The sequence below is a fragment of the Erwinia sp. 1181_3 genome, from assembly GCF_052824965.1.
Genome location: NZ_VTDE01000004.1, coordinates 458,086 through 515,756, shown reverse-complemented (window position 1 = coordinate 515,756; position 57,671 = coordinate 458,086). Strand labels below are relative to the sequence as shown.

The 57,671-nt window shown below is 55.9% G+C and carries 50 protein-coding genes and 1 pseudogene (1 of these 51 running past the window's edge); 29 read left to right on the top strand and 22 right to left on the bottom strand.

The window, feature by feature from the left end; all coding sequences use genetic code 11:
- A protein-coding gene (locus tag FY046_RS14350) for a diguanylate cyclase domain-containing protein (protein ID WP_133843453.1) crosses the window boundary here: on the top strand, positions 1-554 show its 3' end. It extends 688 nt beyond the left edge of the window; only the last 554 of its 1,242 coding nucleotides appear in the window; the start codon falls outside the window, past its left edge; the stop codon is at positions 552-554.
- Positions 555-653: 99 nt separating this feature from the next.
- Here FY046_RS14350 and ychF read toward each other — a convergent pair whose 3' ends face one another.
- Entirely contained in the window at positions 654-1,745 is a 1,092-nt protein-coding gene (gene ychF, locus FY046_RS14345; protein WP_200642997.1) for a redox-regulated ATPase YchF, read from the bottom strand.
- A 350-nt stretch (positions 1,746-2,095) separates the two neighbouring features.
- On the opposite strand from ychF, the gene FY046_RS14340 reads away from it, so the two are divergent.
- Both FY046_RS14340 and FY046_RS14335 read left to right on the top strand, forming a co-directional pair.
- A complete protein-coding gene (locus FY046_RS14340; protein ID WP_446186189.1) occupies positions 2,096-3,577 on the top strand; it encodes a SulP family inorganic anion transporter in 1,482 nt (493 codons plus the stop codon).
- A 137-nt stretch (positions 3,578-3,714) separates the two neighbouring features.
- Positions 3,715-4,395 (top strand): EAL domain-containing protein, encoded by a 681-nt coding sequence (locus tag FY046_RS14335; RefSeq protein WP_213202340.1) that lies wholly within the window; start codon positions 3,715-3,717, stop codon positions 4,393-4,395.
- Between the two features lie 48 nt (positions 4,396-4,443).
- Here FY046_RS14335 and pth read toward each other — a convergent pair whose 3' ends face one another.
- Complete coding sequence (gene pth, locus FY046_RS14330) at positions 4,444-5,031, bottom strand: aminoacyl-tRNA hydrolase (protein ID WP_133845432.1); 588 nt, start codon at positions 5,029-5,031, stop codon at positions 4,444-4,446.
- Positions 5,032-5,305: 274 nt separating this feature from the next.
- On the opposite strand from pth, the gene ychH reads away from it, so the two are divergent.
- Positions 5,306-5,590: a stress-induced protein YchH gene (ychH, locus tag FY046_RS14325; RefSeq protein ID WP_159337251.1), complete on the top strand. Its 285-nt coding sequence runs from the start codon at positions 5,306-5,308 to the stop codon at positions 5,588-5,590.
- A gap of 36 nt (positions 5,591-5,626) precedes the next feature.
- Here the strand turns inward: ychH and FY046_RS14320 are convergent, their stop codons facing one another.
- Positions 5,627-6,799, bottom strand: coding sequence for a diguanylate cyclase (locus FY046_RS14320; RefSeq protein ID WP_446186188.1), 1,173 nt, complete (start codon positions 6,797-6,799; stop codon positions 5,627-5,629).
- Positions 6,800-6,899: 100 nt separating this feature from the next.
- Positions 6,900-8,357 carry an MFS transporter gene (locus tag FY046_RS14315; protein ID WP_159337249.1) on the bottom strand — a complete coding sequence of 486 codons (1,458 nt, stop codon included), beginning with the start codon at positions 8,355-8,357 and terminating at the stop codon, positions 6,900-6,902.
- A gap of 110 nt (positions 8,358-8,467) precedes the next feature.
- Between FY046_RS14315 and FY046_RS14310 the strand changes: the two genes are divergently transcribed.
- On the top strand, positions 8,468-9,358 hold the full coding sequence (locus tag FY046_RS14310; RefSeq protein ID WP_133845483.1) for a LysR family transcriptional regulator: 891 nt from the start codon (positions 8,468-8,470) through the stop codon (positions 9,356-9,358).
- Positions 9,359-9,478: 120 nt separating this feature from the next.
- Here the strand turns inward: FY046_RS14310 and prs are convergent, their stop codons facing one another.
- The 3 genes from prs to lolB all read right to left on the bottom strand — a co-directional run bounded on the left by prs (position 9,479) and on the right by lolB (position 12,170).
- The gene (gene prs, locus FY046_RS14305) at positions 9,479-10,426 is read right to left on the bottom strand and encodes a ribose-phosphate diphosphokinase (protein ID WP_085939527.1); all 948 of its coding nucleotides are present in this window, start codon (positions 10,424-10,426) and stop codon (positions 9,479-9,481) included.
- A gap of 263 nt (positions 10,427-10,689) precedes the next feature.
- Entirely contained in the window at positions 10,690-11,547 is an 858-nt protein-coding gene (gene ispE / locus FY046_RS14300; protein ID WP_133845424.1) for a 4-(cytidine 5'-diphospho)-2-C-methyl-D-erythritol kinase, read from the bottom strand.
- Positions 11,544-12,170 (bottom strand): lipoprotein insertase outer membrane protein LolB, encoded by a 627-nt coding sequence (lolB, locus tag FY046_RS14295; RefSeq protein WP_133845422.1) that lies wholly within the window; start codon positions 12,168-12,170, stop codon positions 11,544-11,546. Before lolB ends, ispE begins: the two co-directional genes overlap by 4 nt.
- Positions 12,171-12,382: 212 nt before the next feature.
- Here lolB and hemA point away from each other — a divergent pair, with 212 nt between their 5' ends.
- The 7 genes from hemA (at position 12,383) to FY046_RS14260 (ending at position 18,224) form a co-directional block, all read left to right on the top strand.
- Complete coding sequence (gene hemA, locus FY046_RS14290; protein WP_133845481.1) at positions 12,383-13,639, top strand: glutamyl-tRNA reductase; 1,257 nt, start codon at positions 12,383-12,385, stop codon at positions 13,637-13,639.
- A 39-nt stretch (positions 13,640-13,678) separates the two neighbouring features.
- Positions 13,679-14,761 (top strand): peptide chain release factor 1, encoded by a 1,083-nt coding sequence (gene prfA / locus FY046_RS14285; protein ID WP_171148636.1) that lies wholly within the window; start codon positions 13,679-13,681, stop codon positions 14,759-14,761.
- Positions 14,761-15,594: a peptide chain release factor N(5)-glutamine methyltransferase gene (gene prmC, locus FY046_RS14280; RefSeq protein WP_167864579.1), complete on the top strand. Its 834-nt coding sequence runs from the start codon at positions 14,761-14,763 to the stop codon at positions 15,592-15,594. The genes prfA and prmC overlap by 1 nt, the downstream gene beginning before the upstream one ends.
- Positions 15,595-15,606: 12 nt before the next feature.
- Positions 15,607-16,005, top strand: coding sequence for a SirB2 family protein (locus FY046_RS14275; protein ID WP_133845416.1), 399 nt, complete (start codon positions 15,607-15,609; stop codon positions 16,003-16,005).
- Positions 16,002-16,811 carry an invasion regulator SirB1 gene (sirB1, locus tag FY046_RS14270; protein WP_133845414.1) on the top strand — a complete coding sequence of 270 codons (810 nt, stop codon included), beginning with the start codon at positions 16,002-16,004 and terminating at the stop codon, positions 16,809-16,811. Before FY046_RS14275 ends, sirB1 begins: the two co-directional genes overlap by 4 nt.
- A 28-nt stretch (positions 16,812-16,839) precedes the next feature.
- Positions 16,840-17,694: a 3-deoxy-8-phosphooctulonate synthase gene (kdsA, locus tag FY046_RS14265; RefSeq protein WP_159337245.1), complete on the top strand. Its 855-nt coding sequence runs from the start codon at positions 16,840-16,842 to the stop codon at positions 17,692-17,694.
- 122 nt (positions 17,695-17,816) lie between these two features.
- Positions 17,817-18,224 carry an META domain-containing protein gene (locus FY046_RS14260; protein WP_159337244.1) on the top strand — a complete coding sequence of 136 codons (408 nt, stop codon included), beginning with the start codon at positions 17,817-17,819 and terminating at the stop codon, positions 18,222-18,224.
- A 141-nt stretch (positions 18,225-18,365) separates the two neighbouring features.
- On the opposite strand, the gene chaA is transcribed toward FY046_RS14260, so the two are convergent.
- A complete protein-coding gene (gene chaA / locus FY046_RS14255; RefSeq protein ID WP_133845408.1) occupies positions 18,366-19,457 on the bottom strand; it encodes a sodium-potassium/proton antiporter ChaA in 1,092 nt (363 codons plus the stop codon).
- A 393-nt stretch (positions 19,458-19,850) separates the two neighbouring features.
- On the opposite strand from chaA, the gene chaB reads away from it, so the two are divergent.
- Positions 19,851-20,078: a putative cation transport regulator ChaB gene (gene chaB, locus FY046_RS14250; protein ID WP_159337243.1), complete on the top strand. Its 228-nt coding sequence runs from the start codon at positions 19,851-19,853 to the stop codon at positions 20,076-20,078.
- 42 nt (positions 20,079-20,120) lie between these two features.
- Here chaB and FY046_RS14245 read toward each other — a convergent pair whose 3' ends face one another.
- From FY046_RS14245 to FY046_RS14225, 5 genes are all read right to left on the bottom strand, one after another.
- On the bottom strand, positions 20,121-21,140 hold the full coding sequence (locus tag FY046_RS14245) for a substrate-binding domain-containing protein (protein WP_133845405.1): 1,020 nt from the start codon (positions 21,138-21,140) through the stop codon (positions 20,121-20,123).
- 28 nt (positions 21,141-21,168) lie between these two features.
- Positions 21,169-22,578 carry a sucrose-6-phosphate hydrolase gene (locus tag FY046_RS14240; protein WP_167864581.1) on the bottom strand — a complete coding sequence of 470 codons (1,410 nt, stop codon included), beginning with the start codon at positions 22,576-22,578 and terminating at the stop codon, positions 21,169-21,171.
- The gene (locus FY046_RS14235) at positions 22,575-23,948 is read right to left on the bottom strand and encodes a sucrose-specific PTS transporter subunit IIBC (RefSeq protein ID WP_133845479.1); all 1,374 of its coding nucleotides are present in this window, start codon (positions 23,946-23,948) and stop codon (positions 22,575-22,577) included. The genes FY046_RS14240 and FY046_RS14235 overlap by 4 nt, the downstream gene beginning before the upstream one ends.
- A gap of 32 nt (positions 23,949-23,980) precedes the next feature.
- Complete coding sequence (locus FY046_RS14230) at positions 23,981-25,510, bottom strand: carbohydrate porin (RefSeq protein WP_446186187.1); 1,530 nt, start codon at positions 25,508-25,510, stop codon at positions 23,981-23,983.
- An 879-nt stretch (positions 25,511-26,389) separates the two neighbouring features.
- Positions 26,390-27,310: an aminoimidazole riboside kinase gene (locus tag FY046_RS14225; protein ID WP_133845399.1), complete on the bottom strand. Its 921-nt coding sequence runs from the start codon at positions 27,308-27,310 to the stop codon at positions 26,390-26,392.
- 289 nt (positions 27,311-27,599) lie between these two features.
- On the opposite strand from FY046_RS14225, the gene FY046_RS14220 reads away from it, so the two are divergent.
- Complete coding sequence (locus FY046_RS14220; RefSeq protein WP_133845397.1) at positions 27,600-28,277, top strand: gamma-glutamylcyclotransferase; 678 nt, start codon at positions 27,600-27,602, stop codon at positions 28,275-28,277.
- Positions 28,278-28,345: 68 nt separating this feature from the next.
- On the opposite strand, the gene FY046_RS14215 is transcribed toward FY046_RS14220, so the two are convergent.
- The 8 genes from FY046_RS14215 to FY046_RS14180 form a co-directional block, all read right to left on the bottom strand.
- Complete coding sequence (locus tag FY046_RS14215; protein ID WP_446186186.1) at positions 28,346-29,767, bottom strand: serine/threonine protein kinase; 1,422 nt, start codon at positions 29,765-29,767, stop codon at positions 28,346-28,348.
- Positions 29,768-29,801: 34 nt separating this feature from the next.
- Positions 29,802-30,752 (bottom strand): hypothetical protein, encoded by a 951-nt coding sequence (locus tag FY046_RS14210; protein ID WP_159337239.1) that lies wholly within the window; start codon positions 30,750-30,752, stop codon positions 29,802-29,804.
- Positions 30,753-30,766: 14 nt separating this feature from the next.
- A complete protein-coding gene (locus tag FY046_RS14205; RefSeq protein WP_159337238.1) occupies positions 30,767-31,543 on the bottom strand; it encodes a PP2C family protein-serine/threonine phosphatase in 777 nt (258 codons plus the stop codon).
- Positions 31,540-32,712 (bottom strand): type VI secretion system-associated FHA domain protein TagH, encoded by a 1,173-nt coding sequence (tagH, locus tag FY046_RS14200; protein WP_133845388.1) that lies wholly within the window; start codon positions 32,710-32,712, stop codon positions 31,540-31,542. The genes FY046_RS14205 and tagH overlap by 4 nt, the downstream gene beginning before the upstream one ends.
- 38 nt (positions 32,713-32,750) lie before the next feature.
- Positions 32,751-33,449 carry a type VI secretion system-associated protein TagF gene (gene tagF, locus FY046_RS14195; RefSeq protein ID WP_133845386.1) on the bottom strand — a complete coding sequence of 233 codons (699 nt, stop codon included), beginning with the start codon at positions 33,447-33,449 and terminating at the stop codon, positions 32,751-32,753.
- Between the two features lie 13 nt (positions 33,450-33,462).
- Positions 33,463-35,487 (bottom strand): type VI secretion system membrane subunit TssM, encoded by a 2,025-nt coding sequence (tssM, locus tag FY046_RS14190; protein ID WP_133845384.1) that lies wholly within the window; start codon positions 35,485-35,487, stop codon positions 33,463-33,465.
- Positions 35,487-36,707: a type IVB secretion system protein IcmH/DotU gene (gene icmH / locus FY046_RS14185; RefSeq protein WP_159337235.1), complete on the bottom strand. Its 1,221-nt coding sequence runs from the start codon at positions 36,705-36,707 to the stop codon at positions 35,487-35,489. Before icmH ends, tssM begins: the two co-directional genes overlap by 1 nt.
- Before the next feature lie 116 nt (positions 36,708-36,823).
- The gene (locus tag FY046_RS14180; RefSeq protein WP_133845380.1) at positions 36,824-37,336 is read right to left on the bottom strand and encodes an SH3 domain-containing protein; all 513 of its coding nucleotides are present in this window, start codon (positions 37,334-37,336) and stop codon (positions 36,824-36,826) included.
- 473 nt (positions 37,337-37,809) lie between these two features.
- On the opposite strand from FY046_RS14180, the gene FY046_RS14175 reads away from it, so the two are divergent.
- From FY046_RS14175 to cobA, 3 genes and pseudogenes are all read left to right on the top strand, one after another.
- Positions 37,810-39,099 (top strand): nitrate- and nitrite sensing domain-containing protein, encoded by a 1,290-nt coding sequence (locus FY046_RS14175; protein WP_446186185.1) that lies wholly within the window; start codon positions 37,810-37,812, stop codon positions 39,097-39,099.
- A 359-nt stretch (positions 39,100-39,458) separates the two neighbouring features.
- Positions 39,459-42,269, top strand: a pseudogene (gene nirB, locus FY046_RS14170) (nitrite reductase large subunit NirB); the annotation flags it as partial.
- Between the two features lie 8 nt (positions 42,270-42,277).
- The gene (cobA, locus tag FY046_RS14165) at positions 42,278-43,120 is read left to right on the top strand and encodes a uroporphyrinogen-III C-methyltransferase (protein ID WP_159337234.1); all 843 of its coding nucleotides are present in this window, start codon (positions 42,278-42,280) and stop codon (positions 43,118-43,120) included.
- On the opposite strand, the gene FY046_RS14160 is transcribed toward cobA, so the two are convergent.
- Positions 43,063-43,854 carry a DeoR/GlpR family DNA-binding transcription regulator gene (locus FY046_RS14160; RefSeq protein WP_159337233.1) on the bottom strand — a complete coding sequence of 264 codons (792 nt, stop codon included), beginning with the start codon at positions 43,852-43,854 and terminating at the stop codon, positions 43,063-43,065. The genes cobA and FY046_RS14160 overlap by 58 nt on opposite strands.
- 379 nt (positions 43,855-44,233) lie before the next feature.
- Between FY046_RS14160 and FY046_RS14155 the strand changes: the two genes are divergently transcribed.
- The 12 genes from FY046_RS14155 to FY046_RS14100 all read left to right on the top strand — a co-directional run bounded on the left by FY046_RS14155 (position 44,234) and on the right by FY046_RS14100 (position 57,564).
- Positions 44,234-45,037, top strand: coding sequence for a transketolase (locus FY046_RS14155; protein ID WP_133845475.1), 804 nt, complete (start codon positions 44,234-44,236; stop codon positions 45,035-45,037).
- Positions 45,038-45,039: 2 nt separating this feature from the next.
- A complete protein-coding gene (locus FY046_RS14150; RefSeq protein WP_446186184.1) occupies positions 45,040-45,954 on the top strand; it encodes a transketolase family protein in 915 nt (304 codons plus the stop codon).
- 13 nt (positions 45,955-45,967) lie between these two features.
- Entirely contained in the window at positions 45,968-46,765 is a 798-nt protein-coding gene (locus FY046_RS14145) for a GolD/DthD family dehydrogenase (protein WP_133845370.1), read from the top strand.
- Between the two features lie 148 nt (positions 46,766-46,913).
- The gene (locus FY046_RS14140) at positions 46,914-47,849 is read left to right on the top strand and encodes a D-ribose ABC transporter substrate-binding protein (RefSeq protein WP_133845369.1); all 936 of its coding nucleotides are present in this window, start codon (positions 46,914-46,916) and stop codon (positions 47,847-47,849) included.
- A gap of 56 nt (positions 47,850-47,905) precedes the next feature.
- The gene (locus FY046_RS14135) at positions 47,906-48,517 is read left to right on the top strand and encodes a DUF2291 family protein (RefSeq protein ID WP_133845367.1); all 612 of its coding nucleotides are present in this window, start codon (positions 47,906-47,908) and stop codon (positions 48,515-48,517) included.
- Positions 48,518-48,527: 10 nt separating this feature from the next.
- Positions 48,528-50,078 carry a sugar ABC transporter ATP-binding protein gene (locus tag FY046_RS14130; RefSeq protein ID WP_374760127.1) on the top strand — a complete coding sequence of 517 codons (1,551 nt, stop codon included), beginning with the start codon at positions 48,528-48,530 and terminating at the stop codon, positions 50,076-50,078.
- A gap of 20 nt (positions 50,079-50,098) precedes the next feature.
- A complete protein-coding gene (locus FY046_RS14125; protein WP_133845363.1) occupies positions 50,099-51,166 on the top strand; it encodes an ABC transporter permease in 1,068 nt (355 codons plus the stop codon).
- Complete coding sequence (locus FY046_RS14120) at positions 51,159-52,664, top strand: FGGY family carbohydrate kinase (protein ID WP_159337230.1); 1,506 nt, start codon at positions 51,159-51,161, stop codon at positions 52,662-52,664. The genes FY046_RS14125 and FY046_RS14120 overlap by 8 nt, the downstream gene beginning before the upstream one ends.
- Before the next feature lie 395 nt (positions 52,665-53,059).
- Positions 53,060-53,857: an SDR family oxidoreductase gene (locus FY046_RS14115; protein WP_133845358.1), complete on the top strand. Its 798-nt coding sequence runs from the start codon at positions 53,060-53,062 to the stop codon at positions 53,855-53,857.
- A 181-nt stretch (positions 53,858-54,038) separates the two neighbouring features.
- Complete coding sequence (lpxO, locus tag FY046_RS14110; protein ID WP_159337229.1) at positions 54,039-54,941, top strand: lipid A hydroxylase LpxO; 903 nt, start codon at positions 54,039-54,041, stop codon at positions 54,939-54,941.
- 128 nt (positions 54,942-55,069) lie between these two features.
- Positions 55,070-56,512: a YchO/YchP family invasin gene (locus FY046_RS14105; RefSeq protein ID WP_133845354.1), complete on the top strand. Its 1,443-nt coding sequence runs from the start codon at positions 55,070-55,072 to the stop codon at positions 56,510-56,512.
- A gap of 146 nt (positions 56,513-56,658) precedes the next feature.
- Positions 56,659-57,564, top strand: a complete 906-nt coding sequence (locus FY046_RS14100) for a bestrophin family protein (protein WP_133845352.1) — start codon at positions 56,659-56,661, stop codon at positions 57,562-57,564.
- Positions 57,565-57,671: the final 107 nt, after the last annotated feature.

Below are 57,671 nucleotides of genomic sequence, written 5' to 3'. Positions count from 1 at the left end.
CGCGCGATATCACTCGTGATAAAGAAAAGATGCTGATGCTGGAGCAACTGGCATCGCGCGATCCGTTAACCGGATTGCCCAACAGAGCCTGGATTAACGACAAGGTGCGCTGCATGCTTGAGCAGGTTGAAGACCTGTCATACACCACTGTGCTGTTTATCGATCTGAATGGGTTCAAGGCAGTCAATGATTCGATGGGGCACGCGGCAGGGGATACGTTGCTGCAGCAGGTAAGTGAAAGGCTACAGGGTTGCATGCGCCCGGGCGACTCGGTAGCACGCATGGGAGGAGATGAGTTCGTGGTAACCGCCAGATGCGGCGATCGTGAGGCGGCGTCCGCCATTGCCCAGCGTATTATTGACGGACTGAAAACGCCATTTACTGTCAATAATGTGGAAGTCAAAATCGGGGCTGCTATTGGAATCAGCCTCGCACGTTTCGGGACGACATCGGCCAGGGTGTTATTTGAAAATGCGGATTTAGCGATGTACCAGGCGAAAGCACGACGTGATGACTCCTATCAGTTTTTCGAACCTGGCTGGGATATTCTCTGAGATGCCGGGAAATAAAAAATCCACGCAATGGCGTGGATTTTAGCGTTTTTTGTGACGTTCATGAGATTCTGTAAAACCTCATGAGGCAACAGAAACTAATCAGACGTTGAACAGGAAGTTCATCACATCGCCATCTTTCACGATGTAGTCTTTCCCTTCTGAACGCATTTTACCGGCTTCTTTCGCGCCTTGCTCACCCTTGTAGGTGATGAAGTCATCAAAGGCGATGGTCTGAGCACGGATAAAGCCTTTCTCGAAGTCGGTGTGGATTTTACCGGCAGCCTGCGGAGCCGTTGCGCCCACCGGGATAGTCCATGCACGCACTTCTTTCACGCCCGCGGTGAAGTAGGTTTGCAGGTTCAGCAGGGCATAACCGGCGCGGATCACACGGTTCAGACCCGGCTCTTCAATACCCAGCTCGGCCATAAACTCTTCGCGGTCACCATCTTCCAGCTCAGCAATGTCGGACTCTACGGCAGCACACACTGGCACAACAACAGAGCCTTCTTTCTCAGCAATCGCACGCACGATATCGAGGTACGGGTTATTTTCAAAACCGTCTTCGTTCACGTTAGCAATGTACATGGTGGGCTTCAGGGTCAGGAAGCTTAGGTAGCGAATGGCGGCTTTATCATCGTCGTTCAGATCCAGCGCACGCAGCATCCCGGCTTTTTCCAGATGCGGCAGGCACTTCTCCAGCGCAACCTGTTCCGCTTTTGCGTCTTTATCGCCACCTTTGGCTTTCTTCTGCACGCGCTGCAACGCACGCTCACAGGTGTCCAGGTCGGACAGCGCCAGCTCGGTATTAATGGTGTCGATGTCGTCAGCCGGATCCACTTTATTATTCACGTGGATAATATTGTCGTTCTCGAAGCAGCGCACCACGTGGCCGATAGCTTCAGTTTCACGGATGTTGGTCAGGAACTGGTTACCCAGGCCTTCACCTTTGGACGCGCCTTTTACCAGACCGGCGATATCAACGAATTCCATCGTGGTTGGCAGAATGCGCTGTGGCTTGACGATCTCAGCCAGCTGGTCCAGACGTGAATCAGGCATCGGCACGACGCCGGTATTTGGCTCAATGGTACAGAACGGGAAGTTCGCAGCTTCGATGCCCGCTTTGGTTAACGCATTGAACAGCGTGGATTTCCCGACGTTAGGCAGGCCCACAATACCGCATTTGAATCCCATGTTGAATCACCTTAATAGCTTGATAATCAACGCACTTTTACGTGCCCTGATAGTGTCACAGACGGTTGTCTTAAAAGTTTCCGCGCATTATACACGTAATTACCGCCCGGAGGCGGGTGATTTCTCAGGCACGGGTGAAGTTATCTCTTGAGATCGAACTCACATTTTTTCATACTGACGTGTCTTTACAGAAACCGGAGAACCACGCAGATGCATCGCTTCCTGCTTACGCCACCTTAAGAGCCCCCCGCCAGCGCAACGCCTGTTGCCGCCACTCGTCACTCTGACGAGCCAGCTGTGCCCGAACGCCGGGGCGCAGAAAACGATCACATTAAAATAATGGAAAGACCATGTTTAACCTGAGCAATTTCAGGGCGAGTGACGTCAAAAATGACGTGCTGGCCGGTGCTGTGGTGTCTGTCGCGCTGATCCCCGAAGCGACCGCATTTTCTCTGCTGGCGGGCCTGTCACCGACCATCGGTTTACATACCGCTTTTATTCTCGGGCTGGTGACGGCCTTTTTCGGCGGTAAACCGGGGATGATCTCCGGCGCAGCCGGATCGATTATTGTGGTGCTGATCAGCCTGATTATTCAGCACGGCTACGAATATGTTCTGCTGGCGACCATTCTCGCCGGGCTGATTCAGCTGTCGATTGGCGTCTTGCGGCTGGGCAAGTTTATCCGTCTGGTGCCACAACCGGCGATCTACGGCTTTGTGAACGGGCTGGCGATTGTCATCATGCTGGCGCAGTTCCCGATGATCAAAGGGCAGGGGCCGGTGATGTATGCGCTGGTGGCGCTGGCAATGCTGATCGTCTGGTGGTTCCCAAAACTGACAAAAGCGATCCCCGGCTCGCTGGCCGCCTTAATTGCCATCAGTGCACTGGCAATTGGTCTGGGGCTGGACACCAAACGCGTGGGCGATCTGGCGGATATTTCCGGCACGCTACCCTCGTTCCATCTGCCCACCGCGCCTCTGAGCTGGGAAACCCTGAAAATCGTGCTGCCTTACGCCGTGGTGATTGCGCTGGTCGGGCTGATTGAGTCGTTGTTAACGCTGGCCGTGCTGGATGAAATGGGCAGTAAGAAGGGCGCGGGAAATCAGGAATGCGTAGCCCAGGGTATTGGTAACACGATCTGCGGCTTCTTTGGCAGCTTTGCCGGGTGTGCGATGATCGGCCAGTCGATTATCAACTTTACCTCAGGTGGGCGCGGGCGCATTTCGAATCTGGTCGGGGCGGTGCTGCTGATCCTGTTTGTCGTTAGTCTGTCACAATATATTGCCTTACTGCCGGTTGCAGCGCTGGCCGGGATCATGTTTGTCGTCTGCATCAACACCTTTGAGTGGAGCTCGCTGCGTCGTCTGAAGCGGATGCCGAAAGCGGATGCGGTGATCATGGTGGCGGTGACGCTGGTGACCATTTTTACCGATCTGGCGATGGCGGTGATCTGCGGGGTGATTATCTCTGCTCTGGTTTTCGCCTGGCAGCACGCACGCATCAGTATTCTGGCGCAGTCTGAGGAAGAAGGGCAGAAAACCTATCAACTGGAAGGGCCACTGTTCTTTGGCTCAACGGCCAGTTTCCAGGAGCTTTTCCACCCGGAGCAGGACCCGGATCATGTGGTGATTGATTTTGCTCGCACCCGGGTCATGGATTCCAGCGGCGTGGAGGCGATCGATAAATTAACGGCACGCTATCTTGAAGCGGGAAAAAGCCTGCGTCTGCGTCATCTTAGTGAGGATTGTATCAGTTTACTGCAACAGGCCGGGCCGTTTTGCAGCCATGAACTTGATGATCCCGATTATAAAGTTGCTAGCAATGATGTCTGAACCATAAAGCTGGCGCTGGTCCTGCCGATAACCTAAAAATCGTCGTTCTGCGACGGCGAATACAGAATTTACTTCTATAGTTTATCTGTGCGGCGATTGTATTCACTGGCAGGATGCCCGTTAACTGGCCCGACGGCATGAAAAACGATTTTTTTTGTACTCCTGTTCATACGCTTACCGGTGAGTTGATCGCTATCGATCTGAGCTACCGGCCGCAGCCCCAGGCCGTCACCGGCCTGTCAGGGGCTGTTCTTACGTCTCTGTCGCCACAGGAGCGGTTGTTAAATCAGTTGCTGATCGTTGAAGAGTATGCGGACTATTTTCGTCAGCACGGCTTGCTGTGTAGTGTCGCCATTGATTTTCAACTGGCTCGTGCCGTCACCGAGTCATCGTTTATTCAGCAAATCCTCAGCCAGCTGCCTTTTGTGCGGCTGAAACTGTCGGAAGATTTTCCCAATCTGCATGATGGCATGAATAATCCGCTGTTGCGGACCTTGATTGAGCAACTGAATATTATCTGGCTTGATGACCTGGGCGCAGGCGATGCCAATCTCAACGCACTGCAGTCGAACATGTTTGAAGCGGTGAAACTTGATCGGCAGTTTTATCTCGAAAACGTCGATAAACCGTTTTTTACCGTACTGATTAACCATATTCGTCAGTACACCAATCGGGTGATTGTTGAAGGCGTGGCCGGAGATGGGCAACTGGAGACATTGCGTAACAGCAAAATCTGGGGCGTGCAGGGTTATTTCAGCCCGGCACTGACACTGGAAAATCTGGATCACAGTGACGGTCAGCGCTGTGAAAATTTGTAGCCTCGCTGTGGCAAAGACCCCAGCGATGGCTCAATCAATAGCAACGGATCAGACGGCTTTGTAGCTGTGCAAACGGTTCATGGCCTTCAGTTTGTCTTCTTTTAACCATACCTCAGTACAACGCGCGGCTTCATCGATAGCGTTATCAATCAGGGTCTGTTCCGCAGCCTGGGGTTTGCCCAAGACAAATCCTACCACTTTGTTACGGTCGCCCGGATGACCAATGCCAATGCGCAGACGATGGAAGTCCAGGTTGTTACCCAGTTTGCTAATAATATCTTTCAATCCGTTATGCCCTCCGTGCCCCCCTCCCTGTTTAAACTTCGCCACGCCAGGAAGCAGGTCGAGCTCGTCATGCGCCACCAGAATTTCTTCAGGGGCAATGCGATAAAAAGTGGCCATAGCCGCTACGGCTTTCCCGCTGAGGTTCATAAACGTGGTGGGGACCAGCAGGCGCACGTCTTCGCCGCCAATATTGAGGCGCGCGGTATACCCGTAAAATTTGCTCTCTTCTTTTAACGACTGATTATGGCGTTCAGCCAGCAAGTCAACATACCATGCACCGGCATTGTGGCGTGTGGCGGCGTATTCAGCGCCGGGGTTGGCAAGGCCAACAATCAGTTTGATGCTGCTCACGAGTAGATTTTCCTGAAACGTGCGGGGTGAAAAACGGCTAGTTTACTGAAGCGGTTGCGATAACTCAAAGATCTGCGCGCATTGTGATGAAAATCACAATGGTTGAGCAGAGTGATAATACGTTTTCTATATAAAAACAGTCTGTTAGTCGTAAAGTTTTGTCAAAATATAAGCGATAAATGTGATCGCAGACTCATCAGAGCAGTTAAAGATTGCCTAGACTGATCGCATCTGGCAACGGAGTTTGCCTTTTTACACTGACTGGAGGTGCGCAATGAAACGTAAACATACACATGTACTGGGTAACACCCTGATGGTGCTGGGCCTGGTGGTGATGATTGGCGGGGTAGGTTACTCAGTGGTGAATCAAATACCGCAGTTCCACTTACCGCAGTTTATGGTGCATGGTGCACTCGGCAGTATCTTTATCGGTGCGTTGCTGTGGCTGGCGGGGGCGAGAATCAGCGGGCGTGAGAAAATTGCCGATCGCTATTACTGGGTGCGTCACTGCGGCGAAAAACGCTGCCGTCACGGTTCCAGTCAGCAGCACAATCGTTAATCCTGAATCGGAAACACACCCGGTGTGTTTCCGGATTTAACTGGCTAAAATACCCCTGACATCCTCATGATTTACGGCCCCAAAGGTTTTGACCTGGTTTCTGCCTGCGGCCTTCGCCTGATATAACGCATCATCTGCCGCCGCCATCAAGCTGTCGATAGCATCACGGTCTGGCTGGCAGCTTGCCACGCCAATGCTGACACTATAGCTCACGTTCTCGGGGCAAGATCGCTCCACTACTTTGCGGATACGTTCGGCTACCTCCACACATTCCCTCTCTGCGCACATGACAACGGCGGCAAATTCTTCCCCGCCGAGACGCGCAAAATAGCTGTCAGCGGGTAACTGGTGCGCCACCTGTTGGCAAAAATCGGTCAGCACCCGGTCACCTTGCGAGTGACCATAGCGATCGTTAATCGATTTAAAGTGGTCGAGGTCAAACAGCATCACCGATAAGGGCTGCCTGCTGCAACTCCAGCTGGCGGTCAGCTGAGCCGTTTTTTCAAACAGTGCGCGGCGATTCCAAACCCCGGTTAGCGGATCGAGCAGTGACGCCTGACGGTAGATAATCTGCGTACGCTCATTCACCATCGCCATCATGGTAAAACTCAGGCCAATCACCACCAGGATCGACTCCAGAATGACATACACCGAGAAGGTTGAGCCGCCGATGGCACCATGTACCGGGTTAGGGATCCCGCCGTCCAGTAACACCCGCAGGATATTAAAGCCAAGGTGGATACCCAGCAGCAGCTGGGCGGGCCACCAGGTTATCGGAAGCAGGGTGCGTGAACGATGCAGTTCATACAGCATCGCCGAGGTATAGATAATACACAGCAGGCTGCTGGCCAGAATCCGCATGGGTAGCGAGGTGTAGAAAGAGGGGAACAGGCAGAGTACCGCCCATACCACCATCCCGGGCAGCCACAGCCAGCCACCTCGCGCCCCGCGCAGCGCACGGAATGCATTCAGTTGCAGGCCGTAGGCGCACATGATCAGCAGATTTCCCACCACTATCGGCAGAAAGATAAAGCCTGAGCTACGCAGGCTGCTGAGGCCGACAGCGACAATGCTCAACAACAAAGAGAGACAGTTAAACCCCAGTACTCTGCTGTACTGCGCTCCGCGCCACGCGAACACCATGATAATGCTGAGAAAAGCCAGCACATAGAGTTCACAGACAAACAGCGTATAAACATCGAGTACCATTTTAGGATTATTCCTGGATAAGCTATCAGAGCAAAATATCACTAATGAATACTTACCAACAGGGGGGCTGAACCGTTACAGTAAAAAAATTAATATGAACTCAGGAAAGTGGCCTGGGCGCAGGCACCAGACAGCGCCAGATGGCCACGGCACAAAGCAATGTCACGACCATCAGGACCAGCAGTAACTGGTGAAAAGCGGTCTCTGCCAGCGGCAGAAGATCCGGGCTGCTGACATGATAACTGGCCAACTGATGTGCTTTCTCGATCGATTTACCCTGCTGTGACAGTTGGCTAACCAGCAACTGGCTGAACAACGTACTGACGCTCGCCAGTGCGACCCCTTCACCTGCCACGCGCACGGTACTAAAGATACCGGTTGCCATCCCGGCGCGCTGCGGTGGCACCACGCTCACCGATAAATTATCCATCAATCCCCAGGGCAGACCGCTGCCGCTACCGATCATTACCATCGCCAGCAGGGTCACTGCCAGTGAGCTATGTGGTGTTACCAGGCTGAGCAGGCCAATACCCGCTGCAGCAAGCACTAAACCCGCACAGCTCACGCTGCCAGGGTGAAAGCGGCGCGTCAGCGCAACGGCAAGAGAAGGTACCACCAGCATCGGCAGCGAGATCGCCAGCATCAGCAAGCCGGTGGTCAGGGCGTCATAACCGTAGAAGCCCATAAAGCGCAGAGGCAGCAGCACCAGCAGTACCACAAAGCAGTAGCAGGTGGCGACGGGCAGCAGCTGTACGCCGATAAACCGGCCGTAGCGGAACAGGCTCAGGTCAAGCATCGGGTGTGCGCTGCGGCGTTCTATCCAGACAAACAGCAGCGCCACGACCAGCGAAGCCAGCAGCAATCCTGTTGCCAGCGGACCCGCACCGCTGTCAGCCACCTGTAACATTCCCCAGGTAAACAGAGTGAGCGTGGTGCTGAAGCTGATAATCCCCGGCCAGTCCAGCGCACTGGCGTCCGGGTTGCGTGATTCTGGCAGGGTACGCATACCGATAACGAGCGCCAGCACGCCAAAAAGCGCGCAGCAAAGAAAGACGCTGTGCCAGCCGGCGATGGACATCAGCATACCGGCAATCACCGGGCCAGCCGCCAGACCTACGCCAAAGCTGGTGCCCAGCAGACTGAATGCCCGCGCGCGTTCGGCCCCGTCAAAGGCATTCGCCAGCGCGGCACCGCCGCCAGCCAGCGCCGCCGCTGCCGCTGCGCCCTGTAGAGCACGTACCACGTCCAGCCAGACGATGGAGGGCACCCAGCCGGTCAGCAACGACAGCATAGTAAAAACGCTGACGCCGCTGATAAACAGGCGTTTACGGCCATAACGGTCGGCCAGTGCACCTGCCGCCATCAGCAGACTGCCAAAGCTGAGCAGGAACGCGTTGGTGATCCAGCTCAGTGCCAGCGCCGATCCGCCTGTTTGCAGGGCAATGGCCGGGGTGGCGATCACCCCGGCAGAAAAACTCAGGGGCAACATCAGTGCAGCGCTGCACACCGCCAGAATGCTCCAGCGGCTGCTTTGTGCCGTCAGTGTCAGGGAACTCATGGGTAACTCTCCGCTTTCTTCCAGTGAAGAAGCAGGATAAATTGGCGTTACCGGGTGATAAACAGGCCGAATGGCCGCAGATAAAGGACATAAAGTCGCGAATGAGCAGCGTGGAAAGTTTGAGTGGGCTCAATGCATTTGTGAAAGCCGCCCAGCTTGGCAGCTTTGTCGCGGCCGCAGAGCGGCTGAGCGTCTCGGCATCGGCCATCGGGAAAAGCGTTGCGCGGCTGGAGGCCAGCCTCGGGGTGAGTCTGTTTAATCGCAGCACACGAAGCCTGAGCCTGACAGAAGAAGGCCTGCTGTTTTTTGAACGCAGCCAGCGCATTGTGATGGAGCTGGAAGAGGCGGAGCAGGAGCTGTCAAGGCTGATGGCGGCCCCGCGCGGGCGGCTGCGTCTGAGTTTTCCCGCGATTGGTTATCGTTTGCTCCTGCCGCTGTTGCCGGGTTTCACCGCCCGTTATCCTGAAATTGAGCTGGATCTCGACTTTAACGATCGGCTGGTGGATGTTATCGGGGAAGGGTATGACGCGGTTCTGCGCAGTGGCGAGTTTGCCGATTCACGGCTGAAGGCGCGACGGCTGGGCGGTTTTCGCTTTCGTCTGGTGGGCGCAACAGACTATTTCGCACGATACGGCGTGCCGCAGGGGCCGGAAGACCTGGCGCAACATGCCTGCCTGCTGTATCGCTTTTCCGGCAACAGTCAGCTTCAGCCCTGGCAGTTTGACGGTGCTGACGATCGCACACTCTCGCTGGCCGGGCCGCTGGTGTTTAATAATCTTGAGGCGCAGATCTCGGCCGCGCGCCGGGGGCTGGGGCTGATCTACGTACCGGATTTTGCAGTGACGGAATACCTGGAGAGCGGGGAGCTGCAAAGCGTGCTGGATGAACACATCAGCGCAGGAGGGCAGTTTTCGCTGCTCTGGCCGGGGAACCGGCATCTGCTGCCTAAATTACGGGTACTGATTGACTATCTGGCAGAGCATATTGCATTGAGCAAATAAAAAAGGGACAGGCGTTAACCTGTCCCTCTTATGCAGCATGGCCTGACGGGGCCGACCGAAACAAAAGGTCAGCCCCTACACCTGTTAACTGTAGGGGCTGCCCGCCAGGTCACGCCACGATCAATGCTCAAACATCGCAGAAATAGACTCTTCGTTGCTGATGCGACGGATCGCTTCAGCCAGCATGCCTGACAGCGTCAGGGTACGCACGTTTGGCAGGGCTTTGATCTCTTCTGGCAGCGGAATGGTATCGCACACTACGACTTCATCAATCACCGAGTTACGCAGGTTTTCGACCGCGTTACCGGAGAAGATAGGGTGAGTCGCATAGGCGAATACGCGTTTAGCGCCACGTTCTTTCAGCGCTTCAGCGGCTTTACACAGCGTGCCACCGGTATCGATCATATCGTCAACCAGCACACAGTCACGGCCAGCAACATCACCTATGATGTGCATCACCTGAGAGACGTTGGCGCGTGGACGGCGTTTGTCGATGATGGCCATATCGGTATCGTTCAGCAGTTTAGCAATAGCACGTGCACGAACCACACCACCGATGTCCGGAGAAACCACAATCGGGTTCACCAGGCCAATCTGCAGCATATCTTCGAGCAGGATCGGGCTACCAAATACGTTATCAACCGGGACGTCAAAGAAACCCTGAATCTGTTCAGCATGCAGATCCACAGTCAAAACGCGGTCAACACCAACGCTGGAGAGAAAATCGGCAACCACTTTGGCAGTAATAGGGACACGGGCGGAGCGCACGCGGCGGTCCTGACGTGCATAACCAAAGTAAGGAATAACCGCAGTAATACGACCCGCGGAAGCACGACGCAGGGCATCTACCATCACAACCAGTTCCATCAGGTTGTCATTGGTGGGGGCACAGGTGGACTGGATGATGAAAATATCACCACCGCGTACATTTTCGTTAATTTGTACGCTCACTTCACCATCACTGAAACGACCGACGGCGGCGTCGCCCAGGCTGGTGTAAAGGCGGTTGGCAATACGTTGTGCTAGTTCCGGGGTGGCGTTACCAGCAAAAAGCTTCATATCAGGCACGAGAAGAACCTCAGGCTTTGCGTCCAGAGAATGAAATACCATAAATCGCACTGGGCGGTATACGACTTATGCTTTCATACGGGTGTCTTAACCCTGTGTTCTTGACGCCGTAGCGGCGTTGGCTGCATGTATTCATCCCGGTGACTTACTCAAGTAAGCTCCCGGGGACTCATCCACTTGCCGCCTTGCCACAGCGCCAATAGCTTGGGTTATATCAGAGCAGTGGTGCAGCGTCTGGAACAGGTGACACTGTCACATCAACTCTATTGCTCTGAAAGGGTGCGGTGCAGTGGCGAAACGTTAACGCCTCGCGCAACAAACCCCTGCAACCCTTTCGGAGCCAGCTCAAGCACCTGTCTTGCGGCGTACTCGGTGTCAAATTCTGCAAACACACAAGCACCCGTTCCAGTCAGGCGCGACGGCGCGTATTCTAGCAGCCAGGAAACGAGCTGTTCAACCTCGCGAAAACGATTTCTTACTGCTGCCTCACAATCATTGCGGAATTCGGCTGCTAATAAGGCGCTGATTTCCCTTTTTGGCGTGTTTCTGGTCAATTCAGGATCGTTAAATACCACGGGTGTCGCAACGCTGACACCAGGATGCATCACCAGATACCATTTTTCTGGTGGCGAAACCGGTGTCAGTTGCTCACCCACCCCCTCAGCGAAGGCAGAAAATCCGCGCACAAAGACAGGCACGTCGGCACCCAGTTGCAGGCCAAGCTCGGCCAGTTGTTCAAAACTGAAGCCGGTTTGCCATAAATGATTGAGTGCCACCAGTACGGTGGCGGCGTTGGAGGAGCCTCCGCCCAGTCCACCGCCCATGGGTAACCGCTTCTCTACCGCCAGGGTCGCCCCTGCGCTGGCGGGCAGCACGCCCTGATCGAGCGCCCGTTCGCGCAGCAGTTGCGCGGCACGGACGATCAGGTTCTGTTCATCAGGCACGCCATCGACGGGTGTCAGCAGACGCAATTCACCCTGACTGTTGGTTTCAATCTTCAGCGTGTCACCATAATCCAGAAACTGAAACAGCGTCTGGAGGTCATGGTAGCCGTCAGCGCGGCGGCCGGTGATGTAGAGAAACAGATTCAGTTTTGCCGGGGCAGGCCATGTTGTGATCATTTTACAGTCCAGCTATCCATTTTCAGCTTAATACGCTGGTCGCCTTCACGCAGTTCGAGGTTCGACGGTAGCGGTGGATTCTGTTTACTGTCGTAGCCCTGATAGGTCACTTTCCACTGTTTACCGTCCTGGCTGTAGTTCACTTCACGCAGACGATACTGGTCATCCAGGGTGAAATCGGTGGCATCACCCGGCAAGCCAAGGATCCACTGGCGCAGGTTATCCAGAGGAATACTCATGCCCGTGAGCTGAGAAATCATTTTAGCCGCATCGTTGCTGACATAGCGCTTGCCTTTATTGTCAACGATCTGTGCAACTTGTCCTTGCTGGTCAAGCTGCAGCTCTGTGCTGCCCAGGGGATTGGTCAACAGCAGGCGATAGCGATCCGCTGCTGTCTGTTGCCAGTTGTAGCGCGCATAGACTTTTTGCCGATCGGAAAGGTAGGCAAAGGCGCCACGCGTCTGGTACTGAGTGATTTTTTCCACCGCCTGCTGATGGTCACGCCATTGCGGGGACGTCGGGCTTTGGCCCGGAGTTTGCGCTGGTTCGTTAAGAACACACCCGGTTAGCAGCAGGGCGGCAAGGGGAAGAAGCCGCAGCAGGCGGCGATTCGACGATAACATGTTCAGGTCAGCTCCTAAGACTCAGTTCGCAATCAACCGCCCACGCTAACCAGCTAAAACGGCGGCGTCAATGCTCAAATTGTCTCATTTGACCCGCAAGAGGTATATCTTGTTACAGGGATAGGCGAAGCATGGCTTTTATTGATCTCGCTCATCTTGTAGAATGCGCCACACAAAACCCTGACAACTGTGGGATTAACCCAACCTGCACCATGACGTTACTGGCTCTCGGCATCAATCACAAAACGGCACCTGTGTCTCTGCGCGAACGCGTGACGTTCTCGCCGGATCAGCTGGAACAGGCGCTCACTAGCCTGTTGGCGCAGCCGCTGGTTCAGGGCGGCGTTGTGCTGTCTACCTGTAACCGTACCGAGTTGTATCTGAGCGTCGAACAGCAGGAAAACCTGCAGGAACAGCTGGTGACCTGGCTCTGTGATTACCACAAGCTCAGCGTCGATGAAGTGCGTAAAAGCCTCTACTGGCATCATGATAACGATGCCGTCAGCCACCTGATGCGCGTCGCCAGCGGGCTGGATTCCCTGGTGCTGGGTGAACCTCAAATTCTTGGTCAGGTCAAAAAGGCGTTTGCTGATTCCCAGCGCGGCCACTCGCTTTCCAGCGAACTGGAGCGTATGTTCCAGAAATCGTTCTCCGTGGCCAAACGCGTGCGTACCGAAACCGAAATCGGTGCCAGTGCCGTCTCCGTGGCATTTGCTGCCTGCACGCTGGCACGCCAGATCTTCGAGTCCCTCTCCACGGTTAACGTGCTGCTGGTGGGCGCGGGTGAAACCATTGAACTGGCTGCCCGCCATCTGCATCAGCATAAGGTGAAGAAGTTGATGATCGCCAACCGTACCCGCGAACGTGCACAAGCGCTGGCGGATGAGGTCGGGGCTGAAGTCATCAGCCTGCCGGAAATCGATTCCCGTCTGGCGGAAGCCGACATCATTATCAGTTCTACAGCCAGCCCGCTGCCGATTATCGGTAAGGGGATGGTGGAGCGTGCGCTTAAACAGCGCCGTAATCAGCCTATGCTGCTGGTGGATATTGCCGTACCGCGTGACGTGGAGCCGGAAGTGGGTAAATTGCCCAATGCCTATCTCTATAGCGTTGATGACCTGCAGGCGATTATTGAAAGCAATATGGCCCAGCGCCAGGCGGCGGCCGTGCAGGCTGAAACCATCGTGGTGCAGGAAAGCAGCGAGTTTATGTCCTGGCTACGGGCCCAGAGCGCCGTTGAGACTATCCGCGATTACCGCTCACAGGCGGAACAGGTGCGTGCTGAACTGGAAGCGCGTGCCATAGCGGCCCTGCAACAGGGAGGCAACGCTGAAGAGGTGTTGCGCGACCTGGCCCATAAGCTGACCAACCGTTTGATCCACGCTCCTACCAAATCTCTTCAGCAGGCCGCACGCGACGGCGATGGCGAACGCCTGCAAATTTTACGCGACAGCCTCGGGCTGGATTAGCGTTTCAAGCCTCTTTTCTTACAAGGTAAAAGACTACGAATGAAGCCTTCTATTGTTGCTAAACTGGAAGCCTTGCAGGAGCGCCACGAAGAAGTGGAGGCGATGCTGGGCGATGCCGGAGTGATTGCCGATCAGGAACGTTTTCGTGCACTCTCCCGCGAATATGCCCAGCTTACCGACGTCAGCCAGTGTTTCCGTCAGTGGCAGCAGACCCAGGAAGATATCGAAACCGCTGAAATGATGCTCAGTGACCTGGAAATGCGTGAGATGGCTCAGGAAGAGCTGAAAGAAGCCCGTGCCGCCAGTGACGTGCTGGAGCAACAGTTACAGGTGTTGCTGTTGCCGAAAGATCCGGATGACGAACGTAACTGCTATCTGGAAGTGCGTGCCGGAACCGGTGGTGATGAAGCCGCTATTTTCGCCGGCGATCTGTTCCGTATGTACAGCCGTTATGCGGAGTCAAAACGCTGGAAAGTGGAAGTGATGAGCGCTAACGAAGGCGAACATGGCGGTTATAAAGAGATCATCGCCAAAGTGATCGGCGAAGGTGCCTATGGCCGCCTGAAGTTCGAATCTGGCGGCCACCGCGTGCAACGTGTGCCGGAGACGGAGTCACAGGGGCGCATCCACACCTCAGCCTGTACGGTTGCGGTGATGCCCGAACTGCCGGAAGCCGAACTGCCGGATATCAATCCGTCTGATTTAAAAATCGATACGTTCCGCTCCTCCGGGGCTGGTGGTCAGCACGTTAACACCACCGATTCCGCTATCCGTATTACCCACTTGCCCACCGGTATCGTGGTCGAGTGCCAGGACGAACGTTCACAGCATAAAAACAAAGCGAAAGCGTTGGGCGTGCTGGGTTCGCGTATCCGTGCTGCCGAAATGGCACGTCGTCAACAGGAAGAGTCCTCCACCCGCCGTAACTTGCTTGGCACTGGCGACCGCTCTGACCGTAACCGTACCTATAACTTCCCGCAGGGCCGCATTACTGACCACCGTATCAACCTGACCATTTACCGTCTGGATGACGCAATGGAAGGGAAGCTGGATGCGCTGATTGAACCTGTGGTTCAGGAGTACCAGGCGGATCAGCTGGCCGCACTCGCCGGGCAGGATTAATGCAGATCCGTGTCTGGCTGCGTAACGCGGTCGCTCAGTTGCCGGACAGTGACAGCCCGAAACGCGATGCTGAAATTCTGCTGGGGAAAGTGCTCGGTAAATCCCGCGCCTGGTTGATCGCCTTTGACGATGCCACGCTGGATGACGCGCAGCTTGCGCAGCTGGATGCGCTGCTGGAACGCCGTGCCGCTGGGGAGCCAGTGGCATACCTGACAGGGGAACGTGAGTTCTGGTCTCTGTCGCTGACGGTATCGCCCGACACGTTGATCCCCCGCCCGGATAGCGAGGTGCTGGTAGAGCAGGCGCTCGCGCGTCTGCCTGCTGAGCCTTGCAAGGTGTTGGATCTCGGCACCGGCACCGGGGCGATTGCCCTGGCGCTGGCCAGCGAACGCCCCCATTGCCAGGTCACAGGCGTGGATCGTATTGCTGCCGCAGTGGCACTGGCACAGCACAATGCCAGCAAGCTGGCGCTGGCTAATACCGGTTTTTTGCAAAGCCACTGGTTTTCCGCCCTCGAAGGACAACAGTTTGCGCTGATTGTCAGTAATCCCCCCTACATTGATGCCGATGACCACCATCTTTCACAGGGCGACGTGCGTTTTGAACCCGCCAGTGCGCTGGTGGCAGGCGATCATGGCCTGGCCGATATCCGAATCATTGCCGCAGAAGCAGGGCGCTATTTACAGGATAATGGCTGGTTATTACTGGAACACGGCTGGCAGCAGGGCGAAGACGTCAGGAAAATTTTGCGCGAAAACAGCTTCCACGCAGTGGAAACCTGTCAGGATTATGGCGGCAATGACCGCGTAACCGTCGGGCAAAGACAAGGATAATAAGGAATTTATATGGCTGCCTGGTACTTCCCGCTAAAACATTTTCATCTGTTAACCGTGGCGATCACTGCACTGATGTTTGTGCTGCGCTTCTACTGGTACCAGACCCATTCTTCGATGCTGCAACGCCGCTGGGTGCGCATCGTACCTCATCTGAATGACACGCTCTTATTACTGTCGGGTGGGTTACTGGTCGCCATAACGCATTTTTACCCGTTCAGCCCACAAGGTGTCTGGCTGACTGAGAAGCTTTTTGGCGTTATTATCTATATCGCGCTGGGTTTTATTGCCCTCGGACGCCGTCCGCGCGCACAAAAAATACGCTGGATAGCGTTTATTGTGGCGTTAATCGCCCTTGTGGTCATCGTGAAACTTGCCACAACTAAAATGCCACTGCTGGGGTTTGTATGACGTCTATCGCTGATTTTGATTTTACCGCCGGAACGCTGAGTGACGCGGTGATTACTGCATCGCTCGCGGTCCGTCGCGACTTTCCGGCTGATGATGTCAGAGCGCGCTTAGCGGCGCTGGTTGCCGAAGCACGAGCTGAAATTCCGTCAGAACTTGCCGCGGATTTACAGGTTGAGCAATTGATCGCCCTGTTCTGGGGCCGCTGGGGTTTTGGCGGCGCGAGCGGGGTTTATCGGTTGTCTGATACGCTGTGGCTGGACAATGTATTGCGAACCCGTCAGGGCACCGCTGTGTCGCTGGGCGTCATTTTTTTGCACATTGCGGATCAGCTCGACCTGCCGATGATGCCCGTGATTTTTCCGACACAGCTGATTCTTCGAGCCGACTGGATCGATGAAGATATGTGGCTCATCAACCCCTTTGATGGTGAAACGCTGGATGAACACCAGCTGGAAGTGTGGCTTCAGGGCAATATCGGGCCAGGGACCGAACTGTATGATGACGATCTGCAGGAAGCCGAGCCGCTGATGGTGCTGCGCAAAATGCTCGACACTCTGAAATCCGCGCTGATGGATGAGAAACAGATGGAGATGGCGCTGCACGTCAGCCAGGTGCTGGTGCAGATGGACCCGGAAGACCCGTATGAAATCCGCGATCGCGGTCTGATTTTTGCCCAGCTAGAGTGCGAACATGTGGCCCTCAATGATTTAACGTATTTTGTTGAGCAGTGCCCCGAAGACCCGATCAGCGAGATGATTAAAGTCCAGATCCACTCAATTGAACAGAAACAGATTACCCTTCACTAACTGAAGTGAACTCTATAAAGGCGAAGACATGAAACAAAAAGTGGTTAACATTGGTGATATCAAGGTCGCTAACGATCTGCCGTTCGTCCTGTTTGGTGGTATGAACGTGCTGGAGTCGCGTGATTTGGCGATGCGCATTTGTGAGCACTACGTCACTGTGACCCAGAAACTGGGCATTCCTTATGTGTTCAAAGCCTCATTTGATAAAGCTAACCGCTCTTCCATTCATTCGTATCGTGGCCCGGGCCTGGAAGAAGGCATGAAAATCTTCCAGGAAATCAAACAGGCTTTCGGCGTGAAAATTATCACCGACGTCCATGAAGCCAGCCAGGCGCAGGCCGTGGCCGATGTGGTGGATGTGATTCAGTTACCGGCCTTCCTCGCACGTCAGACCGACCTGGTTGAAGCGATGGCGAAAACCGGTGCGGTGATCAACGTGAAGAAACCTCAGTTCGTCAGCCCAGGCCAGATGGGCAACATCGTTGATAAATTCGCTGAAGGCGGCAACGAAAAAGTGATCCTGTGCGATCGCGGTGCTAACTTCGGTTATGACAACCTGGTGGTCGACATGCTGGGCTTCAATGTGATGAAGCAGGTCTCTAACGGTAGCCCGGTGATCTTCGACGTGACCCACGCATTGCAGTGCCGTGACCCGATGGGCAGTGCGTCCAGTGGTCGTCGCGCGCAGGTATCTGAGCTGGCACGTGCGGGTATGGCAGTGGGTATTGCTGGTCTGTTTATTGAAGCCCACCCGGACCCGGCAAACGCTAAGTGCGACGGCCCGTCTGCACTGCCGCTGGATAAACTGGAGCCTTTCCTGGTTCAGATGAAAGCGATTGATGATTTGGTGAAAAGCTTCGCTGAACTCGATACCAGCAACTAAGTTTTTTTGATCCTCAAAACGAGCCAGAAAACTGGCTCGTTTTCTCTGCGCAGTATTCTTCAACCCGCCTGAATCTACAGTGTTTTTGACCTACAATGGAAAGTACATAAAAAGGAGTTCCTATGAAAAAAACGTTTGTTTTGCTATTGGGTGCGATTGCGCTCAATGGTTGCAGCCAGACCCCACACTCTGATGCCGGACAGTTAGCAAACCGTCTGTTTGCGCTCAGTGCTGTTGATGGTCAGAGCGTAAAATCTCATGAAGGGATGAAACCGGGGATCGGGTTTAATGACAGTCTCCGGGTCAGCGGTGTGATGTGTAATCGTTTCTTCGGGCAGGGGCATCTGGAGCAGGGGCGACTGACTGTACCCATGCTGGCCTCGACGAAAATGATGTGCAGCGACCCACAGCTCAATCAGTGGGAACAGACGTTATCGGTGGTGCTGACGAAAGGGGCAGAGGTGAAATTGACTGAGCAAACGCTGACGCTGACGGGAAGTGGTCATACGCTGGAGTATACCGCGCAGTAACGCGGACCTGACCCGTGTTGCACACCATCAGCACGGGTCGACCGTAAAAAAGGTCGACCCCTACAGGAATGACAGACCGTCTGCTCACTCACCGCTTTTCTGTTCCGGTCGGCCAGCACAGCACGATCTACCCGCGCAAATTTACAGCATTATCGTCATCAGATAGGCAATGAATAACGCCAGATGGGCGGCGCCATTCAACACATTCGTGCGTCCGGTCGAAAACGAAATCTGACACAGTAACAGCGCGGCAATCATCACCACCATCTGCGGTGGTTCAAGGCCAAAGATCAGCTGCTGCCCTGTCAGGGTCGCTATCAGCGTCACCGCAGGCACTGTCAGTGAAATTGTCGCCAGCACGGACCCGAAGAACAGGTTCATTGCGCGCTGCACCTGGTTCGCCAGCACCGCTTTAATTGCCCCCAATCCTTCAGGTGAGAGGATCAGTAACGCCACCAGGAAGCCGGTGAACTGTTCCGGTGCTTTCACCTCGGTCAGCAATGACTCCAGCGTATTCGCATTCATCTTAGTGACGGCAATCACCGCGACCAGATGCACCAGCAACCAGACGGTGTGCCAGGTGCTGGAATGCGCCGATGGCTTGCCATGATGCGGATCATCGCCTTCATCTTCATGCTCATAAACAAACAGACTCTGATGTGTTTTGGTCTGGATCAGCAGGAATACCCAGTACATAGCGGCTGAAATCCCGGAAACCAGCAGCGCCTGTCCAATGGAAAAGTTACCGCCGGGCAGGGCATTCGGAAACACCAGTACAATAATGCCAAGCGGAAAAATTGCGATAAGATATTGTTTGACCCCGGCCAGATTCACATACTGCGTGGCGAATTTACGCCCACCCAGCAACAGGGCAAAGCCCACCAGGCCACAGGTCACAATCATAATGATGGAGTAGAGGGTATCGCGCATCAGTGCCGGGGCAGCGTCGCCGGTCGCCATCAGCGCGGATATCAGACTCACTTCAAGAATAACAACGGAAAGGCTCAGGATCAGCGAGCCGTAAGGTTCGCCCAGACGATGTGCCAGTACGTCCGCATGACGTACCACGCTGAAGGCGCTGCTGAGGATGGCAACAAGGGCTATCAGGTTAATGCCGATGACCAGTGGCAGGGAATCTGTAGTGCCCCAGAACCACAAAATAATCAGAGCGATGACAGGGAAGGTAAGGGAATACTCGGTGTGGCGGGTTTTACTGCTCTCGTGCGCACTCATAGGCAAACGCTCCTTATCTGTATCCTGTTGGCCCGAAGTTGGCGAGGATCGCCACAGGCCTATTAAACATAGTCTGACAATATGAAAGACAAGTGGCGAAAGTATAACCTTTTTTTGCACAGGCCTTTAAGATATTTACGCGGTTTTACGGTTTGGGTTAATAATTATCTCGTAGCTTGTATTTGTTGCTGTTTAGATTCTATCTCAATGAAAGTACGCTGAGTTTATTATCCCCATAAAATTTTTAAGGGCATTAAGGGGGCATTATTGTATGCGATCATAGGGTAAATAATGCATTTTGTAGCGATATCTTCTTAATGGGCTGTAAAGACCCTGCTGGAAAAATATTCTGCTTGTACCAGGCTTATCAGAGGCCCTGAAAAGAGATAAAACATGCCCTATAATAATCGCAGTGCGTTACCCGACAGCGTCAGACATGTTCTGCCTGCGCATGCCCAGGATATCTATCTGGAAGCCTTTAACAGCGCCTGGGAGCAGTATAAAGATAAAGAGGACAGGCGCGGCGATGACTCACGTGAAGAGGTGGCGCATAAAGTCGCGTGGGCGGCTGTGAAGCACCAGTATCAGAAGGGGGATGACGACAAGTGGCATAAGAAATGACCAGGCGTTGCATCGATGAGGTGAACGCCCGGGAGGTATGGCTTAGCCTGCAGCGGTTGCACGCCGCCATTTCAGGCGCGCCGGCAGCCAGCGCTGGGTGACCTCCGGCGTCTGCTCGTCAATAAGCTGCGTCACCATCTCAAAACAGTTCCAGGCCAGCAGCCGCTCATCTTGAGCTACGGTATCAATACGTACTGATAATGCATCATACAGATAGTGGTCGTCGAAGCTGCTGAGGTGCATCGGCGTGTTCAGCAAGTCATGCTGGCTGAGGTAGCGCAGTACGCCTTCCTGAAGCCCGCAGGCGGCACAGAACAGCGCCTGAGGCACACGTCCCAGCCGTGAATAGAGTTCTGCAAATAACTCATAGCCAGAGCTGGCATGATAATGACCGTGCATAATCCATTCCGGTTTCACCTCGACTCCCGCACGCTCCAGCCCGAGACGGAACCCGGCCAGGCGATCGCGGGTGGGAGAAATGCGCGGCTGGCCACCAAAGAAATAAATCTCGTCATACCCTTCGCGTGCGACCGCTTCCATCAGCGTGGCGGTGGGGCCGGTCGCATCGGTGATCACCAGCGGCAGCGTCGACTCGCCCAGATGACGGTCAAAAAGCACCACTGGCAGCTGCTGGTTAATTTTCTGGTACTCGGTATCGTTTAGCTGACTTGAGGCGACAATCAGGGCGTCGACCTGGCGCTGGATCAGGTTATTGACCGCCAGCGTTTCCTGGCTGGCATTTTCTGCCGTGCAGGCGATCAGCAGCTGTAAACCTGCATCACGGCACAGCATCTCGAGTTCGTGAGAGAAACGGGCAAACCCCTGGTTGGTCATTTCCGGTACGACCAGCCCGATGGTGTTGCTGCGGGCAGAGTTGAGGGCGCGTGCGTGGATACTTGGCTGATAATGCTGCTGACGGGCGATCTCCAGCACGCGTTCACGTGTCGCTTCGGCCACGCGCAGCTCTTTCCCACGGCCATTGAGGACCAGACTGGCGGTAGATTTAGAAACGCCCGCCAGCCGGGCAATATCGTTAATCGTGATACGTTTGTTTTTAGTCACAGTGGCTTACGTGTGAGGGCTCATCGGCTTATTCTATCATGCATTGCTGCAAGCTCCAGTGACGCAGCCCGATCTCTCCCGTGCCACTAAAATGCAACTCAGGGTTTGCGGACGGGAAATAGCGTGACGACATGACGGCTTCCCCCTCGTTAATGAAGATTTCTACGCTGGAGCGATCGCACATCAAGCGCAGCGTACGCACCTCACCCCGCCAGTGACGTTCTTCGGATTCACCGCTGCGCAGATTGTTGCGCCGCAGCGTCACGCCCTGAGCATGGATCGCCAGGTGTAATTCCCCCGCGAAATCAAGTTCACAGGCGCCGCTAACGGTCAGCGCCAGCTCGGCGCTGTTAACGGGCAGGGCAGGCAGCGTTTCCGCGCTGCCCGTACACTGGGTCTCTTCACCGCGCAGCTGTTGCAGTTCACGGGCGGGCTGCTGATACAACCGGTCACCTTGTAGCGTCAGCTCACGCGGACAGGTCATGATATGCATCCAGCCATTTGCCTGTGTGGGCTGGAAGAACTCATCGCCGTCAGGGATCCCCATCCAGCCAATCAGCAGACGGCGACCGTCGTCGCTGAGGCAGGTTTGCGGTGCGTAAAACTCAAACCCCAGGTCAAGCTCGTGGAACTCATCATGACGGAACTGATGGGTGTTGTAGTCGAAGGAACCGCAGAAATAGCCACTCTGGAAGGTATTGCGCCAGCGCCACTCTTCAGACGGCAGCCCCTGCGGGCAAACCACCAGCACGCTGCGGCCATCCAGTTCAAACAGGTCAGGGCACTCCCACATATAGCCGAACTCGCCCAGCCCGTTCACGTGGCTTCCGGCAATTTCACCCAGCGATGTCCACTGATGCAGATCGGGGGAACGGAACAGCAGAACCTTGCCCTGCAACGCCAGATCCTGTGCACCCAGCACCATGTACCACAGGCCGTCGTGCTGCCAGACTTTCGGGTCACGGACGTGGCCAGTGTAGCCTTCCGGTAAGGCCAGCACCGGGCCATGCTTATGGAATTCACCCTGTTCGTCACGCGTGGCCAGGCACTGCCAGGCGGTGCGGCTGCCATCGTCAAACTTGACGTTTCCGGTGTAGAGCAGCGTCATCACCCCCTGGTTATCGACCGCGCTGCCGGAGTAACAGCCGTGGCTTTCATAGGATTCGGAAGGCGCCAGCGCCAGCGGTTCATGCCGCCAGTTGACCAAATCAGCCGAACTCCACTGGCCCCAGAACTTGGCGCCATGCGCGCAGGCCAGTGGGTTCCACTGATAGCACAGTACGTAACGCTGATTGAAGTGGATAAATCCGTTCGGGTCGTTCATTAACCCGACCGGCGGGGCAAGATGCCACGCCGGTCGATGATGATCGGCTGCCGCACGCTGCTGGCCGGAGAGGACCGCCCGCAACGCCTGTTTGAGCAGGTGGGCTTCACTCATGCTTTCACCTCAAATTTGATTTTCAACAGCAGTGACAGGACAAACGCCGTGCCGAAGGCGATAACCATGCCGATGAGATAATTGAGCATTGAACTGGCCTGCACAATCGCCATGCCAGGCAGTGCGGTTAGCCCTACGGCGGTCATATTCACGTGCATCGTCACAACCCAGGCACCGCCGAGCGCGCCACCCACCAGTCCGGCGATAAACGGCTTAATATAGCGCAGGTTCACCCCGAAAATGGCGGCTTCGGTAATGCCCAGCATCGCCGAAAAGGCGGAGGGCAGTACGATACTGCGCACTTTGATATCACGGGTTTTAAACCACACCGCCAGGCAGGCCCCTCCCTGCGCCACGTTCGCCATGGACCAGATCGGTAACAGGAAATTGACGCCAATCGACGGGTTGCCGAGTAATCCGGCCTCGATGGCATGGAAACTGTGGTGGATGCCGGTGATGACAATCACCGAATAAAGACCACCAAACAGCAATCCGGCCAGCCAGCCCGCATGGGCGATCAGCGTACTGAGAACCAGTGAAATGCCATCCCCCAGCATACGTCCTGCCGGGCCAATGATCAGCAGGGCGATAAAGCCGGAGATAATCACGGTCAGGAACGGTGTGAGGATTATATCCAGCGCATCCGGGATCACCCGGCGCAGACGCTTTTCGCAGTGGCTCATAAACCACACGGCCAGCAGCACCGGGAATACCGTTCCCTGATAGCCGATCATCGCAATCTCCAGCCCAAAGAAATTCATGGTATGGAAACCGCTGGCAACGCCCCAGGCATTGGTCAGTGCCGGGTGCGTGAGGATGCCACCCAGCGTGGCACCCAGATAGGGGTTGCCGCCAAACTCACGGGCGGCGGTAAAGCCGATCAGGATGGGCAGAATGATAAAGGCTGCCGAGCTGCACATATCCAGCATGATAAACAGCGCGCTACCGGCATCTACCCAGCCGTAGGTTTTCACCATCCCCAGCAGACCCATCAGCAGGCCTGAAGCGACGATCGCCGGAATAATCGGCACAAAAATATTCGATAATACCCGGGCAATCCGCTGGAAGGGATTCAGCTTCTGTGCCGCGATATCGGCCGCTTCGCTCTTGCTGGACTCGTTAATCCCGGCTTCCTTCACAAAAGCGGCGTGGACTTTGTTGACGATGCCGCTGCCGAAGATCACCTGCATCTGTCCGGCGTTGCGGAAGCAGCCTTTCACCCCTTCCAGCGCCTCAATGGCGTCTTTCTGCACTAACTCATCATCGACCATCACCAGCCGCAGACGCGTGGCGCAGTGCGCAGCGCTGGCTATATTTTCCCGACCACCGAGTAACGGCAGCAGTTCCCGGGCAATTTTTTCAAAATCCATCATGTCACCTTTTATTTATTGTGATGAGGTCATCAGAACCAGGTTTCCATCTGCACACCGAAGTTCCATTCGCCGCCTGCGCTGAAGCCGCTGCTGCCGAATGAATCGTCGCTGGCATAGCGATCAAGCGAGCTGTTCCAGTCCATCCAGCTGGCGAAGAGGCGGATCTCCGGACGGGTAAAGAAATCACCGATATCAGCCACTTTAAAGGTGGGGGCAACGGTGAGCTTCCAGAAACTGCCGGATACCGCCTGACGATCTTTATAGCCTTGCGGATCGAGGTCCATATACTGATAGCTGCCTTCGTAGGCGAGGGCAAAGTTTTGGTTAATCTCGTGGATCAAACGCGCATTGAGCGTGGCCCAGCGATAGTGGTCACCGGCGGCATAACGATCGCTGCTGGTTTGCGCCAGCACGGCCGGGGCAAAACTCCATGTTTTATTCAGCGGCGTGACGCCATAGCTGGCGAGGCGCCAGGTTTCTGCCTGCTGGGTCAGATTGCCGTCAGAGCCGATGCCTTTCACTTCGGCCCCGAGCCCGCGACCATACAGCAGGGCGGTTTTCGCCGATCCTTCGCGCAGGCCCCAGAAACTGTCGTTGTGCAGTGCCAGCATAGCGTGAACACCGCTGTCACCGGCATTGTCATTCTCGCGGCTCGGATTCAGGCGCTCATCGTTATCTTTTGCCCGCAGCCCGCTGACCATCAGCTGGAATGGACCGGCAAAGTTATTGCTGGTGACAATGTAGTTCTGAATGGTGTTATCAATCGCTTCAATATCGCCGAAATTACGCCCGTACAGCGAGAAGTTACTCTTCAGGCCATCTGCCCACTGGACGTCATAGATCCCGCCCCCGGTGCCGGCAAGGAACACCACATCCGAGTCAAGCCAGTGAATATCGAAGTTATCGCGGTCAAAGCGTTTACCCGCCCACAGCGTGCTCTGGTCAAACACACCGGTGAATTCCGGTAAATTGCCCAGTTCAACAAACGCCTGACGAATGTTCAGTTCGCTGGTACTGCCTGTCCAGTCGTTATAATCCCGCTGGCCGTCGGCCAGCATCGCCTTGAAGCGCGTGGTGGCACCGTTGGCAAGCTGCTGCTTGTGTTCAAAGTTCAGCTCAACGTAGGTGTTGTTTTCGTTACCCAGTCGCCCAACGGCACCGCCAGTGTCCCCGGCGGGCGTCAGATAGGGGCCACTTTGCGTTCCCGCTGCGGAATCATTCATGATCAGACCAGAACGTGCATAGCCGTGGAATTCGAAACCGTCAGCGAAATTGCTGGTGCTGGTGGTCGCGGCGGTGGTGGCAGGAGCGGGGGCGCTGGCCGCTACAGGCAGGGCGGCGGGCTGTTTCTGTTGCTGTGTTTCCAGTCGGACGATTTTTTTCTCTGCTGTCTCGGCACGGTTTTCCGCGATCGCGGCACGATCTTCGGCTTTTTGCAGACGCTGCTCCATGGCCATCAGTCGCTCTTCCAGGCTGGTCAACGTGGGTGCGGCGAAGCTGAATGTCGGTACGGCTAAAGCGAGGCCAATGGCGGTCGCCAGAATACGAGGTTTGATCATTTGCACGGTTCCCAGTGTGATTGTTTTGTTTTTTTGCTAAACCGGTTCGATGCAGAGAGTAAGCGAAGCGGATTATGTATTTCAATCACATTGGCTAACCCGGTTTAGGAAGTGTGATCGGGTTGGCACTTTAGCGTCTGTTGGTGGGGGGCCTGGGCAGGCGGGGTTAAGGTCAAGGTCAATGTTTTAAGGTCAACGTCAACGTCAACGTCTTAAGGTCAAGGGCATTTCGCTTTCCCGCTACGCGGGCTGAGCGACCCAGGGCGGCCAGTCGCCGCCGCCCTGGGAACCCGGGCTTGCGGCAGGCGCATCGCCCGCTTTCAGCGGGTGCCCTCAGTCAAGCGGTTTTCCTGCCGGACCGGGCGTGACGGGACATCCCTGTCCCGGCTCACCCTCTCGCCGACGTCCTGTCGGCTCGTCCTGGAAATCCGCTCTCCTTCGGCGAGGCTTAATTGCCGCTCAAAAGGTCAAAATCAAAAGAAAAACCCAACACAGACAAAACAAAAAACCTTTCTGGGCTTTTAGTCATTTTGGTTTTTTTAATATTTGGGGTTTGACCTGGGTTTTGATGTTGAGGCGGCAATTAAGCTGCGCTGAGGAAGTGATGTGAACCAGGATGAACCGCCAGGACGGCGGTGAAAGCTCGGGCCGGCACAGGGAGGTGCCGTCACGAGCGGTCCGTCGGTGAACGGAGCTTGCGAAGGCACCCGCTGGAAGCGGGCGCAGCGCCTGCCGCAAGCCCGGGGTCAAGGGGCGGCGGCGACTGGCCGCCCCTTGTCGCTCAGCCCGCGCAGCGGGAAAGCGAAACGCCCTTGACCTTAAGACCTTGACCTTAAGACCTTGACCTTAAGACCTTGACGTTGCCTTTCAGGTTGCCCGCTAAAATTTCATAAGATCACCAGCATAAGGCAGGGCGGTCATCGCCCCTTTGGCGGTCGTCGCCGCCGCACCACTGCGCTGTGCCTGTTGAATGGCATCATCAAGCCGCTCAGGTACCAGCGGATGCGCTTCGGTCGCCAGCGCAGCCAACAGCCCGGCGACAAACGCGTCGCCCGCACCGGTGGTATCCACCACCTCAACACGCGGGGCAGCCACGTGTTGAACAGACCCGGCCTGCCACAGGTACACACCCTGGCTGCCGCAGGTCACCAGCAGCAGTGAAGGTTGATACTGTAGAGTGAAGCGATCGATGCCAGCCGCCATGTCGCGACACGTCGTCAGGGCGCAAAGCTCATCTTCTGACAGCTTGATAATATCGGCCAGCGCGAAGGCATCGGCCAGTACAGCGGCCATTTCCAGAGGGTCTGACCATAAATCATCGCGTAGATTCGGATCGAAACTGACCCATCCTCCAGCCATTTTTATCGCGCGCATCGCCTGCATCGCCGCGCTGCGTGAGGGTTCTGCACTCAGGGCGATGGAGCATAAATGCAGTCCTTCACCGGCATGGAAAGGAGGCAAACGGTCGGCACTGAGAAACAGGTCAGCCGCAGGACGCACCATAAACGTAAACTGGCGTTCTCCCTCAGCATCCAGACTGACCAGTACCGTCGAGGTACGCTGACCCGGGGCGCGGTACATCCAGTCGATATTCACGTTTTCATGGTGCAGGGTCTGTTGCAGGAATTCACCAAAGGGGTCATCGCCAACGCAGCCGATAAAGGCGCTGTGGCCGCCAAGGCGGGCAATACCCACGGCCACATTGGCAGGGGCACCGCCGGGGCACTTCAGCAAATGTGTTTCCCCCTCGGGCAGGAGGTCTACTACCGCATCGCCCAGTACCCAAATTTTCTTGCTCATTGTCATTATCCTGAAGTGGTTATCTGACGAAAAGCTAAACTGGTTTAGCAAAAAAATCAAAATTCTTTTATCGTTTTGACGAGGGTTGGGTGAGAGAAGGCGTAAAGATTTTCCTCTGGCTGCCGATCACCTTAAGTGAAACTTTTTTCTTTTGTGATCGCCTTCAAACTTGATTGCGTACGCGGAAATGCATAAGGTCGTTAGTAGCATTCAGATGTTGCTGAAAACGAGACAATTCACGGAAGCAGTCAGGACAGCGTGGACGTCAAGCCAGGGTGTTGGAGGTGCAATGTTAACAAGAGATTTCCTGTTACAGGCCGATTGTAAAACGGCTTTTGGCGATATCGAAGAGTCATTGTTGTGGACCAGTGAACAACGGGCTGCTTCGCTGGCGGCGGCGCTTGCCTGTCGCCCCGATCATAGCCCGGTATGGATCTTTGGCTACGGCTCCCTGATGTGGAACCCGGTATTTGAGGCGGATGAAGTTGCTGCCGGTACGCTGAAAGGCTGGCACCGGGCGTTCTGTCTGCGGCTGACCGCCGGGCGCGGCACCGCCAGCCAGCCAGGACGTATGCTGGCGCTGAAAGAGGGCGGCCAAACCACCGGACTGGCATTCTGCCTGCCCGAGGAAAAGCTGCACGAAGAGCTGGAACTGCTGTGGAAGCGTGAGATGATCACCGGCTGTTATCTGCCGACCTGGTGTGACATGGCGCTGGATGACGGGCGCACGGTAACCGCACTGGTGTTTGTGATGGACCCGCGTCACGCTCTGTATGAGCCGGACTCCTGCCCGAAAACCATCGCGCCTTTGATCGCACAAGCGAAAGGGCCATTGGGTACCAACGCGCAGTATCTGTTTTCGCTGGAAACAGAGCTGAAGCAGCGGGGGATGCATGACGACTGTCTGACAGATCTGGTGCAGCGTGTGCGTGAATTACAGCAGTGCCACAATGGATTGGTGGGATAACCGCATCGCGATGGCCCACACGGAATAACGTCAAACGTGTATCCCGTGTGGGCATCGATCTCGCAGAACTAGCGGCCCGGGTTAATTAACCAGGTGCCTGCATGATCAATCTTCAGCTGCTGACTGTGAACACCGGTTGATGTACGCACTTCCAGATGATAATCCCCCGCCGCCAGGTTCAAGGACGCGTAACCGCTGTTGTTAGGCTTGACCTCCATCACGCTGCCGTTCAGCAGCAGAGAGTCGTTACCGCTCAGCTTCAGGTAGACGGTTGCCATTGCCGGCGCGCTGGCGACAGGTGCCTGCACGGCGGAGGTGACGGTGCCGGGGGTATTGCTGGCGGCAGCAGAATGCTCGGGTGCCACATTATCGCCACGATTCAGTCCCCACACCAGGGCCGCTACCGCGATGACCGCCAGACCGCTGAGTAACATCAACGGCCGCGACAGGCGTTTAGCCACGCGCGGTGCCATAACCGGCTCCATGGTGCCCGCAGCAGGATTAACCGCCAGCGCAACGGGTTCGGGGTCGGGTAACTGTGGCGGCTCTTCTTGCGGTACCACCACGTTACTCACCAGTTCACCCATTTCACTCACCGGAGAATCGAGCAGGGCGGCCAGGTCATCAATGGACTGCGGACGCTGTTGCGGGTCCATCTGTAACGCCTGGTCAATCGCATTGAGCAGCGACAGGGAGTAGCCTTCCGGGCGTAATGTGCTGAGCGGCTGGTAGTGATCTTCGATGCAGCGCACCACGCTGACCGGCGGCGGATTGCCCGTAATCAGCGTATGCAGCACGGCGCCCAGCGCATAGATATCGGTCCAGGGACCCTGATCGCTGTCGCCTTCTTCGCTGTACTGTTCAATCGGCGCATAACCCGGTTTCAGCATAATCTCCGTTTCATCGGAAAGGTTACCGATCTCTTTGCGCGCCGAACCGAAGTCGAGCAAGACCGGCAGTTGATTTTCCTGAATCTGAATATTATCCAGCGAGATATCACGGTGCAGATAACCAGCACGGTGGAGGGTATTGATGGCACCGAACAGCGGCGGGAGCAGATGGCGTATCCATGCCTCGTTAATGCTTTCCGGGCTGCCCTGTTGCCACTCTTTCAGCGTCATCCCACTGTAAAACAGCGTCCCCATATACGCGGTGCCGTTCTCTTCCCAGAAACGCAGGACGTGCAGCAGTCCCGGGTGATTAAACCGTGCCAGCAGACGTGCTTCCTGGATAAAACTGTTCAGTCCGGCGTTAAATAAGCGCTGGTAGCGTTCGCCGCGCAGCTGGATGGCGAGATCATCGTTGCGGCTGGCCAGTGACACCGGCAGATACTCTTTGATCGCAATCGTCCGTTCCAGCAGGTGATCCCAGGCGCGGTACACAATGCCGAAACCGCCGCCACCGATCACTTCCTTGATTTCAAACTCATTAAAACGGTAGCCCGCCGGGAGGGCGTTCGGGACATTTTTTTGTTGTTCGTTTGCCGACATAGTGAAACGCTCCTGGCGTCCTGATAAACGGGGTTTAGTTAACGGTGCGCCAGGCGCCAATCGCCGGGTCGGCCAGGTCGGCGTGCAGGTCATCCACCAACAGCACGTTCACTTTCACACCTGCGTCGATGATGCCTGACCAGGTTTTGCGTACGGCATCCACCGTTGCTTTCAATGCAGCCCCATCGCTGGCCTGCGCTTTGTCCATTTTCACCAACAGCGCACCATCAAATGACCACACATGCAGGTTATTATTAAAGGGCAGCACCAGCCAGCTGTTAGGGGCATCGCGCCGTGCCAGCACCAGGCGCTGGTTATTCACTGCCACCACATCCAGGGAGTCTGGCTTCGGATGCAGATGCGTCAGCGGATAGCCCTGATAGAAACTGACGGCCAGCGGTTCGCGCGAGTTACCCTGAGCCAGCGTCAGTGTACTCGAGCCTTCCAGCCAGCCTTCGGTAGAGCAATTCATCGTTTTATCGTCAGGGATAAACAGCGACTGGCCGTTATCATCCCACCAGGTGCGGAAATGGCAGCCGCCGGGAAGATCGAAATGCTGCAACGGCTCGGCGTTAGCCGGCTGCGAGAGATCGAGTGGCGAGGCATTACTGGCCGTTGCCGTCGCGGTGGCATCCGCGGTGACAATCGGGCGCCAGCTCTGCTCTTTTGCCGCCGTGCCGGTCGCCAAAACCGTGCCTTTACCATTGGTCATCTGCCAGGGCAGTTCCAGCAGTTTGCCACATTGATTTTGCAGTAAATTTCCCACGCGCGGTAAGAAGCTGGTCAGCACGCCCGATTCGGTACTTTTACCGGAAACGATGCGCAGGTTAAGCGTCTCCTGGCACCATGCCGCAGGCGTGTTGCTGGTCACATTATCGATAAACACTTCCAGCTCAAGGCTGGGGGAATAGACCACTCGATAGTCTGCCGCCTGGGCCGTGGTGGCGAACAACAGAGTCAATGTAGCTGGCAACCAAAATTTCATAGCATTCCTTGGTGTTAATCGCGTGGCGGGAGAAAACGGGCAGAATCCGCCATGGAAAAGAGTAATGTGGTCTCTTGAGGTGAACCCACCCATACCGCCACGGCGCTCAGATTATCTGTTTTTGCGCTACGGTCGATGGCTTTTTGCATCAGCGCCAGCCACTCGGCAGGGGAATTAACCATCCGAAGCGCCTGCTCCATCTCGGCGGGCGTCAGGTTACTCCAGAAACCATCCGTGCAAATTAAAAATGCGTCACCATCTTCCAGCGCCATCACTTCGCTGTAACCATGCGGGCTCGCGGTATCAGCACCCAGGGCGTTATACAGTAAATTACTGTTAATTCCCGTATTTTCGTAACCTGCATCCTGCAACTGCTGTACCAGACTGTGGTCGCGGGTGACGCTATGGACGACCCCGCGACGGAAGAGATAGACCCTGCTGTCCCCGGCATGTACCCACCAGGCGTGCAGGGCATCACGGTTAATAAACAGCGCAGCCAGCGTGGTGCTCATCTGGTGAAATTTCGGATTAATCTCCTGCACATGGCGAATAGCTTGCTCGGTATTGTCTATCAGCGTAGCCGTATGCTCGGGGTGCAGGGGCGCTTCGCCGTCCAGCTGACCAAGCAGGGTATCGCGGGCAATCTGCGCGGCCAGTTCGCCACCCGCACTTCCTGCCACACCATCGCAGACCATAAAGCAGGCACTGTGTTGCCCCAGCAGGGCGCCAGTGGTGTCTTGATTGCTTTCACGCTGGCCGATCTGGCTGGTGGCAAAATAATTGATATTCATGCATCTTCCGGGGGAGTTTGCGAATCTTTATATTGATTAACTTCCACATCGTAAGCGTGCAGGAATGCTTCACCAAACAGGGTGTGGAAGTCATCCTCAATTTCCCCCGCGGTCTGCTGATAGTGGCGCATAAAATAGTCCCAAAGTGCCGCTTTCTTCGTGCTGCTCAGCGCCAGACGTGGCACCACGCCATCGCGACGGGCCAAATCTTCCAGCCGCTGCGGATTAAAGGATTGCAACATTGCGGCAATAATGGCGCGAATACCGGCGATCATCCCCAACTGGTGGGCCTGTAAATCGACCAGCGCATCGCGTACTGCCTGCTCCGGTGGCATAAAGCCTGGCATCTGGCTCTGGTAAATCTGCATCAATACGGTTTTACCGGAGGGGAGGATCTTAAAGGGATTATTCGCCTCATTAAGGATCATGGTCATCTCTGCCTTAACCCCGCGCTTGAGGATCGAGCGTGACGAGAGCAACGCAACCGTTCCCTGTGAGAACAGGCTCAGCATACGCCCGGTGGTACGCATCTGGTCTTCAGTTAGTGGGGTTTTCTCCAGCGTGGTATCCAGCCCCATACCGTCCAGCAGGGCGGCCAGCAGACGCTGTTCACGCGAGCCCTCAGCACTGCTGTCATGAGCGCCAGCGGGCGCATCGTGACTGACCGGATCGATGCCCAGTCGGGCCACCGTCTGGCGCGCCGATCGCAGCCCAAGCGCCTCGGCAGTGAGGCTTTCCATCTGCGGCACGATAAGGTCATCAGCGGTGTGCTGCATTCTTAAGGGATCGTCATTGCTGCCATCATCGTCAGCAAACAGCGACAGCGGATCAATATGTTGCTCTGTGGGGACCGTAACGCGCTGCGGGTCGCTGACATCAATCTGATAAGGGCCAATGGCTAAGGTATCGCCGTGATCAAGCATCACCTGGCTGCCGCGCATCAGTTCGCTGCCGTTGTGGATCACCGCGATCACACTGCCCTGGTTGGTCAGACGGCAGTCGCCGTTTGCCGCCACATGCACCAGCGCCTGTAAACGAGAGATTGCCCGGTCAGGGTCGGGCAGCACCAGATCGTTATCAACGCTGCGGCCAATCGTGCCGCCTGGTGGCAAAAAATCACAGGCGGTTACCGGAACATCGGCCTGATTCTGCAAAATGGTCAATCGCATGCGTTTTTCCTGCAATGAGGCACGAAGGCCTGATCACTCTATTCAAACATCGGCGGATAGAGTCCGTGACGGCCCGACAGCGATCCGGCTGCCGGATGAAATAACTGCGAAAACAGCTGAGCGGTCAAATTACCGCTGTGCTTATGGCTGGCAAGCGGATAGCCATCGCTCTGATTAGTCCACCAGTAACTGGTGTACTGTAAGGGGTCAAAGCGCGTGGCGACTTCCCGCCAGGCCAGCGTACACGGCAGATCCTGATAGCCAATCACATCCATAATATCGGAGCGCCCGGTGTCCGGTAACGACAGCGGTGGGATGCCCCGCAGCGCCTGTTCCAGCCAGTCGGCGGAGTGCATCTGTTGTATGGCCTGATTCATCGTGGCGCCCAGCTCCTGGAACCATTCCCCGGAGATGGACAGCTGAGCCGGGTGCCAGGCTTTTACCGGCACGCTCTGAATAACCAGCAACGGCCATGCGCGCCCGACTCTGTCGCGCGACGGCATCATGCAGCCGATCTGCACGCGTTGTACGCCCAAGGTGGCGGGCAGCGCGAAATTCCATATCGGCGCGCGGCTGAACGGGTCAGTCGTTCCGTCATGATGGTGATGCCAGTGCGCCAGCCCAAGCTGAAACCAGTGCGACCAACTGTCAATCAATACCTGCGGCATCCGGCGCAGTAAAAAGTCGCCTGCCGTAGGAAGCTTGCCATACCATCCCAGGTCATTTTTTACTGCCATGACGACGACCTTCTCAGTGAGCTGCGGTGAGTTGTCTGACCATCAGCGCGTTATCACGCATATAAGGCGAACTTAGTATCTGACGATCCAGTAACTGACTTAAATGCCAGTCCAGCTGCTGGATTTGCTGTGTCGTGACGCTGGACGGCAGGCTGCGTTGCAGATTCTGCATCACCCAGCCGCGCAGGAACTCGCCGTCATAGCTGCGCGGCTGGTACAGCATCTGATAAGCGCGCAGGGCATTACGGCTGAACTCAGCATCTTTGCCGTCATCATTGCGTAGGGTTTGTGCGATGGTCTGCGCCACACGCGGCAGCAACAATGCTCTCAAAGCCCCCTGATACAGGCCCCAGGTCGCCTCACTGATCTGGTCCCCCCGGTACAGTCCGCCACGCAGGCTGAGCGGAGGAGCATTCAGTGAAAACTGGCTGCTTTCAGGTAATGCCACCAGACGGTTTAAGAAGGGTAGCAGATCCAGGATGTTGCCGTGATTATTGCCGGTCAATTGCACCGCTTCCCGCGTCACGGCAGGTAAGCGTGTGGACACCTGTTCCAGATAGTGCTGATTCTTATAATAGCTGGTGATCCACAAGGCTGACGCCGCCACTAACGCCACGCCGAGCACCGCATAGCCTGCCCGGTGTAGCAGACGGTTGCGCTGTTCCCAGGAGCGATCGCTGCCCGCCAGGCGGCGCTCTTTAAACACCACATCGCGCAGCAGGCCGTGAATAAAGTAGCTCTGTCCCTTATTCGCCGGGATCGGAGCGCTGCGATTCACACTGTCCCAGCTGGCAATCGACTGCCCCTGAGGTTGTGGCAGTTGCAGCTTGCGTGACAGTTCGCCCATCACCCGGTCAAACGGCAAGCCTTCTTGTGTCCCGCTGGTAAAGAACAAACCGCGTGCAGCCCAGGGTGTTTCGCTGTTTTCCGGCGAGAAAACAATATCCAGATATTCAGCCAGAAGGGGACGCAGCGCGCTGAACTCCTGAGGAAACTGGAAACATTCAGCACGCAGGGTAAGGTCGCTTTCCTGTGCCATTTTGTCGCTGAGATCGGCCATCAGCCGGGATAAAAGGCACTGAAACTGCTGTTCAAATTGAGCGTGAAGTCGGCGATCGCCCAGGCCTGGCTCCCAGGGGAAAGTGAAGCCCCAAATCTGTTCACGTTGCTGCTTATCCAGCCGGGCGAAGTAACGCATAAAACCTTTGAGCAGGTCGGTTTTGGTCACCATGATATACACCGGGAAGGGGATACCAGTTTGCTGGTGTAATTCTGCCATGCGCTGGCGCAGCGCCGTGGCCTGCGCATGGCGTGCCTCTGCTGAGTCGCTCAACAGCTCCGCCACGCTGATGGTCATGATCACGCCATTGATGGGCTGGCGCGGGCGATAGCGCTTTAACAGGGTGATAAAGGTTTGCCATTCGCTGGCATCGCGTGCGCGCTGGTTCTCTTGCAGGGTATAACGCCCGGCAGTATCCAGCAGTACGGCCTCGCCGGTAAACCACCAGTCGCAGTGGCGGGTGCCGCCGATACCGCGCAGCGCGCTTTTCCCCATCGCATCACTGAGCGGGAAGTCGAGGCCGGAATTAATCAGTGCCGTGGTTTTACCGGCACCAGGCGCACCGACGATCAGATACCAGGGAAGCTGATAGAGATACTGCGCGCTGAAACGCTGTAGCCAGCCTTTACGTTTGCCAAACTGGGTTTTCTTTAACAGCATCGCCGCTTCACTGAAGCGGTTATTGAGCATTTCACCCGTAGCCTGTAATTCCGCGTGGTCGATATTGCTGAGTTGCAGGCGGGTCAGCAACTTGCTGTTGAACCAGGCGCGGTAAAGCTGAGGGATAAGCTGAAAGAGTATCCACAAAAAGTAGCACAGACCGATTAACAGCTGGCGATTTAATGGGCTGTCCAGCGACTGGAAACGGGTAAAAGGCAGCAGCGGTCCCACCATCCAGATCAGGGCAGACAGCGCGGTAACACCGACCAGCCCCCATAACAGGCGGCTGGAGAGCAGTGAAAAGAAAGTCTTCAGCATTAATTTTTCCCCGGAGTGTGGCTGTCGTCTGACTCAGGGGCAGCGAACAGGGTGATTTCAACGCGGCGGTTCTGCGCGCGATTTTCGCTACTGTCGTTCGGTAACAGTGCACCGCTATCACCCCGGCCCTGTGCGCGCACGTTGATGCCTGGCTGGGCGATCAACTGCGCCATCATGCTGCTGATGGCGCGCGCCTGGGTGGCAGAGTATTCATAGTTTGAGGGAAAACGGCTGGACAGTATCCGCTCGTCATCCGTATAGACGCTGACCAGAATGGTCCCTTTGGCGGACTCCATCGCGGTGGCCACGCGGGCAATCAGCGCACGACCTTCAGGAGACAGCACCGTCGTGGATGGCGCGAATAAGCGATCGGCCGGCAGGATGACTTTACTGCCGTTGGCGCTGTCGGTGACATCAACCTTACGTTCGGCAATCAGATCGCTCAGACGCAGGCGTAAATCGAGCAGGGCCTGCGGAGCTGCACCGCGCTGTCCTGCGACCACTTTTGGCAGCGGCGTTTGCCAGATCTGCCGCAGTAGCGGTTCTGCTGCATTGCCCAGACGCCAGTTGAGACTGGAAAAAATCAGGCAGCCAACAAATGTGGCAAGAGAGATACAGACCCACAGCGGCACAGGCGGGCGCCACAGCGTATTTTGCCCGGCGGCGACGACCGTTTGCAGAGGCGGCGGTTCCTGTTGTCCACGCGTTTCCTGGATGAGCTGTGCGAGGCGGGTACGTACGGCATCCCGTTGCAGGCGGCCGTTATCCATGCTGCGATAGCGACCCTCATAACCCAGCAGTAAACAGAAATGGATCACTTCCAGTAGCCAGAGATGCTGGGTGGGGTTCTGGGAAATGCGTGCGAGCAGCTGAAAGACTTTTTCGCCGCCCCAGCTTTCATTATGGAACGTGACCAGCAAACCATTGCCGGACCAGACGCCACGGCTGCCCCAGGGGGTTTGTGCTGCGGCTTCGTCCAGCACCGCGCAAAGTGTATAGCGGGCACCAATAATCATTTCAAACGGCATGCCAGTCTGTTTGCAGCGTGTTTCGAACTGGCGTATTTCATCGATCAGCTGATGGCGTAAACCGGCCGGATCGTCATGGGTGGCCGCCAGACGAATTTGTACAATGGCATTGAGCAGCGGAGAGGCCGCTGTTACCAGGGGATTGTCTGGGCTGACCGGTGTGGCTGGGTCAACGGGAAATTCCGACGTCATCAGGATGTGTTAATCTCGGCTGTGTGCCAGCAGGCAAATAGGGTCAACTTCACCGTAGAGTGAATAAAACGCTTTTGCTGCCATCCGTGGCAACGGTGAGGCCTTATCCGGCGCGCTTACTCCAGAATCCAGGTCGCCGTATTATTGTTGCGGCAGGCTTTGCTCTTACCGCCAACATCGACGCACACTTTCTTGCTGTTTTTACGCGGGCGCGGGCGGTCACTGCGCAGTGTGGCATCGTACATATCGCTCTTCACCCCAGCTTTCAGCGGCACGTAGCCAATCAGCTGTTGCTCATCAACGTCAGCAATGGCGAACCAGCGGTTCTCCACTTCACCCAGCACCAGGAACGGCTTACCGTTTTCCAGATAGCGCACCACTTTGCCACTATAGTCGGGACGGGTCATGACAGACGCATTATACAGGGCGCGATAATTCTCATTCACTGGAGTGAAGGATGCGGGGGCTTTCACCGCATAGCGATGCGTTAACGTTACGCCATCAACAACGCTGCTGACGACGGTGTCATCAGTGACAGGCGGTGGAGGCGCTTTGCATCCCGCTAAAGTGAGCACGGCCAGCAGGGTAAACGCGATGCTAATTTTCACATTGGTCCTCGTGAATATCATCTATAAATCGGGTTCTTTACAGACGCGACAGGGCGGCATTAAACGACGCCATATCGTGTTATTAAAAGTCAATTACCCTGTACGTTCCAGGAAAAAATCTCACAGGTTTACATAAAGATAATTCTCATGTCAGTTTACCTGACGCTTTTGGGAATGGAAACCATTGCAGGAGCCTGTTGAACATGTTATCGGCCTGCTATAAGCGTGACAGAGTTTGCCTGAAAGGTGACAAAACGGCAATTTGATTAGCGTCAATAATCGGTATTCCGCTCTGCGCTATGGTGGTTGCTTAGAAACCACACGCTGGCTGACTATCACGTAATTGAATGAATAAATATGACTAATTGATTCCGTATCACTCCAGTAAACAGGCACTATGCCTTTTTTCAGTGAAATGCCAGTCAGGTTCGTCGCGCCATCCCGGCACGGTAATTGCTTAGCCAGACCTTTTGAATGCTAGCGGAGTTAAGTCGATGACAGATCATTATCCTTCTGCGCTGGCGTATCTTCTGGCATCACGGCAGCGGGAAATCGCCAGCCTGCGCTCCCTTTTACAGAGCGGAAGGCTGACAACGGAAGTCAGTCAGTTGATTCATGAGATTCAGCGCGAACGGGGAGCAAGCAATCTGTGGATTTGTTCTCAGGGGCAGTTGTTCAGTGACGAGCTATCGCAGTGCGGATGCCGGGTCACTCGCAGCCAGCAAGAGGTGATGCTCCTGCTACCGGCCGTGCCGGATGACAGTCAGGAGGGGCCCGCATCCAGCCGTCTCTACAGCCGTATTGCCACCGCCTTGCAGGCACTGGGGGAGCTGAGCACGCTGCGGAAGCAGGTGCGGACATTGCAGTTGACCCAGGCCGTTGTCATGGAGCAGTTCAACCATATTATCCGCCAGTTGCTGAACCTGGTGTTTGAAATGGTGGATACCGCTTCGGACCCCGGTGTTTCGCGCGTGTTAATTGCCATGTTCAGCTTTATGCAGGGTAAAGAACTGGCCGGGCAGGAACGGTCTATCGGCGCGGCAGGGTTTGCTTCCGGGCAATTTACCCCGGCGATCAGTCAACAGATTGTAGCGTTGATTGATGCCCAGGAGCGCTGTTTTAGCCATTTTACCGGATTCGCAGACGAAGAGAGCCTGCAACGCTGGCAGCAGGTGGCGCAGAGTGAAAATAATATCGAGCGGTTAAGGCGTATAGCCTGCACGACTGCACGAACTGATGAGCAGGGCGCGGCAATGGCGCTGCGCTGGCATCAGTCTTTGAGCCAGCGGATCGATGGGCTGAAAACGGTGGAAGATTGTCTTGCTCGCGCACTGATGCAGCGCTGCCGCCAGAGTATTGCTGCGGCTGAAGCTCAGCGGGATATCACCCCGATCGACCTGCAACAACAGATGCAAAAAAGTGCCCGTGAGCCGGCCTGGAGCGTCTTCATCGCTGGAAATGACGGACGGGCACCTGTTTCGTCAGGCACGCAGGAGCCCGGTGGGCTGACACCTCAACTGGGACGGTCATTACTGGCGCTGATCCAGCAGCAGTCACAGCGGCTTCAGGATCAGGATAATGAGCTGGCCGCCATGCGAGCCAGTATTGAGGATCGTAAGCAGATCGACCGCGCCAAAGTGTTACTGATGCAGCACCACGGCTACAGTGAAGAGCAAGCCTGGCAGGCGCTAAGTAAAATGGCGATGAATCAGAACAAGCGCATGGCGGATATTGCCAGCGCACTGCTGGCGGTGGCTTCTGCATTTGCGTCTCAGGACAACTAAGCGTGTGCACAAAGATTGTGCACCTTTTGCTTCACCGCAGCGCACAACGACGTGCCTGGCGGCGGAAACCGCGCTTAACGTGCGTAGTCGAAAGCTAAAGTACTGATCGCACAGCGGCATATAAACAGCTGTACCGGACCCGGTTCTGGCACAGTGTTTGCAAGTTATCTTGCAGTTGTTAAGACAAAATAACATGCATTTGTTCCACCAATGGCGGTGCAACGAGTGCTTTGGATAAAGGCGTCCAACCGCATGCATTACGCATGTCGGTGGACGCCTTTTTTTATGGTTTTTTTCAGGGCAAGGCAATGATGAGCAAAGAACAGAGCAACGTACCCGTGGTGAATACAGCGGTTGAGGCAGCAGATAAACCCATGCTGGTGGTGATTGGGCATGGCATGGTCGGCCAGCACTTCCTTGAGCAGATGGTCAGCCGACAGCTACAGCAGCAGTTCCATATTGTCGTGTATGGCGAAGAGCGCCATGTCGCTTATGACCGCGTGCATTTATCGGAATACTTTGCCGGGAAAGGGCACGCGGAACTCTCCCTGGTCCCCCCCGGATTTATTGAACAAAGCGGCATTGAACTGCGAACCGGGCGGCAGGTGGTCTCTATCGATTGCCAGCGGCGGCAGGTGCACGAAGCAGATGGTCGTGTTCAGGCGTACGACCAGCTCGTGCTGGCCAGCGGCTCCAGCCCATTTGTGCCACCGATCCCCGGCAGCGAACACGCGTCCTGTTTTGTTTACCGGACGCTGGACGACCTGGATTCCCTCGCCGCGAAGGCCACCGGGTCGACGCGTGGTGTGGTGATTGGCGGGGGCTTGCTGGGGCTGGAGGCGGCCAATGCACTGCAAAAACTGGGTCTGGAAACCGCGGTGGTCGAGCTTTCCTCGCGGCTGATGGCGGTGCAGTTGGATGAGGGGGGCGCTGCGATGCTGCGCCGGAAAATCGAAGCACTGGGGGTTGCTGTTCATACCGGTAAGCAGAGCCAGAGCATTGACGCTCAGGAAGATGGCACGCTGCGGCTGAATTTTGCCGATGGCAGTGCCCTTGAGACCGATCTGATACTGTTTTCGGCCGGTATCCGCCCACGCGATCACCTGGCCGCTGCGGCAGGCCTGATGCTGGGCGAACGCGGTGGCGTGGTCATAGACGATTGCTGCCGGACGTCAGACCCAGCCGTCTGGGCCATCGGTGAGTGTGCTGTATGGCAGGGGCATCTCTATGGCCTGGTGGCTCCCGGCTATCAGATGGCGCGCGTGCTGGCGGCAACGCTGGCAGGAGAAGCCGTGGCATTTAGCGGGGCGGATATGAGTACTAAACTCAAGCTGCTGGGAGTCGAGGTGGCATCAATGGGGGATGCTCACGGAGAAACGGCGGGCAGCCAGAGCTATTACTGGACCAATGAACCCCGGGAAATCTATAAAAAGATTGTCGTTTCGGCTGACGGTAAAACGCTGCTGGGCGGCGTGCTGGTCGGTGACAGCAGCGAGTACAGCCTGCTGCTACAAATGATGCTGAACGGCATGGCGCTGCCTGATGCCCCTGAAAGTCTGATCCTGCCGCAGAGTGCCGGGGCTCCGTCGAAAGCGCTTGGCGTGGCGGCTCTGCCGGACAGCGCGCAGGTCTGCTCCTGTCATAACGTGACCAAAGGGGATATCTGCGCCGCGGTCAAAGCAGGATGCAGCGATATGGCATCGCTGAAAGCCAGCACCAAAGCGGCCACGGGCTGCGGCGGCTGTGCCGCGCTGGTCAAACAGGTCATGGAGTACCAGTTGGCGGATCTGGGCGTAGAAGTGAAGAAAGATATCTGCGAGCACTTCCCGTGGTCACGTCAGGAGCTGTACTCACTGATTCGCATGGGCAATATCAAAAGCTTTGAAGAGTTGCTGGCGAAGCAGGGACGCGGCAACGGCTGTGAAATCTGTAAACCGCTGGTGGGATCGATGCTGGCCTCCTGCTGGAATGACTATCTGCTGACGCCCGCTTTGTTACCCCTGCAGGATACCAACGACCGTTATTTTGCCAATATCCAGAAGGACGGGACTTATTCGGTTGTACCCCGGATGCCGGCCGGTGAGGTCAGCGCAGAGGGGCTGATCGCCATCGGTGAAATTGCGCAAAAATACAATTTGTACTGCAAAGTCACCGGGGGCCAGCGTATCGATCTGTTTGGTGCCCGGCTGGAGCAGTTACCGGTTATCTGGCAGGCGCTGGTGGACGCAGGTTTTGAAACCGGGCATGCGTACGGCAAATCGCTGCGCACCGTGAAGTCCTGTGTCGGATCGACCTGGTGCCGCTACGGCGTGCAGGATTCAACCAGTTTCGCGACCCGGCTGGAAAACCGTTACAAGGGGCTGCGAACCCCCCATAAGTTTAAAATGGCCGTATCGGGGTGCACGCGCGAATGCGCAGAGGCCCAGAGTAAGGACATTGGCGTGATTGCCACCGACAAAGGCTGGAATCTGTACGTCTGCGGCAATGGCGGGATGAAGCCGCGTCATGCCGACCTGTTTGCCAGCGACCTGGATGCAGAAACACTGGTGCGCTATGTCGACCGTCTGCTGATGTTCTATATCCGTACTGCCGATCGTCTGCAACGAACCAGCGTATGGATGGATAACCTTGAAGGGGGGCTGGAGTATCTGCGTCAGGTGGTGATGGATGATGTGCTCGGGATTGCTGCCGAACTGGAGCAGGAGATGCAGCGCGTCGTTGACCGCTATCAGTGTGAATGGCAGACCACGCTGGCCAGCCCCGATCGTCTGGCGCTGTTCCGTCGCTCGGTAAATGACGTGCAGCCCACATCGCTGTGGAATAAGGTCTGCACCCTTAAGGAGATCCCCCCGCAGGCCGGGATCGGCGCGCACCTCGGCTCACAGGCGATAGCCCTGTTCCGGCTTGATGATACGGTTTACGCACTGGATGACCATGAACCAGGAACGGAAGCCAATGTGCTGTCGCGCGGGCTTTTGGGCGACAGTCAGGGTGAACCGCTGGTGATTTCGCCGTTATACAAACAGCGATTCCGACTGAAAGACGGACAGAGCCTGGACAACCCGGCGCTTTACCAGCGCTGCTGGCCAGTGAAAATTGAACAGGGGCTGGTCTGGGTTGCCAGCACGCCGCTGGTTCAGACTCCGGGCGACACCGCCCTGACAGTATGAGGCCGAAAATGACTGTAAAAATACCTGCTCTTGATCGTTTGCTGGCCGGGGGCTTCCCCCCCGGCCAGCAGGGAGATGTCTGGCTGGTGGGGGCCGGGCCGGGAGCCGTGGACCTGTTGACGGTGCGCGCGCTGCGTCTTATCGAAAAGGCTGAGGTGGTGGTCTGCGATCGGCTGGTCGGGCCGGATATTCTGGCACTGATCCCCCCAACGGCACTGAATATTGACGTGGGAAAAACGCCGGGTTTTCATGGCATGAAGCAGTCACAGATCAACCAATTGCTGGTGGATCTGGCCCGTGCCGGGCGGCAGGTGATCCGTCTTAAAGGCGGCGATCCCTTTATTTTCGGCCGGGGAGGGGAAGAGATGCAGTGGCTGCAACAGGCGGGAGTGACCTGCCATATTGTGCCCGGCATTACCGCCGCTACCGGCTGTGCGGCCGCCACTGGCATCCCGCTGACGCACCGCGACATGGCCCAGTCGGTGCGCTTTATCACCGGTCATGGACGTGACGGCAAACCCCAGCTTGACTGGGAAAGTTTACGTGATGCCCGCCAGACGCTGGTGTTTTATATGGGATTAACATGGTGTGAGGCATTAAGCGAGCAGATGATCCGGCACGGACGCGATGCGCATACGCCGGTAGCGATTATCGAGCGGGGCACACGTCACGATCAGCGCACCCACATTACCCGCCTTGACCGGCTGGCGCAGACGGTAGCGGAACGGCAGCCACAGTCACCGGGCCTGTTGATTGTCGGTGACGTGGTGCGTTTATACCGAACTGACGCCGATCAGGGCGCCACCAGCACCTTCACCCCCAGTGCTTCAAAGGCGTCAATAGACGCCTGAGTAATGCCGCTGTCGGTGATCAGATACTGGATTTTGCTCCATTCGCAGGGCAACGCAAACATCGACACCTTGTCGATTTTACTGGAGTCAGCCACCACGTAAACGGTGTTCGCAGAGTGGATCATGGCGCTTTTCACCTTGATATCCGTCTCGCTGGGAAAACTCAGACCGAGGCGGGGAGAAATGCAGGCCGTGGCGAGAAACAGCTTCTCCGCCAGCACGTTTTCAAAAAAACTGGCGGCCTTTTCACCTGACGTCGACAGGGTGGGGAACTTAAAGGTGCCGCCGGTCAGCAGGATATTAATCCCCGGCTCACCGCCCAGCTTCAGGGCAATATTCACGGCGTTGGTCACCACCGACAGGCGCCGGATGTGATTCATATGATTGGCGATCGCCGTCGTCGTGGTGCCCGAATCGAAAATGACCGTATCGCCGTTTTCGATATGCTGTGCCGCCAGACGCCCAATGGCGTCTTTTGCGTCGAGATGGGTTTGCCGTTCCAGCAGCAATGCGCCGGTATTTTGCTTACCTGTAATCAATGTTGCACCGCCGTGATAACGCTGCACATACCCCTCTTTTTGCAGCATACGCAGGTCGGTACGGATAGTGGCTTCGGTCAGTCCGAAAGTCTCCGTCAGCATTTTTACCGTGACGGTGCCATCCTCACGGATCATCTCCAGGATCTTTTCCCGCCGTTGCTGCATATCAGCCAGTTGTTCATTTTTGCTTTTCAAGTCAATCACTCCCTTTGCCTGAATGCGGGTTGCCTGCCCCGTCAGCCGGGCTGTTGCGATAAATAGTAACCCTCGTCCGCATCAATTGCGAGATCTGCAAAAGTGACTTTCAATTTTCGAATGAAAGTCAAAAATGGCCATTCAATTGATTTAACTGATATTTAACATTGTCTTCATCGCAATACTCGCCGCGAATTCTCGCTACATTGCTGTTTTATAATGCATTAATGTTATTTTTGGCTTTTGTTTGAAATATGATCCACCCCACAATATGATTACAAACGATAGCGTATATTTTTATTCGAAAACGAAATTGCCGCTGTTGACTGTCATATCAACACGCTATCCGGCCCGCGGCGTCATAGATGAAGAGGTAATGATGGACTTTCAGGCAATCAAACAGACTGCGCGTCAGGCCCGGCGCTATGTACTGCAAATGAATCATCGGGCAGGCAAAGGTCATACCGGTGCCGACCTCTCTGAGGTGGATATCATCTGTACCTTATTTATGGCGGTGATGGATCGCAGCCGTCCGCGTCCCGATCAGGACCGTTTCATCCTCTCCAAAGGTCACGGGGCAGGCGGGTTGTATTGCAGCGCGGCTGCTATGGGCCTGATTGACCCGGCGATCCTCGACCAGTTTATGGGGGACGATACGCTGCTGGCGGGCCATCCCATCCATCAGAAGCTGCCAGAGCTGGTGGAAATTAACTCGGGTGGTTTAGGCCACGGGTTATCGATTGGTGTGGGTCTGGCGCTGGGCAACAAACTCTCTGGTCGTGCTGACCGTCGTGCTTTTGTCCTGCTCGGAGATGGTGAACTGGCGGAAGGTTCTAACTGGGAAGCGGCGATGTCGGCCAGTAAATTCAAACTGGAAAACCTGGTGGCGATTGTTGACCGTAACCGTTTGCAACTGGCCGGGAAAACCGAAGATATCATGCCGCTGGAGCCGCTGGCCGACAAATGGCTGGCATTCGGTTTCGAAGTGCTGGAGTGCAACGGGCACGATCCTGCCGCCATTGCCGCCGCCGCTAACCAACCCGGCATCGGTAAACCCCGCGTTATTTTAGCCAATACCGAAAAAGGGCACGGTATCTCGTTTATGGCCAACGTCCCGGCCTGGCATCACGCCGTACCTAATGATGAGCAACTGGCCCTTGGGCTGGCCGAGCTGGAGGATTAACCATGCAAGACTTACGTGACGCCGTGATTGCCACGCTGGTGGAAGCCCAGAATGAGGGAGCAGACCTCAGTGTCATGGTGGCCGACTCCACCTCAACATCAAAAATTGCCCCGTTTGAAAAAGCCTTCCCGGATCGGGTCATCAACGTGGGTATCGCTGAACAGAATATGGTGGGAATGGCGGCGGGAGTGGCACTGAGTGGCCGTACGGTATTCACCGCTAACGCTGCACCGTTTCTGTTTGCCCGCTCGAATGAGCAATTGAAAAATGATGTTTGTTACTCAGAAACTAACGTCAAGATGCTCGGCCTGAATGCCGGTTTTGCTTACGGTCCGTTGGGTGCCACGCACCACTGTACTAACGACATTGCTATCGCCCGTTCGATGGGCAACCTGCAAATTTTCGCGCCAGCAGATGCCATTCAGGCCAGCGCGATTGCCCGCCATGCCATCAGCCATAAAGGGCCGGTTTATATCCGTATGGACAGCGATAAAGTGCCGCTGCTGCATGATGCCGATTACCAGTTTGTGCCGGGTAAACCAGAGGTGTTACAGCAGGGTAAAGACACCGTGGTGTTCTGTCTGGGAACGCTGGCTCATGAAGCCCTGGCCGCTAAAGATGACAGCATCACCATCGTCTCACTGCCTTCTCTGTGGCCGCTGGACGAAGCGGCGGTCATCAAGCTGATTACCGCACACCGTCAGGTGATCACCATGGAAGAACATGTGTTGAGTGGCGGTCTGAGCAGCATTATCGGTGAGCTGCTGCATCAGCACAGCCTGCGCCAGCACTTTATTCCGCTGGGTATCCCGCCGTATGAATTTACCCATAGCAGCAGTCGTGTTGCCCTGCGTCGCCAGTTCCGCATCGATGCTGAAGGCCTGCGCGCCACGTTAGAAAATCTTGTTGCCGCTTAAGGAGAGTCTGGAAATGAGTAACGAATATGACGTCAATCTGCGCTACGGCGTAGATATTAACGGGGATCTCAGTGGCAAGGTGGCCGTGGTCACCGGGGGGCTGGGGGGGATTGCGATGGCCAGCAATCAGATGCTGCTGGAGAAAGGCGCGAAGCTGGCACTGCTCTATCCGGCGTTTGAACAGAGCAAAGTGGCGGATGTTGCCGGGCAGTTCGCAGCCGATAGCGTCCAGTTTGTTCAGTGCGATGTCACTGACCCGGACTCTGTGGAGCAGGCAATAGCACAGGTTGAAGCGCACTATGGCCAGATCGATATTCTGGTGAACTGTGCGGGCTACGTGATGTTGCAGCCGGTACTGGAAACGGAATTTGCCGAGTGGCAGAAGCAGGTGGCAGTCAATCTGACCGGGCCATTCCTCTGTTCTCAGGCGGTGGCAAAACGCATGGTGAAAGCGGGTAAAGGCGGAAAGATCATCAATATTGCCTCGCAGGCGGCATCCATCGCCATCGATAACCATGTGGCCTATACCTCGGCGAAAGCCGGGCTGTTGGGGATGACCAAAGTGATGGCGAAAGAGTTTGCGCCCCACAAAATTAACGTGAATACCCTGTCGCCTACCGTGGTGCTGACGCCAATGGGCGAGAAAGCCTGGCGTGGGGAGAAAGGGGAGGCGATGAAGCAACTGATCCCAATGGGACGTTTTGCCTACACGGACGAAATTGCCGCCGCCGTGCTGTTTTTTGCCAGCAACGGTAGCGACATGATCACAGGCGCAGACCTGATGATCGATGGTGGTTTCACTATTTGGTAATACCGATTACTGCGCCAACACCAGAGAATTCGAGATGTTATCCCGACTGTCGGTCGTTGCAGCAAGGCGGTAAGTAAACGCAACTGCGGCATCCGATACCAAGGTTAAAAAGCTGTACCTACACATAACAACATAAGAGAACATCAAAATGAAAATGCGTTTAACTCTGTTAGCTCTAGCGACCGCCTGCTCCTTCTCTCATGCCGTTACTGCCGCAGAGAAAGGCACCATCATGATCCTCGTTAACTCGCTGGATAACCCGTACTACGCCTCTGAGGCCAAAGGGGCCAACCTGAAGGCACAGGAACTGGGTTACAAAACCACCGTGCTGTCCCACGGTGAAGATGTGAAAAAACAAAGCGAACTGATTGATGCCGCCATCGGTAAAAAAGTGCAGGGCATTATCCTCGATAACGCTGACTCCACCGCCAGCGTTGCCGCCATCAAAAAAGCCAAAGATGCCGGTATTCCTGTGGTGTTGATTAACCGTGAAATCCCGGTTGATGACGTCGCGCTGGAGCAGATCACCCACAACAACTTCCAGGCGGGTTCCGATGTGGCGAACGTTTTCGTTGAGAAGATGGGCGAGAAAGGCACCTATGCCGAACTGACCTGTAACCTGGCCGACAACAACTGCGTCACCCGTTCGAAATCCTTCCACCAGGTACTGGATCAGTACCCGGATATGAAAAGTGTGGCGAAGCAGGATGCGAAAGGCACCCTGATCGACGGTAAGCGCATTATGGACAGCATTCTCCAGGCGCACCCGGATGTAAAAGGGGTGATCTGTGGTAACGGTCCGGTGGCGCTGGGGGCCATTGCTGCCCTGAAAGCGGCCGGTCGTAGTGATGTGATTGTGGTGGGTATTGATGGCAGCAACGACGAACGTGATGCGGTCAAAGCCGGCACGCTGAAAGCCACCGTGATGTTGCAGGCGCAGGCGATCGCCGCGCAGGGCGTCACCGATATCGACAATTTCCTGCAGAAAGGCACCAAACCCGAGAAACAGCGCGTGATGTTCCGCGGCATCCTGATCAACCAGGACAACGCAGACAAAGTGCAGGACTTCAATTTCAAATCCTGAGTTAACGCTTCATAAGATGTGACTGCGCCCCCTGTGGGGGCGCAAAGGAGAGAATTATGTCCAGGCGAGTCTGGCTGGCAATGGCCACTTTAGCCCTCGGGGGCTGCCGTATTGTGTCACAGCAGGAGCTGGCCGATTTAAAAAATCCGCCCAACCCCGCGATGGCAAATGTCACCGCCACGTATCAGCAAAAAATCGTGCCACAAATTGTCAGCGAGGCAAAACCGCTCGACGAACTGATGAAGTCGCTGGCCACAGCAAAAGATTTTGATGCGGCCTGTAAACAGTGGGGATACCGCAGTCAGGATGAGAACCCGTGTGTGTTCAGCATCAAAATTCAGGGCACGGTTACTGAGGTGAATACCACCTCACGCAGTGGAAAAATGACCATTAAAGACGTCAGCGGACAGCAGGTCGTGGTGCAGATTGGCCCGATTATTCGCGGTACCGCGCTGCGCGACGCTTATAAGGGGGTCAGCTATCAGGACTTCAACGATCAGGTGCTGTTTGGTGATTATGGTAAGGCGATCAATAACCTGGCGTCAGATGAGGTGAAAAAGCTGCAACCGAAAGTCGGTGAAAGCGTTGAGGTTGATGGGGTCTTCAGCAGTTGGGATGTGCCGCAAACACCACCGGATGTCACCCCGGCTCACGTGGTACGCAAGTAGAGGGCTCATGATGGCTGAATATCAAATCGACCCGCTGTTATCGCCGGATCAGCTGCCTGAAGTGGTGATTGAAACGCGTGATGTGTCGCGTATCTATCCTGGCGTGACCGCGCTGGACCAGGTGAACTACCGCGTGTATCGCAACAAGGTCAACGTATTAATCGGTGAGAACGGTGCCGGTAAATCCACCATGATGAAAATGCTGGCCGGAGTGGAGGTGCCGTCCTCCGGGCAGATTTTTCTCGACGGAGAACCCGTGTCGCTGCACTCGACCCAGCAGGCTGAGAAGCACGGGATCAGTATCATTTTTCAGGAACTGAATCTGTTCCCGAATATGAATGTGATGGACAACATCTTTATCGGTAATGAGTTTTTCCAGCGCGGCCGGATTAACGAAAAATATCAGTACCAGCTGGCGAAAGCCCTGCTGGAACGGCTGGAGCTGGATGTGGACCCTTATGCGCCGCTCGGTGAGCTGGGCATCGGTCACCAGCAGCTGGTGGAAATTGCGCGTGCACTGTCGAAAGACACCCGGGTACTGATTATGGATGAACCGACCTCGGCGCTCAGCCAGTCGGAAGTCAAAGTCCTGTTTAACGTGATTGCGGCGCTGAAGCGGCGTGGCGTCACCATTATCTATATCTCGCACCGTCTGGAAGAGCTGATGGAGATCGGCGATCACATCACCATCTTCCGTGACGGGCGTTTTATCAGCGAACGTGATGTGCGCGATGCCAGCGTGCCGTGGATCATCGCCCAGATGGTAGGCGATAAGAAAAAGCAGTTCGACTATGCCGCCGCAACGCAGGGAGAGGTGGTGCTGGACGTCAGCGGACTCACCGCGCTGCGTCAGGATGGTGGCTACAAGCTGAACGATGTGACGTTCTCACTGCGGAAAGGTGAAGTGGTGGGCATTTATGGCCTGCTGGGCGCCGGGCGTACCGAGCTGTTTAAAGGTCTGATAGGACTGATGGGCTGCCAGAGCGGCCGCGTGGTGTTGAACGGCGAAGTACTGGACAAGCGTGATTTTCAGTACCGATTGAAAAAGGGCATCGCGCTGGTGCCGGAAGACCGTAAAGGCGAGGGGATGATCGGCATGATGTCGATCAAAACCAATATGACCTTGAGCGATCTCAGTCTGCGCGGCTTTCGTCGGGCGCTGGGGCTGTTGCGTCCGCAGCAGGAGAGCGAAAAGGTGAACGACATGGTGCAACGCCTGGCGATCAAGGTCAGCGATACCGATCTGCCCATCACCTCTCTGAGCGGCGGTAATCAGCAAAAAGTGGTGCTGGGCAAGGCACTGATGACCGGCCCGGAAGTGGTGCTGCTGGATGAACCGACGCGGGGGATTGATGTCGGTGCCAAAACCGATGTGTATCAACTGATCGGCAAAATGGCCCAGGAGGGGCTGGCCGTGATGTTTTCGTCCTCGGAACTGGATGAGGTGATGGCGCTGGCCGACCGCATTTTGGTGATGGCGGATGGGCGTATTACCGCTGACCTGCTGCGTGCTGATGCCACGCGCGAAACGTTAATCACTGCGTCGACACCGCACGAATAAGCGGGCTTGAGGAAGAAAAAATGAATCAAAAATATCTGCTGTATATGTACCTGCTGAAAGCCAGAACGTTTATTGCCTTGCTGATTGTGGTGGGCTTTTTCAGTGTGATGGTGCCGAACTTCCTGACCCTGTCCAATGTGCTGATTATGACGCAGCACGTGGCGATCACCGGCCTGCTGGCGATTGGCATGACGCTGGTGATTCTGACGGGCGGGATTGACCTCTCCGTTGGGGCGGTGGCGGGCATTTGTGGAATGGTGGCCGGGGCGCTGCTGACCAGCGGTGTCCCTCTCTGGGGCGGACAGGTGTTGTTTCTTAACGTCCCGGAAGTGATCCTCGCGGTGGCGTTGTTCGGGGTGGTGCTGGGGTTGATCAACGGTACGGTGATCACCCGTCTTGGCGTCGCGCCCTTTATCTGTACGCTCGGCATGATGTATATCGCCCGCGGCGCGGCGCTGCTGTTTAACGACGGCAGCACCTACGCCAACCTGGTTGGCGTGCCGCAGTTGGGCAATACCGGGTTTTCACTGCTTGGTTCGGGCAGCTTCCTTGGCGTCTACTTTCCGATCTGGCTGATGATCGGTTTCCTGCTGATTGGGCTGTATATCACGCGTAAAACGCCGCTGGGCCGCTATATCTATGCGGCGGGTGGCAATGAATCTGCCGCCCGTCTGGCCGGTGTGCCGATTATCAAAGTGAAAGTCTTTGTCTACGCCTTTTCCGGTCTGTGTGCCGCGCTGGTCGGGCTGGTGGTGGCGTCGCAGCTGCAAACTGCGCATCCGATGACCGGGAATATGTTTGAGATGGATGCCATTGGGGCCACGGTGCTTGGTGGTACGGCACTGGCCGGGGGACGCGGACGTGTGTCCGGATCGATCATCGGTGCCTTTGTGATTGTCTTCCTGGCCGATGGCATGGTGATGATGGGCGTCAGCGATTTCTGGCAGATGGTGATCAAAGGGCTGGTGATTGTCACCGCCGTTGTCATCGACCAGTTCCAGCAGAAGCTGCAAAGCAAAGTGGTGTTGATGCGTCGCCATGAAAAAAAGCAGGCGGCCGCGCCTCTCTCTGAGGTCAGCCATGGCTAGAGAACTGATTGTTGCGCTGGATGAAGGGACCAGCAATGTGAAAGCGGTGGCGATTGATGCTCGCGGTGAAGTGGTGGCAAAAGCGTCCCGCCCGCTCACGGTTGCCACGCCGCAGCCGGGCTGGGTTGAACAGGATGGACTCACGCTGCTTAACGCATCGCTGACGGTGCTGCGCGAAGTGCTCAACACCGTGGGCGAAAATCGGGTGGCGGCACTGGCCATCAGCAATCAGCGCGAGACGGCCATCGGCTGGGAGCGCCACAGTGGTCGCCCTATTGGGCCTGCGCTGACCTGGCAGTGTTCACGCTCAGGTGTCTTCTGCGATCGGCTCAAACGCGATAATCAGGAGGGGCTGATCCGTGCCATTACCGGGTTACCGGTGGCACCGCTGTTTTCAGCATCGAAAATGCGCTGGCTGCTGGATAACACGCCGGAGGGGCATTCGCGTGCCGACAGCGGCGAGATTTGCCTCGGTACCATCGATGCCTGGCTGCTATGGAACCTGAGCGGCGGGCAGCAGTTCCGCTGCGATACCTCGAATGCATCACGTACCCAGCTGTTAAATCTGCACAGCGGCGGCTGGGATGAATCGATGCTGGCGCTGTTTGGCATCCCGCGTGCCGCGCTGCCGGAAATTTGCCCCTCAGGTAGCCTGTTTGGCGTGACCCTCGGTCTGGCCGGTATTCCCGATGGGCTGCCCATCATGGCCATGGTCGGGGATTCCCATGCCGCATTGTACGGTCACGGACTGGGGGCACCGGGCGGGGTGAAAGCCACCTATGGCACCGGATCGTCGGTGATGGCACCTCTGGGCCAGGCGGATACCAGTATCACCTCGCTGGCAACCACCGTGGCCTGGCATGATGGCCAGCGGCTGGTTTACGGTCTTGAAGGCAATATTCCTCATACTGGGGACGGCGTGGCGTGGATGGCGCAGGCGACCGGACTGACCGATGGTAAAGGTCTGGTGCTGAGCCGCGCGCTACATGAGCTGCCCGCCAGTATCGATTCGACTCTCGGCGTCTATTTTGTTCCGGCGCTGACCGGAACCGGCGCTCCCTGGTGGGATGACCAGGCGCGCGGCGTGATTTGTGGGCTCAGCCGGGGCGTAACGCCAGCACATTTGATCCGTGCGTCACTGGAAGCGATTGCCTACCAGATTGCCGATGTGATTGAGGCCATGCGCCTTCACCCGGGATTCCGTCTGGAGACACTGATGGTGGATGGTGGCCCCACGCAAAATCCGTGGCTGATGCAGTTTCAGGCTGATCTGTTGGGTTGCCCGGTGGCCCGCAGCAGTACGCCAGAGCTGTCGGCGCTCGGTGCCGGGCTACTGGCACGACGGACGCTCGGCCAGCTTAATGACGAACAACTGCTGGCGCTGATACCAGAACATGATCTCTGGCAGCCCGATCCGGGCCGCCATGAACGTTGCCAACAGAGCTGGCTGGGCTGGCAGGATGCGGTGAAACGTACCCTGTGGCAGCCGTCGCGTTAACTGCCGTGCAGTGTGGTTTGGTCGGGCGAGGCATGCCTCGCCCCTACAACACAGAAGGCTGTTACGGCCAGGTACCGATTTCCGTAGGGGTCAGGCATGCCTGCCTGCCCCTACAACACAGAATGGCGTCACAGCTTTGTATCGAATTCCGTAGGGGTCAGGCACGCCTGCCCGCCCCTACAACACAGAATGGCGTCACAGCTTTGTATCGAATCCCGTAGGGGTCAGGCATGCCTGACCCGCCCCTACAACACAGAATGGCGTCACAGCTTTGTACCGAATTCCGTAGGGGTCAGGCACGCCTGACCCGCCCCTACAACACAGAATGGCTTCACAGCTTTGTACCGAATTCCGTAGGGGTCAGGCATGCCTGACCCGTCATAAAGGAGCAACAGATGAAACGTAATTTCAGTAATAAAACCGTGGTGATCACGGGAGCATGTCGCGGTATTGGGGCGGGTATTGCCGAACGTTTTGCCAGAGACGGTGCAAACCTGGTGATGGTCTCCAACGCCGAGCGCGTGTTTGAAACCGCTGATCGGATAAAAGCCGCCTGGGGCAGTGAGATTCTGGCATTGCAGGTGGATGTCACCGATGAAGAGCAGGTGCAGGGGTTGTATCGCCAGGCTGCGGAACGTTTCGGGACGATTGACGTGTCGATCCAGAACGCCGGAGTGATCACCATCGACACGTTCGACAAAATGCCCAAAGCTGACTTCGATAAAATCCTTGCGGTGAATACCACGGGCGTCTGGCTTTGCTGCCGCGAAGCCGCGAAGTATATGGTGAAACAGCAGTCCGGTAGCCTGATCAATACATCGTCAGGGCAGGGGCGTCAGGGCTTTATCTATACGCCGCATTATGCCGCCAGCAAGATGGGAGTGATCGGGATTACGCAGAGCCTGTCACAGGAGCTGGCACCGTGGAATATCACCGTCAACGCGTTTTGTCCCGGCATTATCGAAAGCGAAATGTGGGATTACAATGACCGCGTATGGGGTGAAATCCTTAGTACCGACAGTAAAAAATATGGCAAAGGCGAGCTGATGGCGGAATGGGTGCAGGGTATTCCGTTAAAACGCGCGGGGCAGCCGGACGATGTTGCCGGGCTGGTGGCTTTCCTCGCCTCTGATGATGCACGCTATATTACCGGGCAGACGATCAACGTCGACGGTGGTCTGATTATGTCCTGATGCGTTGCGGTGGCCGATTTTGTTCCATTCGTGCCACCGTCATTCTGCTCCGCCGAAAAGTCTTTATACTCTCTCCGGTCATGCACTACCCGGCGAAAAGTCGTCTTCGCCTGCCTGACACATGCTGACATTTATCTACGGGATCACAGGATGATCCCGGTCACCTGACGAGTAGAGCAACATGAAATACTTCATTTTATTGATGTGGATAATTACCGTACTGTATGTGCACTGGAGAGGGAAGGTTCGTTACGGTTTCTGGCGTCAGCTGGCTGACCATTCTACCTTTGTCGCTCCCCTTAACTGTTTTATGTATCTGTTTTCCCGCATTCCCACCACGCCCTTTCTTTCACCTCATCACTTCCCCGAGCTTGCTGAGCTGCGTGACAACTGGCAGTCGATTCGTGACGAAGGCGAGGCGCTGCTAGCGTCAGAGCAGATTAAAGCCTCGGACCGCTATAACGATGCCGGGTTTAACTCGTTTTTTAGAACCGGTTGGAAACGCTTTTATCTGAAATGGTATGACGAGGCACATCCCTCTGCGATGTCTCTCTGCCCGCGTACCACCGCGCTGTTGCGCGGTATTCCATCGATCAAAGCCGCCATGTTTGCCTCACTCCCGGACGGCAGCCGCCTGCCGCGCCACCGCGATCCGTATGCCGGATCGCTGCGCTACCACCTTGGCTTGATCACCCCGAATGATGACCGCTGCTTTATTGAAGTGGATGGTGAACGTTACAGCTGGCGTGACGGCGAGGGTGTGGTGTTTGATGAAACCTATATTCACTATGCTGAGAATCACAGCGGGCAGCCTCGATTGATCCTGTTTTGCGATATTGAGCGGCCGATGATCTGGCGTTGGACGCAGGCAGTGAATCACTGGCTTGGCCGTCATCTGGTGGGTGCGGCTGCGGCCCCCAATAATAACAGTGACCGTACCGGGGGCATTAACCGGGTGTTCAAATATCTCTATGCGGTGCGCAAGGTCGGGAAACGCCTGAAGGCGTGGAATAAGCCGATATATTATGTGATCAAATGGCTGCTGTTCGGTGGTATCGCCGTCTTGATCTGGCGAGCACTGTAAGTTTTTGGGCGGTCCTTCGCGCGGGCCGCCCGATTTTCGCGTTGGGAAGGGATTCTGTGCTAAGGTTAGTTGTATGATTTTGTGAACAAACTCACACTCGCGCAGATAAAAAATATTGCTTTGAGCTTATGATTCTATTTAGTCGTTATTTGTCCCACGTTTCCAGCCTGATGTTTTCCCTTGCCGTGATCGGCCTGCCGATCACGGCGGCACGTGCTTTTGATGAGTCCACACGCGTACCCGATGCTCCCTTTGATGATCCCGGTCGTTTCCGGCAGATGCAGCAACAGCTGCCGGGTATGGGTATCACCGATCATGATAACGGGCTGGCACAGAAAATCGCTGAGGCGGCAAAAAGCATCGGTGAAGCCAGCATGAACAACGACAGTGATAAATCGCTGCGTGAGGAAGCCGGTCAGTGGGCGTTTAATCAGTTCCGTACTGCCGCCAGCGAGCGTGCCGCCAGTGAAGGTGAACTGCTTCTGTCACCTTATGGCCGCGCCAGCGTGTCGCTGGCCGTAGATGATGCCGGGAGTTTTAATGGCACCTCCGCTCAGTTGATGACGCCGTGGCAGGACAATTATCAGTATCTGACTTTCAGCCAGTTAGGGGTGGAGCAAACGGAATATGGCACTGTAGGCAACGCCGGGCTGGGCCAGCGTTGGATCGCCGGGAGCTGGCGTGTGGGGTATAACGCGTTCGTTGACGATGTGCTCACTACCCACCAGCAGCGCGGTTCTCTGGGGGCAGAAGCCTGGGGAGAGTATCTGCGTTTTTCCGCCAATTATTATCATCCGCTATCGGGCTGGCGTAATCACAACAGCACAACACAGATGCGGATGGCGCGCGGTTATGACATCACTACACAGGGGTATCTGCCCTTTTACCGCCAGTTAGGGGTTAGCCTGAGTTACGAGCAGTATCTCGGCAATCATATCGATCTGTTTAACAGTGGCAATGCAACGGCAAACCCGACGGCGGTTTCCCTGGGCGTTAATTACACGCCAGTGCCGCTGTTTACCCTCTCTGCCAGCCATAAAGAGGGCGATGGTGGAGAGTCACAGGACCAGTTTGCGTTGAAGATGAATTACCGCATTGGTGTGGCGCTGAGCCAGCAGCTTTCGGCCAGCAATGTCGCGGCGGCGAAGTCGTTAAGCGGGAGCCGTTACGATCAGGTTAACCGCAATAATTCCCCGGTGATGGAGTTCCGCCAGCGTAAAACGCTGTCAGTCTTCCTCGCCACGCCACCGTGGCAGGTGCAGCCGGGTGAAACACTGGCGCTGAAATTACAGGTTCGTAACAGCAATGCGATTAAAGCGGTGAGCTGGCAGGGGGATACGCAGGCATTGAGCCTGACACCTCCGGCAGATAATGCGAGCCCTAACGGCTGGAGTATTATCGCTCCGGCGTGGGACAGCAGCGAAGGGGCCAGCAATGAATATCATCTGTCGGTCACGCTGGAAGACAGTAAGCAGCAGCGCGTGACTTCTAACTGGATCACGCTAAAACTGGCGCAACCCGTCACGTTACAGCCTGCGGATACCGGGAGTTTCGACCTGATGTCCCCTTGAATACAGGGGATTCTGCTATCGGCTGAAAACGTGATTTTTGTCAATACACTGTCTCGAAATATATGTGACTAAAGTCACAAAAAACCACTTCTCAGGCGCGGGAATTTTCTGCACAATCTGCGAAAAATCTCACTCGCCTGCACATCATGATCATCCGTCCTAATAGTCACTGGTTTATCCGCCTGTTCGCCTGGCACGGTTCGGTATTACCCGGAATCTGGTTCCGCTTAACGCTTAATCTGCTGATGTCCCTGATCGCTATTTTCTGTCTCGACTGGTATGAAACGCTGGGTATCAAGCTGACGCTGGCACCGTTCAGCCTGCTGGGGGTTTCCATTGCGGTATTTTTGGGTTTTCGTAACAGCGTCTGCTTTGGCCGCTTTATTGAAGCGCGTATGTTCTGGGGCAATCTGCTGATTGCCTGCCGCACGTTACAACGTCTGGCACTGGCGATTTCGCCCGCTGATGCGCCGCGTGTCACATCGTTGCTGCTGGCGTTCTCTTATAGCCTCAAGCATCAGTTGCGCCACAGTGATGCCCGTGAGGATCTGCGTCGTTACCTCGGGGATGAAGCGGATGAAGTGCTGAAACGTCGTTCGCCGACCAATTTCATTGAGCTGCAACTGTCGCAGTGGCTGGCCGACCAGCGCCGCCGCGGTAACCTGTCCGACATTCTCTATATGCATATGGACAGCAATATTAATCAGCTGTCACAGGTGCTGGGCGGATGTGAGCGTCTGGCGAGTATGCCCGTGCCGTTTGCCTATGGTTTGCTGCTGCACAGAACGGTATATCTGTTCTGTACGCTGTTGCCGTTTGCGCTGGTGCCGGACTTACACTACATGACGCCGCTGGTATCGGTGTTTATTGCTTATACCTTCCTGTCGCTGGACACGCTGGCGGAAGAGCTGGAGATGCCGTTTGGTTTTGCCAACAACCATCTGCCGCTGGATGCGATGTGCACCAATATTGAGATTAATCTGCGGGAAATGAATCTGGAAGAAGAATTGCCGGATACGCCACGACCGGACTGCCGTTATCGGTTGACGTGAGGGATTTGCGGGCGGGTGGGTCGGCTTCAGGTATGGGGTCAGTTTGAGCACGCCGGATTGGCAAAAAACACCTCCTTGCGTGCCTCGGCTCGCGGCATCCCTGCCGC

What these genes read in the sequence shown, in the direction of transcription:
- FY046_RS14115 (WP_133845358.1), top strand. Translation starts at nt 53,060, where the DNA reads ATGAAACGTAATTTCAGTAATAAAACCGTGGTGATCACGGGAGCATGT.
- prfA (WP_171148636.1), top strand. Translation starts at nt 13,679, where the DNA reads ATGAAGCCTTCTATTGTTGCTAAACTGGAAGCCTTGCAGGAGCGCCAC.
- FY046_RS14150 (WP_446186184.1), top strand. Translation starts at nt 45,040, where the DNA reads ATGCAAGACTTACGTGACGCCGTGATTGCCACGCTGGTGGAAGCCCAG.
- kdsA (WP_159337245.1), top strand. Translation starts at nt 16,840, where the DNA reads ATGAAACAAAAAGTGGTTAACATTGGTGATATCAAGGTCGCTAACGAT.
- prmC (WP_167864579.1), top strand. Translation starts at nt 14,761, where the DNA reads ATGCAGATCCGTGTCTGGCTGCGTAACGCGGTCGCTCAGTTGCCGGAC.
- FY046_RS14225 (WP_133845399.1), bottom strand. Translation starts at nt 27,310, where the DNA reads ATGAGCAAGAAAATTTGGGTACTGGGCGATGCGGTAGTAGACCTCCTG.
- FY046_RS14105 (WP_133845354.1), top strand. Translation starts at nt 55,070, where the DNA reads ATGATTCTATTTAGTCGTTATTTGTCCCACGTTTCCAGCCTGATGTTT.
- FY046_RS14145 (WP_133845370.1), top strand. Translation starts at nt 45,968, where the DNA reads ATGAGTAACGAATATGACGTCAATCTGCGCTACGGCGTAGATATTAAC.
- FY046_RS14320 (WP_446186188.1), bottom strand. Translation starts at nt 6,799, where the DNA reads ATGGTACTCGATGTTTATACGCTGTTTGTCTGTGAACTCTATGTGCTG.
- chaB (WP_159337243.1), top strand. Translation starts at nt 19,851, where the DNA reads ATGCCCTATAATAATCGCAGTGCGTTACCCGACAGCGTCAGACATGTT.
- FY046_RS14180 (WP_133845380.1), bottom strand. Translation starts at nt 37,336, where the DNA reads ATGATATTCACGAGGACCAATGTGAAAATTAGCATCGCGTTTACCCTG.
- FY046_RS14100 (WP_133845352.1), top strand. Translation starts at nt 56,659, where the DNA reads ATGATCATCCGTCCTAATAGTCACTGGTTTATCCGCCTGTTCGCCTGG.
- FY046_RS14140 (WP_133845369.1), top strand. Translation starts at nt 46,914, where the DNA reads ATGAAAATGCGTTTAACTCTGTTAGCTCTAGCGACCGCCTGCTCCTTC.
- FY046_RS14275 (WP_133845416.1), top strand. Translation starts at nt 15,607, where the DNA reads ATGGCTGCCTGGTACTTCCCGCTAAAACATTTTCATCTGTTAACCGTG.
- tagH (WP_133845388.1), bottom strand. Translation starts at nt 32,712, where the DNA reads ATGCGATTGACCATTTTGCAGAATCAGGCCGATGTTCCGGTAACCGCC.
- FY046_RS14335 (WP_213202340.1), top strand. Translation starts at nt 3,715, where the DNA reads ATGAAAAACGATTTTTTTTGTACTCCTGTTCATACGCTTACCGGTGAG.
- FY046_RS14175 (WP_446186185.1), top strand. Translation starts at nt 37,810, where the DNA reads ATGACAGATCATTATCCTTCTGCGCTGGCGTATCTTCTGGCATCACGG.
- chaA (WP_133845408.1), bottom strand. Translation starts at nt 19,457, where the DNA reads ATGAGTGCGCACGAGAGCAGTAAAACCCGCCACACCGAGTATTCCCTT.
- tagF (WP_133845386.1), bottom strand. Translation starts at nt 33,449, where the DNA reads ATGGCAGTAAAAAATGACCTGGGATGGTATGGCAAGCTTCCTACGGCA.
- FY046_RS14155 (WP_133845475.1), top strand. Translation starts at nt 44,234, where the DNA reads ATGGACTTTCAGGCAATCAAACAGACTGCGCGTCAGGCCCGGCGCTAT.
- FY046_RS14210 (WP_159337239.1), bottom strand. Translation starts at nt 30,752, where the DNA reads ATGAAATTTTGGTTGCCAGCTACATTGACTCTGTTGTTCGCCACCACG.
- FY046_RS14135 (WP_133845367.1), top strand. Translation starts at nt 47,906, where the DNA reads ATGTCCAGGCGAGTCTGGCTGGCAATGGCCACTTTAGCCCTCGGGGGC.
- FY046_RS14235 (WP_133845479.1), bottom strand. Translation starts at nt 23,948, where the DNA reads ATGGATTTTGAAAAAATTGCCCGGGAACTGCTGCCGTTACTCGGTGGT.
- tssM (WP_133845384.1), bottom strand. Translation starts at nt 35,487, where the DNA reads ATGCTGAAGACTTTCTTTTCACTGCTCTCCAGCCGCCTGTTATGGGGG.
- FY046_RS14230 (WP_446186187.1), bottom strand. Translation starts at nt 25,510, where the DNA reads ATGATCAAACCTCGTATTCTGGCGACCGCCATTGGCCTCGCTTTAGCC.
- FY046_RS14260 (WP_159337244.1), top strand. Translation starts at nt 17,817, where the DNA reads ATGAAAAAAACGTTTGTTTTGCTATTGGGTGCGATTGCGCTCAATGGT.
- lolB (WP_133845422.1), bottom strand. Translation starts at nt 12,170, where the DNA reads ATGTTATCGTCGAATCGCCGCCTGCTGCGGCTTCTTCCCCTTGCCGCC.
- FY046_RS14315 (WP_159337249.1), bottom strand. Translation starts at nt 8,357, where the DNA reads ATGAGTTCCCTGACACTGACGGCACAAAGCAGCCGCTGGAGCATTCTG.
- sirB1 (WP_133845414.1), top strand. Translation starts at nt 16,002, where the DNA reads ATGACGTCTATCGCTGATTTTGATTTTACCGCCGGAACGCTGAGTGAC.
- ispE (WP_133845424.1), bottom strand. Translation starts at nt 11,547, where the DNA reads ATGATCACAACATGGCCTGCCCCGGCAAAACTGAATCTGTTTCTCTAC.
- cobA (WP_159337234.1), top strand. Translation starts at nt 42,278, where the DNA reads ATGACTGTAAAAATACCTGCTCTTGATCGTTTGCTGGCCGGGGGCTTC.
- FY046_RS14340 (WP_446186189.1), top strand. Translation starts at nt 2,096, where the DNA reads ATGTTTAACCTGAGCAATTTCAGGGCGAGTGACGTCAAAAATGACGTG.
- icmH (WP_159337235.1), bottom strand. Translation starts at nt 36,707, where the DNA reads ATGACGTCGGAATTTCCCGTTGACCCAGCCACACCGGTCAGCCCAGAC.
- FY046_RS14120 (WP_159337230.1), top strand. Translation starts at nt 51,159, where the DNA reads ATGGCTAGAGAACTGATTGTTGCGCTGGATGAAGGGACCAGCAATGTG.
- ychF (WP_200642997.1), bottom strand. Translation starts at nt 1,745, where the DNA reads ATGGGATTCAAATGCGGTATTGTGGGCCTGCCTAACGTCGGGAAATCC.
- FY046_RS14240 (WP_167864581.1), bottom strand. Translation starts at nt 22,578, where the DNA reads ATGAGTGAAGCCCACCTGCTCAAACAGGCGTTGCGGGCGGTCCTCTCC.
- lpxO (WP_159337229.1), top strand. Translation starts at nt 54,039, where the DNA reads ATGAAATACTTCATTTTATTGATGTGGATAATTACCGTACTGTATGTG.
- FY046_RS14220 (WP_133845397.1), top strand. Translation starts at nt 27,600, where the DNA reads ATGTTAACAAGAGATTTCCTGTTACAGGCCGATTGTAAAACGGCTTTT.
- ychH (WP_159337251.1), top strand. Translation starts at nt 5,306, where the DNA reads ATGAAACGTAAACATACACATGTACTGGGTAACACCCTGATGGTGCTG.
- FY046_RS14130 (WP_374760127.1), top strand. Translation starts at nt 48,528, where the DNA reads ATGGCTGAATATCAAATCGACCCGCTGTTATCGCCGGATCAGCTGCCT.
- FY046_RS14215 (WP_446186186.1), bottom strand. Translation starts at nt 29,767, where the DNA reads ATGTCGGCAAACGAACAACAAAAAAATGTCCCGAACGCCCTCCCGGCG.
- hemA (WP_133845481.1), top strand. Translation starts at nt 12,383, where the DNA reads ATGACGTTACTGGCTCTCGGCATCAATCACAAAACGGCACCTGTGTCT.
- FY046_RS14125 (WP_133845363.1), top strand. Translation starts at nt 50,099, where the DNA reads ATGAATCAAAAATATCTGCTGTATATGTACCTGCTGAAAGCCAGAACG.
- FY046_RS14205 (WP_159337238.1), bottom strand. Translation starts at nt 31,543, where the DNA reads ATGAATATCAATTATTTTGCCACCAGCCAGATCGGCCAGCGTGAAAGC.